This is a genomic window from Microcoleus sp. PH2017_09_SFU_O_A, from assembly GCF_020738625.1.
GTDB lineage: Bacteria > Cyanobacteriota > Cyanobacteriia > Cyanobacteriales > Microcoleaceae > Microcoleus.
Genome location: NZ_JAEQCF010000089.1, coordinates 1 through 57671 on the forward strand (window position 1 = coordinate 1; position 57671 = coordinate 57671).

Annotated in this window: 49 protein-coding genes and 1 CRISPR repeat array; of the genes, 24 read left to right on the top strand and 25 right to left on the bottom strand. The window is 45.3% G+C overall.

Annotation, left to right across the window (positions count from 1 at the left end; genetic code table 11):
* Positions 1 to 190: 190 nt before the first annotated feature.
* The gene (locus tag JGK16_RS26795) at positions 191 to 2464 is read left to right on the top strand and encodes an FdhF/YdeP family oxidoreductase (protein ID WP_293193225.1); all 2274 of its coding nucleotides are present in this window, start codon (positions 191 to 193) and stop codon (positions 2462 to 2464) included.
* A gap of 31 nt (positions 2465 to 2495) precedes the next feature.
* On the opposite strand, the gene JGK16_RS26800 is transcribed toward JGK16_RS26795, so the two are convergent.
* From JGK16_RS26800 to JGK16_RS26815, 4 genes are all read right to left on the bottom strand, one after another.
* Positions 2496 to 3143: a hypothetical protein gene (locus JGK16_RS26800; RefSeq protein WP_293182336.1), complete on the bottom strand. Its 648-nt coding sequence runs from the start codon at positions 3141 to 3143 to the stop codon at positions 2496 to 2498.
* A gap of 140 nt (positions 3144 to 3283) precedes the next feature.
* Positions 3284 to 3763, bottom strand: coding sequence for a deaminase domain-containing protein (locus JGK16_RS26805; RefSeq protein ID WP_293182335.1), 480 nt, complete (start codon positions 3761 to 3763; stop codon positions 3284 to 3286).
* 424 nt (positions 3764 to 4187) lie between these two features.
* Positions 4188 to 5426: a glycosyltransferase family 2 protein gene (locus JGK16_RS26810; protein ID WP_293182333.1), complete on the bottom strand. Its 1239-nt coding sequence runs from the start codon at positions 5424 to 5426 to the stop codon at positions 4188 to 4190.
* Between the two features lie 424 nt (positions 5427 to 5850).
* The gene (locus JGK16_RS26815; protein WP_293182331.1) at positions 5851 to 6000 is read right to left on the bottom strand and encodes a hypothetical protein; all 150 of its coding nucleotides are present in this window, start codon (positions 5998 to 6000) and stop codon (positions 5851 to 5853) included.
* Between the two features lie 194 nt (positions 6001 to 6194).
* On the opposite strand from JGK16_RS26815, the gene JGK16_RS26820 reads away from it, so the two are divergent.
* Positions 6195 to 8714 (top strand): serine/threonine-protein kinase, encoded by a 2520-nt coding sequence (locus JGK16_RS26820; RefSeq protein ID WP_293182329.1) that lies wholly within the window; start codon positions 6195 to 6197, stop codon positions 8712 to 8714.
* Between the two features lie 226 nt (positions 8715 to 8940).
* Here JGK16_RS26820 and JGK16_RS26825 read toward each other — a convergent pair whose 3' ends face one another.
* Positions 8941 to 10356: a hypothetical protein gene (locus JGK16_RS26825; RefSeq protein WP_293182327.1), complete on the bottom strand. Its 1416-nt coding sequence runs from the start codon at positions 10354 to 10356 to the stop codon at positions 8941 to 8943.
* A gap of 190 nt (positions 10357 to 10546) precedes the next feature.
* On the opposite strand from JGK16_RS26825, the gene JGK16_RS26830 reads away from it, so the two are divergent.
* Together JGK16_RS26830 and JGK16_RS26835 are read left to right on the top strand one after the other, a co-directional pair.
* The gene (locus JGK16_RS26830) at positions 10547 to 11572 is read left to right on the top strand and encodes a hypothetical protein (RefSeq protein WP_293182325.1); all 1026 of its coding nucleotides are present in this window, start codon (positions 10547 to 10549) and stop codon (positions 11570 to 11572) included.
* 326 nt (positions 11573 to 11898) lie between these two features.
* Positions 11899 to 12039 carry a hypothetical protein gene (locus JGK16_RS26835; protein WP_293203504.1) on the top strand — a complete coding sequence of 47 codons (141 nt, stop codon included), beginning with the start codon at positions 11899 to 11901 and terminating at the stop codon, positions 12037 to 12039.
* A 155-nt stretch (positions 12040 to 12194) separates the two neighbouring features.
* On the opposite strand, the gene JGK16_RS26840 is transcribed toward JGK16_RS26835, so the two are convergent.
* Complete coding sequence (locus JGK16_RS26840; RefSeq protein ID WP_293182321.1) at positions 12195 to 12527, bottom strand: TMEM14 family protein; 333 nt, start codon at positions 12525 to 12527, stop codon at positions 12195 to 12197.
* Positions 12528 to 12653: 126 nt separating this feature from the next.
* On the opposite strand from JGK16_RS26840, the gene JGK16_RS26845 reads away from it, so the two are divergent.
* The 3 genes from JGK16_RS26845 to JGK16_RS26855 all read left to right on the top strand — a co-directional run bounded on the left by JGK16_RS26845 (position 12654) and on the right by JGK16_RS26855 (position 15601).
* The gene (locus tag JGK16_RS26845; RefSeq protein WP_293193226.1) at positions 12654 to 13958 is read left to right on the top strand and encodes an ATP-binding protein; all 1305 of its coding nucleotides are present in this window, start codon (positions 12654 to 12656) and stop codon (positions 13956 to 13958) included.
* Between the two features lie 485 nt (positions 13959 to 14443).
* Positions 14444 to 14890 carry a tellurite resistance TerB family protein gene (locus JGK16_RS26850; protein WP_293182342.1) on the top strand — a complete coding sequence of 149 codons (447 nt, stop codon included), beginning with the start codon at positions 14444 to 14446 and terminating at the stop codon, positions 14888 to 14890.
* A gap of 297 nt (positions 14891 to 15187) precedes the next feature.
* Positions 15188 to 15601 (top strand): thioesterase family protein, encoded by a 414-nt coding sequence (locus tag JGK16_RS26855; RefSeq protein WP_293193227.1) that lies wholly within the window; start codon positions 15188 to 15190, stop codon positions 15599 to 15601.
* A 140-nt stretch (positions 15602 to 15741) separates the two neighbouring features.
* Here the strand turns inward: JGK16_RS26855 and JGK16_RS26860 are convergent, their stop codons facing one another.
* On the bottom strand, positions 15742 to 15972 hold the full coding sequence (locus tag JGK16_RS26860; protein WP_293203505.1) for a hypothetical protein: 231 nt from the start codon (positions 15970 to 15972) through the stop codon (positions 15742 to 15744).
* Positions 15973 to 16003: 31 nt separating this feature from the next.
* Between JGK16_RS26860 and JGK16_RS26865 the strand changes: the two genes are divergently transcribed.
* Positions 16004 to 16912, top strand: coding sequence for a putative 2-dehydropantoate 2-reductase (locus JGK16_RS26865; RefSeq protein ID WP_293203516.1), 909 nt, complete (start codon positions 16004 to 16006; stop codon positions 16910 to 16912).
* Positions 16913 to 17060: 148 nt separating this feature from the next.
* Here JGK16_RS26865 and JGK16_RS26870 read toward each other — a convergent pair whose 3' ends face one another.
* The 6 genes from JGK16_RS26870 to JGK16_RS26895 form a co-directional block, all read right to left on the bottom strand.
* Positions 17061 to 18614: a 2-succinylbenzoate--CoA ligase gene (locus JGK16_RS26870; RefSeq protein WP_293193228.1), complete on the bottom strand. Its 1554-nt coding sequence runs from the start codon at positions 18612 to 18614 to the stop codon at positions 17061 to 17063.
* Positions 18608 to 19603 (bottom strand): o-succinylbenzoate synthase, encoded by a 996-nt coding sequence (locus JGK16_RS26875; protein ID WP_293193229.1) that lies wholly within the window; start codon positions 19601 to 19603, stop codon positions 18608 to 18610. The genes JGK16_RS26870 and JGK16_RS26875 overlap by 7 nt, the downstream gene beginning before the upstream one ends.
* A gap of 201 nt (positions 19604 to 19804) precedes the next feature.
* Positions 19805 to 20605: a 2-succinyl-6-hydroxy-2,4-cyclohexadiene-1-carboxylate synthase gene (menH, locus tag JGK16_RS26880; RefSeq protein ID WP_293193230.1), complete on the bottom strand. Its 801-nt coding sequence runs from the start codon at positions 20603 to 20605 to the stop codon at positions 19805 to 19807.
* A 25-nt stretch (positions 20606 to 20630) separates the two neighbouring features.
* Positions 20631 to 20876 (bottom strand): hypothetical protein, encoded by a 246-nt coding sequence (locus JGK16_RS26885; protein WP_293182309.1) that lies wholly within the window; start codon positions 20874 to 20876, stop codon positions 20631 to 20633.
* Positions 20877 to 21023: 147 nt separating this feature from the next.
* Positions 21024 to 21920: a 2-carboxy-1,4-naphthoquinone phytyltransferase gene (gene menA, locus JGK16_RS26890; protein WP_293182307.1), complete on the bottom strand. Its 897-nt coding sequence runs from the start codon at positions 21918 to 21920 to the stop codon at positions 21024 to 21026.
* 46 nt (positions 21921 to 21966) lie between these two features.
* Complete coding sequence (locus JGK16_RS26895) at positions 21967 to 22113, bottom strand: hypothetical protein (protein ID WP_293182305.1); 147 nt, start codon at positions 22111 to 22113, stop codon at positions 21967 to 21969.
* Between the two features lie 188 nt (positions 22114 to 22301).
* Between JGK16_RS26895 and JGK16_RS26900 the strand changes: the two genes are divergently transcribed.
* Together JGK16_RS26900 and menD are read left to right on the top strand one after the other, a co-directional pair.
* Positions 22302 to 23732, top strand: coding sequence for an isochorismate synthase (locus tag JGK16_RS26900; RefSeq protein ID WP_293193231.1), 1431 nt, complete (start codon positions 22302 to 22304; stop codon positions 23730 to 23732).
* Between the two features lie 286 nt (positions 23733 to 24018).
* Positions 24019 to 26022, top strand: a complete 2004-nt coding sequence (gene menD / locus JGK16_RS26905) for a 2-succinyl-5-enolpyruvyl-6-hydroxy-3-cyclohexene-1-carboxylic-acid synthase (RefSeq protein ID WP_293193232.1) — start codon at positions 24019 to 24021, stop codon at positions 26020 to 26022.
* Positions 26023 to 26247: 225 nt separating this feature from the next.
* On the opposite strand, the gene grxC is transcribed toward menD, so the two are convergent.
* Positions 26248 to 26562, bottom strand: a complete 315-nt coding sequence (gene grxC, locus JGK16_RS26910; protein WP_293182299.1) for a glutaredoxin 3 — start codon at positions 26560 to 26562, stop codon at positions 26248 to 26250.
* 260 nt (positions 26563 to 26822) lie between these two features.
* Between grxC and JGK16_RS26915 the strand changes: the two genes are divergently transcribed.
* The gene (locus JGK16_RS26915; RefSeq protein WP_293182340.1) at positions 26823 to 27032 is read left to right on the top strand and encodes a hypothetical protein; all 210 of its coding nucleotides are present in this window, start codon (positions 26823 to 26825) and stop codon (positions 27030 to 27032) included.
* A gap of 319 nt (positions 27033 to 27351) precedes the next feature.
* On the opposite strand, the gene JGK16_RS26920 is transcribed toward JGK16_RS26915, so the two are convergent.
* Positions 27352 to 28221: a WYL domain-containing protein gene (locus JGK16_RS26920; RefSeq protein ID WP_293193233.1), complete on the bottom strand. Its 870-nt coding sequence runs from the start codon at positions 28219 to 28221 to the stop codon at positions 27352 to 27354.
* A 417-nt stretch (positions 28222 to 28638) separates the two neighbouring features.
* Between JGK16_RS26920 and JGK16_RS26925 the strand changes: the two genes are divergently transcribed.
* The 9 genes from JGK16_RS26925 to cas2 all read left to right on the top strand — a co-directional run bounded on the left by JGK16_RS26925 (position 28639) and on the right by cas2 (position 39100).
* Positions 28639 to 28803: a hypothetical protein gene (locus JGK16_RS26925; protein ID WP_293193234.1), complete on the top strand. Its 165-nt coding sequence runs from the start codon at positions 28639 to 28641 to the stop codon at positions 28801 to 28803.
* Between the two features lie 160 nt (positions 28804 to 28963).
* Positions 28964 to 31426, top strand: coding sequence for a hypothetical protein (locus JGK16_RS26930; RefSeq protein WP_293193235.1), 2463 nt, complete (start codon positions 28964 to 28966; stop codon positions 31424 to 31426).
* A gap of 2 nt (positions 31427 to 31428) precedes the next feature.
* Positions 31429 to 32373 (top strand): hypothetical protein, encoded by a 945-nt coding sequence (locus tag JGK16_RS26935; RefSeq protein ID WP_293193236.1) that lies wholly within the window; start codon positions 31429 to 31431, stop codon positions 32371 to 32373.
* A gap of 3 nt (positions 32374 to 32376) precedes the next feature.
* The gene (locus JGK16_RS26940; RefSeq protein ID WP_293193237.1) at positions 32377 to 33201 is read left to right on the top strand and encodes a hypothetical protein; all 825 of its coding nucleotides are present in this window, start codon (positions 32377 to 32379) and stop codon (positions 33199 to 33201) included.
* Positions 33194 to 35956, top strand: coding sequence for a CRISPR-associated helicase Cas3' (cas3, locus tag JGK16_RS26945; RefSeq protein WP_293193238.1), 2763 nt, complete (start codon positions 33194 to 33196; stop codon positions 35954 to 35956). The genes JGK16_RS26940 and cas3 overlap by 8 nt, the downstream gene beginning before the upstream one ends.
* Before the next feature lie 43 nt (positions 35957 to 35999).
* A complete protein-coding gene (gene cas6 / locus JGK16_RS26950) occupies positions 36000 to 36833 on the top strand; it encodes a CRISPR-associated endoribonuclease Cas6 (protein ID WP_293193239.1) in 834 nt (277 codons plus the stop codon).
* Positions 36834 to 37204: 371 nt separating this feature from the next.
* Positions 37205 to 37798, top strand: coding sequence for a CRISPR-associated protein Cas4 (gene cas4 / locus JGK16_RS26955; RefSeq protein WP_293193240.1), 594 nt, complete (start codon positions 37205 to 37207; stop codon positions 37796 to 37798).
* 22 nt (positions 37799 to 37820) lie between these two features.
* Complete coding sequence (gene cas1d, locus JGK16_RS26960; protein WP_293193241.1) at positions 37821 to 38822, top strand: type I-D CRISPR-associated endonuclease Cas1d; 1002 nt, start codon at positions 37821 to 37823, stop codon at positions 38820 to 38822.
* A gap of 2 nt (positions 38823 to 38824) precedes the next feature.
* The gene (gene cas2 / locus JGK16_RS26965) at positions 38825 to 39100 is read left to right on the top strand and encodes a CRISPR-associated endonuclease Cas2 (RefSeq protein ID WP_096830500.1); all 276 of its coding nucleotides are present in this window, start codon (positions 38825 to 38827) and stop codon (positions 39098 to 39100) included.
* Positions 39101 to 39352: 252 nt separating this feature from the next.
* Positions 39353 to 41464: a CRISPR direct-repeat array (repeat unit 37 nt; unit sequence GCCGGAAAATACCTAAAACCCTATCAGGGATTGAAAC).
* Positions 41465 to 41472: 8 nt separating this feature from the next.
* On the opposite strand, the gene JGK16_RS26970 is transcribed toward cas2, so the two are convergent.
* From JGK16_RS26970 to JGK16_RS26980, 3 genes are all read right to left on the bottom strand, one after another.
* Positions 41473 to 42624, bottom strand: a complete 1152-nt coding sequence (locus tag JGK16_RS26970; protein ID WP_293182279.1) for a glycosyltransferase family 4 protein — start codon at positions 42622 to 42624, stop codon at positions 41473 to 41475.
* A gap of 329 nt (positions 42625 to 42953) precedes the next feature.
* Complete coding sequence (locus JGK16_RS26975; RefSeq protein WP_293182277.1) at positions 42954 to 43130, bottom strand: hypothetical protein; 177 nt, start codon at positions 43128 to 43130, stop codon at positions 42954 to 42956.
* The gene (locus tag JGK16_RS26980; RefSeq protein WP_293182275.1) at positions 43097 to 45418 is read right to left on the bottom strand and encodes an IMS domain-containing protein; all 2322 of its coding nucleotides are present in this window, start codon (positions 45416 to 45418) and stop codon (positions 43097 to 43099) included. The genes JGK16_RS26975 and JGK16_RS26980 overlap by 34 nt, the downstream gene beginning before the upstream one ends.
* 400 nt (positions 45419 to 45818) lie before the next feature.
* Between JGK16_RS26980 and pdhA the strand changes: the two genes are divergently transcribed.
* A complete protein-coding gene (gene pdhA / locus JGK16_RS26985) occupies positions 45819 to 46850 on the top strand; it encodes a pyruvate dehydrogenase (acetyl-transferring) E1 component subunit alpha (RefSeq protein ID WP_293182273.1) in 1032 nt (343 codons plus the stop codon).
* 244 nt (positions 46851 to 47094) lie between these two features.
* Positions 47095 to 47541, top strand: coding sequence for a clan AA aspartic protease (locus tag JGK16_RS26990; RefSeq protein WP_293182271.1), 447 nt, complete (start codon positions 47095 to 47097; stop codon positions 47539 to 47541).
* Positions 47542 to 47697: 156 nt separating this feature from the next.
* Here the strand turns inward: JGK16_RS26990 and JGK16_RS26995 are convergent, their stop codons facing one another.
* From JGK16_RS26995 to JGK16_RS27005, 3 genes are all read right to left on the bottom strand, one after another.
* Complete coding sequence (locus JGK16_RS26995) at positions 47698 to 48795, bottom strand: M24 family metallopeptidase (protein ID WP_293193242.1); 1098 nt, start codon at positions 48793 to 48795, stop codon at positions 47698 to 47700.
* Positions 48796 to 48959: 164 nt separating this feature from the next.
* On the bottom strand, positions 48960 to 50045 hold the full coding sequence (gene galT / locus JGK16_RS27000; protein WP_293193243.1) for a galactose-1-phosphate uridylyltransferase: 1086 nt from the start codon (positions 50043 to 50045) through the stop codon (positions 48960 to 48962).
* A 382-nt stretch (positions 50046 to 50427) separates the two neighbouring features.
* Positions 50428 to 51540 carry a beta-glucosidase gene (locus tag JGK16_RS27005; RefSeq protein WP_293193244.1) on the bottom strand — a complete coding sequence of 371 codons (1113 nt, stop codon included), beginning with the start codon at positions 51538 to 51540 and terminating at the stop codon, positions 50428 to 50430.
* A 16-nt stretch (positions 51541 to 51556) separates the two neighbouring features.
* Between JGK16_RS27005 and JGK16_RS27010 the strand changes: the two genes are divergently transcribed.
* Both JGK16_RS27010 and JGK16_RS27015 read left to right on the top strand, forming a co-directional pair.
* Entirely contained in the window at positions 51557 to 51700 is a 144-nt protein-coding gene (locus tag JGK16_RS27010; RefSeq protein ID WP_293193245.1) for a hypothetical protein, read from the top strand.
* Between the two features lie 7 nt (positions 51701 to 51707).
* Positions 51708 to 51863, top strand: coding sequence for a hypothetical protein (locus JGK16_RS27015; protein ID WP_293193246.1), 156 nt, complete (start codon positions 51708 to 51710; stop codon positions 51861 to 51863).
* On the opposite strand, the gene JGK16_RS27020 is transcribed toward JGK16_RS27015, so the two are convergent.
* The 4 genes from JGK16_RS27020 to JGK16_RS27035 form a co-directional block, all read right to left on the bottom strand.
* Entirely contained in the window at positions 51860 to 53743 is a 1884-nt protein-coding gene (locus JGK16_RS27020; RefSeq protein WP_293193247.1) for a glycoside hydrolase family 2 TIM barrel-domain containing protein, read from the bottom strand. The two genes, JGK16_RS27015 and JGK16_RS27020, sit on opposite strands and share 4 nt — an antisense overlap.
* A 354-nt stretch (positions 53744 to 54097) precedes the next feature.
* Positions 54098 to 54457: an STAS domain-containing protein gene (locus JGK16_RS27025; protein ID WP_293203508.1), complete on the bottom strand. Its 360-nt coding sequence runs from the start codon at positions 54455 to 54457 to the stop codon at positions 54098 to 54100.
* Between the two features lie 334 nt (positions 54458 to 54791).
* Positions 54792 to 56033 carry a UDP-galactopyranose mutase gene (glf, locus tag JGK16_RS27030; RefSeq protein ID WP_293193248.1) on the bottom strand — a complete coding sequence of 414 codons (1242 nt, stop codon included), beginning with the start codon at positions 56031 to 56033 and terminating at the stop codon, positions 54792 to 54794.
* A 120-nt stretch (positions 56034 to 56153) separates the two neighbouring features.
* Positions 56154 to 57455 (bottom strand): glycosyltransferase family 1 protein, encoded by a 1302-nt coding sequence (locus JGK16_RS27035; RefSeq protein WP_293182250.1) that lies wholly within the window; start codon positions 57453 to 57455, stop codon positions 56154 to 56156.
* Positions 57456 to 57671 lie beyond the last annotated feature (216 nt).

The window sequence follows — 57671 nt, forward strand, 5'->3', positions numbered from 1 at the left end:
AGAAATCTATCTAGCAAAATCTCGTACAATTAATTCGGAACTACTATTTATAGCAAAGAGCGCTCAAGCGCAACAACGTACCTTTAAGAAATCTATCTATTGACTAATTTATGGGCTGTAAATTTGCGGTAAATTATAGTAATAAACTTAACTGTACATCAATTCGCAATTCAAACAAAAAATAAACCGTATGGACACCAACTCCCAAAATATCCAACCCGTTCCGCCATTTAGCGACAAAAATGACGAAACGCCAGACATCGGCGGCGGTTTGCCCATAATTGAATATTGGGCAAAGCATACTTTGTCGCCGGAAGGCCCGAAACTTTGGCAAACTTTGCTGCACAAAAGTGCTTGTTTGTCCTGTGCTTGGGGCACTGGCGGGCAGAAAGGAGGGTTTACGAATGAAGATGGCGAAAAACTTCAGCGGTGTATGAAAAGTGTTGAAGCAATTTCGGCTGAAATTAAACCTGCTATCTCGACTAACTATTTTCAACAGCACAGTATTGCAGAACTCCAACCATTAACTTCCAGGGAAGCAGATAGACTGGGAAGGTTGAGTTTTCCGATGATTTTGCGGGCTGGTGCATCTCATTACGATCGCATTTCATGGCAAGAAGTCTATGAAATTGCCGAGGCTGGATTTCGTAAAAGCCCGGAACGAGTAGCTTCTTATAGTTCGGGTCGCTCTTCCAACGAGGCGGCTTTTCTGCTGCAATTGTTGATGAGGGCGATCGGCTCTAACAACTTAGCAGATTGTTCAGATTTGTGCCACGCTCCCTCGACCACCGGGTTAAAGGAAATGTTTAGCACCGGCACCTCCATAGTCAGTTTAGAAAACTTAAAGCAAGCAGATTGCGTCGTACTCGCGGGTAGCAATTCTTCCTACAACCATCCCCGATTGATGAACGAATTAATTAAAATCCGCGAACAAGGCGGTAAAATAATTGTCATCAATCCAGTGATGGAAATCGGTTTAGTCAAGTTTGCTTCTCCAGCATTTCCCCTCAAATCTCTCGTCCCAGGTTCCGAGATTTCGTCGCTCTACTTGCAGCCAATTCCCGGCAGTGATACAGCCCTATTTGTCGGGATTCAAAAAGCTGTAATTGAACAAGGATTGCTCGATGAAGAATATTTGCAATCTTATACAGAAAACTGGGAAGCAGTAGTGCAACACGCCCGTGAAACCGACTGGAAAACTATTACTCAAACCTGCGGAGTTTCTCAACCAGAAATTGAGGCAGCAGCCAAAATAATCGGCAATTCCAAGCGAGTTGTCTTCGGTTGGGCGATGGGAATTACTCAACAACAGAATGCCGTAGATAATATTTTCAGCATCGCCAATACAGCTTTGATGACGGGAAATGTCGGCAAAGTCGGGGCGGGATTATTGCCGGTGAGAGGACACTCAAACGTCCAAGGATTCGGCTCTATGGGCGTGACTGTGAAGCTGAAAAAAGAAGTTCAAGCCGCTCTCGAAAAGCTGTTGGGGCGTCCCCTGAGCCGTGTTAAGGGTTATGAAACTCGATCGCTCATTGAAGCAGCAGATGCAGGCAAAGTCGATACGCTAATCTGTTTGGGCGGCAACTTGTACGGCGCCAACCCAGATTTAACTGAAGCCAAACGCGCTTTAGGCAAGATTGAAACCATTATTTACCTCGCCACCAAACCAAACTTAGGACATTTTAGCGGATTAGCAAAGCACAATACAATTGTTCTGCCGGTGCTGAATCGCTTTGAAAATCCCCACAAGACAACGGTAGAATCGGGTAATAATTTTGTGCGCTTCAATGATGAAGGTGAAACTCATCTCAAAGATGCTGATTTGATTTCTGAAGTGCATTTCTTGACAGAATTGGCTGCCAGAATTCACGGCACTTATCCGGTAGACTGGCGCCAGCTTCAAGATACCAAGTACGTGCGGCAATTGATTGCTCAAACCATTCCCGGCTATGAAAAAATCGCAACAATTGATGAAACTAAAGAGGAATTTACCATCAGCGGGCGGATTTTTACCGAACCCAAATTTCCCACTGATTCTGGCAAAGCCAAGATGTTTGTCACGCCTTTACCAGTGCTAAAATTACCCGAAATAAAGGATTTTGGTGCATCGAAATCGGTGCGGGGTTTAGTTGTGGCATTGATGACGGGACGCAGTTATTCTCAGCACAATACTGTGGTTTACAAAAATGATGACAAGTACCGGGGAATGCCGCACCGCAACTGCATTTTGATGAATCGCGCGGATGCAGAAAGTGCTGGTATGCAAGAACATCAGCGGGTTACTGTGCAGGGAAATGTGGGGAAAATGGAAAATGTTGAGGTGATTTACGGGGCGGTTCGTGAGGGTGCTGCTTTGATGTTTTATCCTGAAGTTAATGTGATTTTTCACCCGGAGATTGAAAAGCGATCGGGCACGCCTGCTTACAAACGGGTACCTGTTTTTGTCTACGCCCAAAGGTAAAAACAGAATACTATTGATTGCCTCATCGCAATTACGCACACTGACTCAGGGGCGGAAATTCCCATTTTCCCGAATATAAAGTAGATGGCAAATTTAAACAATAGGCAGCAGGAATTACTTCGATCAGCCACCAATTAAACATATCTCGTTGGGCCGCAGCAAAGCCAGAAATGGCATCACCGGTAATTGCATCATACAAAATATCCAAGATGGCATTATAAGCTGTTTCGGTGTTGAGTGTTTGCAGCAACCCGTAGAAGATATTATAAGCTTCATCAGCAGCTTGATATTTTCCAATTTTGTCGATATGAGGAAACAAGGTATCTGCCCAAGTTTCTGGGATTTCACCACCATCCTTTAGCCAACACGATACAATTGCTTGAACGATATCAGCCTTGTGTTCTTCAGGAAAGTAATGTTTAATGGTCGGTTTAGCTGCTAATGCTATTCCATAAGCCATGTACACATATCGCTGATGGGATACTTTATCATTCGGCATTCCAAATGCTTGCAATACTTCCACAAAAGCTTCTTCTACATTGTACTTTCCACCTCTTTCGTACAAATCCCGATACTTTCTGTCCCAGACCATTTGAAGAGTTTGCTGCAATTGCTCTGGAATATCTAAATTGTTGGGCAACTTAAAATTGGTGTAATGACCTATCTCAAACTTAATCATCGATCTTCCCTCAATATATATTTTCCTTAATCGTCAATCAGGAGCCAGCTAATTTTACGCTTTATATGACCTCTATTTTACCTCAGATATAGAAGCCAGTAAAGCCCTGGCAGGCTCTACTGGTTTTCTATTCTCTATTTCTACGGATATGGATGTTCGTAGAAAATAATCACTTTAATATTGGGGAACCTCTCCTTAAAGTCTTGCAAATTCATATAGCAGCCAGAACACATATTTCTTTCAGTGTAGAGGTAGAGTGTCCCTTCTACCTCCAAAGACACATTATTTGTTTCCAAGTCTTCTGCAATTGCATTGAAGAGCTTGTGCTCAGCGTGCTTCTCGTTGTAATTTTCTCCCGCTCTGTCAATTGCTCTGTCAATCCTTGGCTCAAAAAAACACTTTGGCCCATCGTCTTCACCAGGAATATTTAGAGGATGTTGCTTGCTGGTAGCTTCTTTATTATAAACTGCACCAGTATCTAGTTGTAGTTTGGCAGCAGCAGCATTACCAGAACGGGGTCTTTGAATATGGGTCGATCGAACTTCTTGAGCCTGATTCCACAGTTCCTCTACGATGCCTGCATACTGCTCGGGTATGCCTTGGGGGTACTCATAAATCATTTTTTTAATTCCTATACAAAAAATTATAAATAACCTGACTCAGACAAGTAATGAAACAGCCCTGGGATTTATCGGGGTATGACGATCGCTATGCTCGCCTGATAATTGGGCGCGTATTCAAGGTTGCTCATTGTCTCAATTATATGATTTTCTGTTGGATTTTGCCCAGCGAGTGAATTTGAAGTCTTTCCTTAAGCAGCCACGCTCCCCCAAAAAGAAGAAACTACCTTTGATTGCTGACTCAAGTCACCGTCATCTTTCTACAGCAAGGCTTTTCGACTAGGCTCGGCAGTCACCTTGACAGGGGTGATTGCTTTGATTGTAATCTACTTTCTAGTAATTTATCAAAATCTAAGTTGTTACCCAATTCTTCAAAAAAGCGATCGCCCCGAGATATCTCGAAATACGATCGCTACAATTTCTATTAAGTCTTGATTTGCAAAGCTCTCCCGCGCCAAGTCCATCCCCAACCTGTTTCGGTTTTGATCGCAGATCCGATCGCAATTGCCGCAATTAACGTCCCTCCCAAACCTCCCAACCACCAGTATTTCGTCGGACACTCAGAAATTTCGGCACCCAAACGGCGCAAAGTGTAATGGTACCCAATTACGATCGCAGATAAACAGATAGTTAACAACGTAATCGGCAAATGGTAATTGCTAATTTCTAATTGGTGATTGTTAATTATGTTGGCAATTTCGCCGTTAGCCAGCAAAATAGCTAATGCCAACCACGGCATCGGATAAAGAAAGAACATAATTGCTGCCATATAAAACATCGAACCCCAACTGCGGTTAGCGCCGAGATACAGATTCTTTGTCCAGCCTTCCCACAATGCGCTCCAAGACCGATACATCCGCACGGATGCCAAATTTGACCCGGAATAAAGTCCGAGCTTTAAACTCGCACGCTTGATGCGTCTAGCTAATTCCACATCTTCGACAATTTCGCCGGCAACTGCTTCGTGTCCGCCGATTTTTTCGTAAGCCGATCGCCTAAACAGCATAAATGGGCCACCCGCAAAGGCACTGTCTGTTTTTGTAGCATCATTAACGGCTGTAAAATCGAAGCAAACAGCTAGGTTATTGAACATTAAAGGCTGCACCAACCACTCGGAAAAACACCCACAAACCAGCGCTGGCATACAGGTTAGCAGGTCTATTTTCTCGGTTTCGGCTGTGGCGATAGCGGTTTCAATCGCCCCCGGTTTCAGCCGCACGTCGGCATCGATAAATAATAGGAATTCTCCGGTTGCTTCCCGAACAGCTTGGGCGCAGGCCCAGTTTTTGCCCGCCCAATATTGGTTTTCCGGTCGCGCCTCACCTGCTAATATTTTGAGGCGGGGGTCGCCCGGCTGTTGTTGCAGAGTTTGGGCGATCGCCTTCGTGTCGTCTGTCGATCGATCGTCTACAATCAAAACCTCTAGCTTGTCAGCAGACAGGGCTGTACTCTCCAAAATGGCGATCGCGCAATCCCGAATATTCTCGGCTTCGTTGTATGCTGGTACGATTACCGAAATTTTGGGGAAGTCACCCGCCGACGGAAATAACTGCTGAGCCACACTGCCGTTGGTGCGAGGCGCATTTTTGACCGATTGGCGCAAATTCTTGGTGTAAGCTCTACTGACTATGAGAGAAAAAATTACCAGGGTTAACAATATCAAAGCGAACTGACCTCAAAATTTACGTGCACAATTTGTGTCCTTAAATATTAAAAAATATTAAAACAAAAAGCTAGTCGATCGCCCAAAAAGTTATTTTCAGCATCTCCTTTGCTATAATTTGTGAGCATCTTTCGGCTCTACCGCAGCAAGGGGCAAGACCCCTCACCCAGTCTGAGACCGAAAAGCCGAGGATAGATATCAGTTGTCAGAGGATCTTGCAATGGGCGAATTTGTTTCAGTGGATGTGTTTGCGAATACCATAGCGATACTCGGTGCTTTGGGTTTTTTCTTTTTGGGATATCAAGCTTTGCAGATGTTGAAAAAATAAAGTATGGCAATTGTCAGAGGGAACATCTCATTTTTGCAAAAAGCATTTTTATACAGTGCTGTCCCCTCTCGCGTGCTATGTATAGTACGCGAGTTCTTAAGATCCCACTACAAATGCGATCGCACAGATGCACCCATCGTCAGGTGAGTGAGGTACGGATTGGTAATGGGTAATATGCGATCGATCGTGAGTGATGGGTGATGGGTAATGAGTGATTGGCTGGCGAGTACCTCCCTTGATTGACAATCGCTATATCAGTCAATTGAGAATTCGGCAAATCGTTGTAGAGAAATACAGTTAAATGCTTCTCTGGTGGGCATCGAACCCGCCACAAAATAGCAATTTAAATCTCAAATCGACTGACCTAGTTACAACTAAAAACTGCCTGCTGTGAAACTGTTTCTTGCGAAAATCAACCAAAAAAAGGCTGCGTTATTATCATGGTGAGCCAACTTTTAGATGGACGCTATCAAGTCATTGAAGTCATAGAAACAGGAGAATTTGGGCAAACCTATCTGGCCAAAGATACTCGTCGCCCCGGTGAACCGCAGTGCTTTGTCAAGCACCTGCGTCCCGGTACCAGCGAGCCCAAATTAATTAATACTACGCGCCGTCTTTTCCAAAAAGAAGCAGAAGTTCTAGAAAAGCTCGGTCAACACGACCAAATCCCTCAGCTATTCGCTTATTTTGAAGAAAATGAAGAATTTTTCTTAGTAGAATCCTTTATTGCCGGTCACTCGCTATCCACAGAGATTGTACCGGGAAAGCCGGTTCCCGAAGAAAAAATTATTCCTTTGTTGAAGGAACTATTAGAAATTTTAGTGTTTGTACACGGACAGGGAGTAATTCACCGAGATATTAAACCAGCAAATTTAATCCGTCGCTATGCAGACAACAAGTTAGTTTTGATTGACTTTGGCTCGGTGAAAGAAATTCACATCGCTCAAAGACAAGCACCGGTAACTGTGCGGATTGGGACGCTGGAATATATGCCGATCGAGCAATTTCAATACAACCCGCAACTCAACAGCGATATCTACGCCTTGGGAATGATTGGCATCCAAGCTATGACGGGTTTGCCGGCTTACGATTTGCCGAAACTGCGGGATTTGAAAAATTCTAATCGAGGCGAAATTGTTTGGCGCCATTTAACCTCCTGCTCCCAAGCGCTGGCCGATGTTTTGGACAATATGGTGCGCTACGATTTTCGGGAGCGCTACCAGTCGGCGGCGGAGGCTTTGGCCGATTTGCGGAAAATTGGCGATCGATCGCGCACGCGGGTACCCAAACTCACAATCTATCGCGAAGAAGTCGATCGGCGCAGCAGCAGTCGCGGTGACATTACAGTCGTCGGTCGCAGAATATTAGAAGAATTGCGCGTCAGTTTGGAATTGCAACCAGAAGAAGCAGAGGCGATCGAAGATGAGGTATTGAACCCTTACCGCAAATACAGGGAAAAAGGCGAACGCTACGAACAATCGCTGCAAGAAACCATGCAGCAAGAATATCCTTTTTCTGCAAACACTCGCGAGGAATTAAAACGGTTGCAGCAAGTTTTAGGGCTTACCGACGAAGATGCGGCCAGAATCGAAGAATTAGTCGTTCCTAAATCTTTATTCGGTAAATTGTACAAGGCGATCGCGATCGTGTTGGAAGGACACCGCAACCCCAACGCCATTGTGCCCCCAGCCAGCAGCACTCTTCCACTGGGAGTGCAGGCAATTCCGGCGGCATCCCCAGAGGTAAATTTGAACGGAAAAGGGAGTTTATCCATCGCCCCAGACAGCACCAGCGCCTCAGCAATTGTCCCCAAAGAACCTCGCAAAATCAATCCTTATATCGCCGGAGCAACGATTGCAGCCCTCTTAACTGCGATCGGCGGAATTTACGGATACCTCAAATGGCAAGAAAGACAGCAGCAAGTGCAGCAAGAAACCCAACAATTCAATCAAATCGAAGCTTTTTATCAAGAAAGCAATTATGAAGGCTGCATCAGCCAAATCCCAACAATTGCCAAAACTTCCAGCACCTATACCTCCGCCCAAAACTTACAACAAAAGTGCCAAGCAGGTCTCCAATGGAAAAACGCCAAAGTCAAAAACTTCGCCCAGCATTCAGATGCAGTTGGATCTGTTGCTTTTAGTCCAGACGGCTTAATGTTAGCCAGCGGTTCCAAAGACAAAACCATCCAAATTTGGGATTTAGCCACAGGCAAATCGATCCGCACTTTCCCAGGAGATTCATCCACCGTTTGGTCGGTTGCTTTCGATGCAAAAGGTACGAAACTAGCCACAGGAACAGGTTTTTGGAGAGTCATGTTGTGGGATTTAAAAACAGGTCAAGCTACTCGCAGTCTCGATCATAGTGCCTCTGTTTGGTCAGTCGCTATCAGCCCCGACGGACAGCTCGTTGCTAGCGCCAGCGGAGACAAAACCACCAAAATTTCCGATGCCACAACGGGCAATTTGCTCCAGAATTTACCAGATCACACAGATTTTGTTTATTCTGTTGCTTTCACTCCCGATGGCAAAAATTTAGTTAGCGCTTCTAAGGATAAAAAAATCACAATTGTCGATGTAGCAACAGGGAGGTTGCTCAAAACTATTGAAGGACACGGCGACGCGGTGAGGTCTGTGGCAGTTAGCCCGGACGGAAAGACAATTGTTAGCGGCTCCTACGATGAAAGCATTAAAATCTGGAATCTCGAAAGTGGAGATTTAATTCGCTCGATCAAGGGACATTCTGACGATATTGTTTCGGTTGCTATCAGCCCGGACGGGAAATTTATCGCCAGCGGCAGCAAGGATAAAACCATTAAAATTTGGGACTTTGATACCGGAGAATTGCTGAATACTTTGACGGGACATACCGATGAGGTTTATGTAGTGACTTTTAGTCCCGATGGCAAAACTATTGCTAGCGGCTCTAAAGACAATACTATTAAGTTGTGGCTGAGATAATAGACTTGAATTGCAAAAATCGGAAAACACCCTGAAATTATCTGCGTTTATCTGTGTTTATCTGTTTGACATCTGCGGTTTATAGTCTGATTTGTAGTAGGGTGCGTCAGCCAATTCTGGTTCCTCACCTGAAAATTAGGCTACTCGCTGACGCACCCTACAATATCGACTAAGCAGAGCGGTTTTATTGTCGTCAGACAAATTAGGTACGTAGTTGCGCTTTCAATTAATTGCAGTAGTTTAACTCTTTTTCTAAGGATTTGGGAAAGTGCCAAGCAGGAGTTTCTATTGTGTCCTCAGTGGGATAAATTTCACTTAAATCCTCTCGACTTTGGAAAAAGTAGTAGAGGTTAGCCACAGTTAAATCGGATATTTCTTGCCAGTTCGAGACCGCTAAAGCTGGATAGCCAGTTGCGATCGCCTGCTGGCACACATAAAACTCGTATCCCCCGCGCAGTTCCGGCTTCAGGGCGAAGGCTAGCTGGTCGCGCAAGGATAGAAAGTGAGACTTTTGCTTTAAACTTTGATAAAGTGAAGGTTCCGCAGTTAATACCGCGAATGTCGTGTGGATGCTGCTTTTTATATGATGGTCGCCGCTGAGTTTATCTAAACTAGCTAACTGGTGCTGCTCTTTGGGAGACAAAGTTTGCATCCAATCTACCTCGTTTTGCCAAAATTCTATTACACTTAGATCGTGACCGAGAATCCTGGTAACTTCTGGAAATAAAAAATCTAGTTCAGATTCCGATTGACATCCTTTAACAACAGTGAGAAGATCGTGACGAATTTTTGATTGAAGTTTGAGCAGGCGATCGCTGACTATATCGTAAGCCCGCTGCAACTGAAACGTAATGCCCAGCGCCAGCTCGATCGCCCAAACACATTCCATTTGCCGGAGCTTTCCGGCAGAACACAGCCCCTCCAACAAACCGGGACGATCGTAAATTTTTAAAGCCTCAAACAGCATATCTCGCCCGTTATTAATCTCCGAATTCCGCAGCTTGAGATCCGGCACTGTCAGGGCTGACTGGCAGCGTTTAATAGCTTTAGAAAAAATATCGTAACCGTTAACCAGTTGCTGGCGGTGCCTTTGAAAATTAGAGTCATGAGCCACCTTAAAAATCTGCTGAATTACCTCTACTCCCTTATCTTTGAGGATATGCCTGAGATCGATAAACCCGTCTTTAATTTTGAGCTTCTGGTGTTTTGCCTCATCTCTGATTTTTAATACTTGTTCGAGGTTTACTGCTGACAAAACTGTACTCGATACAGCCCCAATACCAATGACGGCAGCAGTCGCTTGCATCACTGCCAAATTAATTTTGAGACAGTTAAGCATTCTGTATATTTTCTGAAACCCCTGGTGACTTTGAGCAAGCTGCAAGGGCGCGACTGTCACGTACACGGGAGCTATCAGCGGCTGTACGGGCCCGCCTCCGCCTAAGTGTGAGAGCAATCCTAGAACTCCGCGATCGCATAGAGTTGTTGTTGTTGATTGATAAAATATTTTGGCAATCTCCACAAACTCCCCTGTCACCGGATCTCTAGCTGCGGGGAGCAATTTTCCAGTTGTGGTGGCAGGCTGTACGAGGTTGCCAGTATTGAGCCTAACCTGAGTTGTAGGGGTGAATACATAATCCATGTTGTGACACCAGTTTAAAACAAGAATGCAACTGTAGGCCCGCGCTCCAAACCCTGATAGTTATCAGTCATTCCCATTCCCAATTCTAAAATCTAAAATCTAAAATCTAAAATGGTCTGACTCAGTTTGCATTCCAAAAGGGAGATGTTCTGTATTGTATGCTATTTAGGGAAAGGAGGGATGAAACGAAATGAATGAGTATCTCAAGGTATTCCAGGCTATTACCCAGTTTAGCGATCGATTGCTCGCAGATGAATATCAATCCGTGGAGATTAAACAGTCAGCTACCCACCTCAGTCTAGACGTGGAACCTTGTATTCAGGAAATCAAGCAATCAGCCCTCAGACTCAAGGCGTTAGCTCACGTATGTTTCAAAGATGTATCTCAGGCTGAGGATGTCTGGAATAGCAAGCCGAGAATTGCTAAAGCATCTGCTGTTGATGTCTGGGAGCAAATTGGCGAACTAAGCGGATGCGACGTGAGAATTCGCAGTTTGGGAAAACAAGGCAAATATGATGCTATTGTTAAAGTTCGCAAATCGTGGAGCGACAAAGCTACAAAGTTAAAAAATAAGTGGTTTTTGTGGGATCAAAACCAGCAAGTGTTTAAAAAAGATTCTATCGGTTTTTATGACAAAGATAATTTGTACAAAGAATTGCGAAATGAAGTAGACTACCAAGGCGAACGAGTAATTTTAATTGTGGAGAATGAACTCAATTCTATCTTTAAAGAATTACAATCTATTGATATAGAAAAAGTTGAATATTGTATAGAATGCTTCGATTTCAAGAGTCAATCGAAATTTAGAGAGCGACTGCAATCAATAGGCGGCGAGATTGTATCGAAGTTTACGGAACCTCTGAGATATTTGCCGGAGTCTTATATGAAGACTTTTAAAGAAACTCTGAGAGATCCTGTAGAAACTCTGGTTCATAAAAGTAAAATGGGAATCAGCTTGAGCGATTTTGAAGAGTCTTGTAAAGTGATTAGCTCAATCCTGGATGATTTAATTTTAGCAATTTTTGAGGAGCGCATGAAACTGGGAATTCAAACAGTTGAAAAAGCGATTATGTTCTACAATAATTTTTTAGAGAAGCAGGCGCGGTACCAACTAGAGACAGCCCAACAGCGCGCGGCGGAAAAGGATTGGATTGAATACCAGCGGCAGCAACTCAGGGAAGTCGAGCAGTATATTGAATCAGTCATTAGTCATTAGTCATGGGGCATGGGGCATGGGGCATGGGGCATGGGGCATTGGGCATGGGGCATTGGGCATGGGGCATTGGGCATTGGGCATTGGGCATTGGGCATTGGTAATTGGTAATTGGTAATTGGTAATTGGTAATTGGTGTTTTAACTATAGAACCCATTTGAGATCTGATCTATTTTGCGTAAATCTGAGAAACCGGGTTTCTCTCTATATTTCTCGTCATCCAACCCAAAAACTCGTAGAAACCCGGTTTCTCGACATGAGCGTAAATCTCAGCAACGGGTTTCTCTCTATATTTCTCGTCACCCAACCGAAAAACTTAAAGATGTCAAATGGGTTCTATAGTGCGAGTTTCCCGATCGCTAGGAGAGTACGGTGTCGAGCTTCGCGATCGCTATGGAGGAGGCGAGCGGGGACGCTCGCACTGCTCTCGGACAATTATTATTCCGATGCAAACGGAAGGATGTAACTAATGACTAATGTCTGCTGAATCCACGCAAAGATAGATACAAGCCACCCAATTAAGTCATAGACCTAAAAAAGTTTAGACTTGAGTTCAATCTCCCAGTAAATGCTGTGGAGTTAATCTAAAATCTCAGATCTAAACTCTAAAATCTAACATCTCAAATCAAAAACCTAACATCGATTGACCGCTGAGTTCGTAAACGATCGCACCCAAAGACGCCAAACTAGCCAAAATCAGCATCCCAGCGGGCATAAACTTGCGAGTTTTGACCAGCCGTACAATAAAAACTACTACTAAAACAGCGGAAATTGCTGCTGCTAATGTTAAACCCCAAGTTTGTCCCATGAGTTGTGCGGTGCCGGCAAAAATTAGCAGCGAACCGCTAACGAGGCCGGAAATGAGCGAGGCTTGGCTTTTGGCTTTGATGTAACCCATGATGCCGCCAATTAGTGTCAAAACGCCGTAGCCGATCGCCGCTGCTGTACCTAAATTCATTTTTAATTCCCCAATTTTCACTCTTTGCATCTCAATTTATACAGCGAGACCTGCAATTCCGGTCACAAATTGTTAGAAAATTTATTAAACCCAGTCCAGATATCTAACTGTTATACAATTGGCATTATGTCAGCCCTAACTTCTAGTGCGATCGCCCAAATCCGTTACCTCCAACGCCAAGCAGCATCCCTGTTGCTATATCAATCAGTTCTCCAAACCCGCGCAGGTCAAGCTTTTCTCGACTTGCTGCAAGCTCTCCACCACAGCGAACTCAGCGGTGTAGAGTGTCAGGTAGCTTACGGTAACTGGTTCAAAATTCAAGCTGCTCAAAATTTGAGCTGGAAAGATTCCCTGATTTTGCAAATTCTCAAAGACGAAAATCCATTTTCTCGCCAAGCTCAGCAAACAGATTTTGCGAGTTTGTCGCCCGCTTTAGTCGAAGCAGCCAGACATGATTTACAAGTGCTGCAAAATATTTATGACTGCACCAGCGAGCAGTTGAGTAAGTGGGTGCGAGTAGCGGGTCAACTTGACTCAGTTCCTCCAATTTGGAATTGCGAAACTGCACCAGAAAACGCCGAAAAGCCACTGCACGGAAAACTAGAAAAATGGTCTAGCGCTGCGGAATCCTTGGCAGAATATTACCGACAGTTTGGCACGGGTTTGTTTGCAGAGTATCGTGCTTTTGGGTGGAAGTCCGGGCAGTTAGCGAGTATTCCACATCCCGATCGCATAAATTTGAAAGAGTTGGTTTGCTGCGATTGGCAGCGGGATGCTCTGGTGAAAAATACAGAGTTTTTGCTGGCTGGTTATCCGGCTTTGCACGTCTTGCTGTACGGAAGTCGCGGCTCGGGTAAGTCTTCGTTGGTGAAGTCGCTGTTAAATGAATTTGGATCTCGCAATTTGCGATTGATTGAAGTATCTAAATCGGATTTGCAAGATTTAGCGCTAATTGTGGAGAAGTTGCGGGGAGTTCCTCAAAAGTTTATTATTTTTGTAGACGACCTTTCATTTGAGGAAGATGATGATGCTTTTAAATCCTTGAAAGTTGTTTTAGAAGGAAATGTCACCGCCCGGCCTCAAAATGTAGTTGTTTACGCCACATCTAATCGCAGGCATTTAATTCGAGAGTTTTTTGATGACAGGCCTCGCCCTCGCGACGGTGATGAAGTTCACGCTTGGGATACCGTGCAGGAAAAACTCTCATTTAGCGATCGCTTTGGCTTGACTTTAACTTTTGAACCTGCGGATCAAAACACTTATTTAACAATTGTCCGACATCTCGCCGAACGAGCTGGCATCAAGCTCGCTGTTGAGGATTTGGAACACCGCGCTAAGGAATGGGCAACTCGCCGCAACGGGCGCTCTGGAAGGACTGCGCGGCAGTTTGTTGATTTTCTGAAAGCTGATTTAGCTTTGTTTGACAAGTAGATTGTCTGCGCCCTTAGAGCGAGTTTTACCAGAAAAAATTGGTTTAAAGCCTCTCCCTTTTATGGAGAAATTAAAATCAGACGATTCATATCTATTCCGGTTGCACCGTCAGGTGATGTTGACTGTTAACTGTTGACTGTTTAAACAATACCGATGCAACCGGAAACGATATCATTGAGTCATTAGCGCGAGCGTCCCCGCTCGCGAACGTTATTAGTCATTAGTCGCTCAACTGTCAACTGTCAACTGTCAACCGTCAACCGTCAACTGACAACTGTCAACTGTCAACTGTCAACTGTCAACTGTCACCCGCCCTTACAGCGCCGAAGGAAAAAATTAAAAATCTTAATTTTTTCATAATTTTAGTAATAATAAATAATTCAGCAGATTTGATATAATTGTTGAAATCCCCAGCCAAGGAAGCTTCCAAAGCCAGAGCCCATAGGGACTCCGTGAATCCACTACTAAAGAATGAGGAAAGTATTATGGGTTTATTTGACAAAGTATCGCAGACTCGCCAACAAACTGATGTCACGTTAGGGCCTGCCGAAGCATTTGCGGCGATCGCGCTAATTGCCGTAGCAGCCGACGGTTACATCAATGACAGCGAAAGTAAAGCGATTAGCATGACACTATCTCGGATGCAACTTTTCCGCAGCTATCCAGATGATGTGATGCGAAAAATGCTCGATCGGCTGCTGAACATTCTGCAACGGCAAGGAGTTCAGGTACTGTTTAATGCGGCTTTGGCAACACTTCCCGACGAACTTAAAGAAACAGTTTTTGCTGTGACAACTGATATTGCTTTAGCAGATGGCGAGGTTTCAGAAGAAGAAGAACAACTTTTGAACGATCTTTACTGTGCATTGGATCTTTCCGAAGAAATTGCCCTCAAGATTATAGACGTGATGTTGATTAAAAACAAAGGTTAAGAAAGCAGGGGCAGGGGCAGGAGTGAGGAGGGTGAGTTTGAGAAGATCAAAAATTAGCGCCTGCTTAGTTAGGCGATCGCTGCTGCAAAAGTGCTGGTTTACCGATATGATGGTTGTTCAACAGTTGACAGTTGACAGTTGACAGTTGACAGTTGGAGAGCGACCTCTATCTAGAAGCCTGAGTATTGGAGTAATGAATAGCCCGATCTTAACTTCTCCCTCAAAGGGTTCTGGCTTTCAACCAATTCTTTCTGGTAAAATTCAGCTTTAATTTGCGATCGCCCGCGACTACCTCAAATGCCTTTTACTTACACCCGCACTGTGCGCTTTCAAGATACCGATGCTGCTGGAGTCGTTTACTTTGCAAACGTTTTGGCGATGTGCCACGAAGCTTACGAGGCATCTCTAGCAGCATCAGGAGTCAATCTCAGAGCATTTTTTGGCGATCGAGAGGTTGCATTTCCGATAATTCATGCTAGTGTAGATTTTTATCGTCCACTATTTGCGGGCGATCGGCTGACGATTCAATTGACGCCCACACAAGTTGCAGGCGATGAATTTGAAATTGCCTATCAAGTATTTTCAGGGGAAGTTGCAGGCAGAAGCTGGGCTAAAGCTCTGACTAAGCACGTCTGCATCGATGCAGTTAGCAGAACCAAAAAACAGCTATCTGAAGACTTAATGCAGTGGATGAGGCAATTTGAGAGTTGAGATTTTAGATAACTTCAATATTTAAATAATAGCAGGGAATGACAGTCAAATTTCTGTTTAGTTTAAAATTTCTTCTGACTTATTTATATTAAGTAGTTCCACTTAATTAAACGTAAATACAGATGACTTAAAAACCAGCTCTATAAGAAGCATTCTTCCTTCTTCCGACTTCCCTCTTCCTGATAACGTTCGCGAGCGGGGACGCTCGCGCTACTGACTAATGACTGATAACGTTCGCGAGCGGGGACGCTCGCGCTACTGACTAATGACTTCTTCCTTCTTCCTTCTTCCTTCTTCCTTCTTCCTTCTTCCTTCTTCCTTCTTCCTTCTTCCTTCTTCCTTCTTCCTTCTTCCTTCTTCCTTCTTCCCACGGGAGCTTTAGGCGGATTCTACGGTGCTAGACTGCAAAAAGCTGGTTTAGAAGTCAATTTTTTGCTGCGGAGCGATTACGAGCGCGTCAAAAAACATGGTTTGATTGTCGAGTCTCCCGAAGGCGACTTCACCCTCCCGCAAGTCCGCGCCTACCGCGACGCGCACAAAATGCCTAAGTGCGACGTAGTAATTGTCGCGTTGAAAACAACTCAAAATCACTTGTTGCCAAAACTTTTGCCTCCTCTATTAAAGGATAACGGCGCGGTTTTAGTATTGCAAAACGGACTGAATACCGAACCGGAAGTAGCTAAAATTGTCGGTGCAGAACGAGTGGTGGGCGGGCTGTGCTTTCTCTGTTCTTATAAAGTCAGCCCCGGTCATATCTGCCACCTAGATTACGGTACGATCACGCTAGGCGAATATGCCAAAGACTACAAAGCCATCGGTATTACTGATAGATTGCACCATATTGCTAGGGATTTTAAACGCGCTCACATTCCGATTAAAATGAGCGAAGATTTGCTATTGTCTAGGTGGAAAAAGCTCGTTTGGAATATTCCTTATAACGGGCTGTCTGTGGTTTTGAATGCGAGAACCGACGAACTGATGGCGAATCCGAATACTCTGATTTTAGTTGAGCAAATCATGAGGGAAGTGGTAGCAGGGGCCAAAAGTTGCGATCGCATTATTCCCGATGATTTTATCCCGCATATGCTGGAATACACTCATAAAATGAAGCCTTACCGCACCAGCATGAAAATCGATTACGATGAATCGCGTCCTCTGGAGGTTGAGGCAATTTTTGGCAATCCCATGCGGGTAGCCCAAAAAGCAGGTATTAAGTTGCCACAAATAGAGGTACTTTACCAAATGTTGAAGTTTGTGGATGTTCAAAGGCAAGAAGCTGAGAAGACGAGAAGGCTGTTAGGTGTGGATTAATTGGGAATTGGGAATTGGGAATTGGGCATTGGGCATTGGGAATTGGGAATTGGGCATTGGGCATTGGGCGGGTTTTTGAGATTTCTCACTTGTGTTGTAGATATTGATGAACCCGCCCTAGGGAAATTATTGTCAAATTCGGTTAATACTATTGATTCGCCAGAGATGATACCGCAATTTCTTGTAATTGTTCTCGATTGAGTTTGCCTTGAGCATTTCGAGGCAATTGTGCGACGAAAACCCAATTTTTTGGTCGCTTAAATTTGCTCAACTTATCTTCTATTGCTGCTTGTAAGTTTTTGACAGTAACTTCGGAATTAGCGGGAACGCAAACAGCCGTAACGACTTGCCCCCAATCTTTGTCTGGTAAGCCAATTATAGCAACATCTGCCACTAAATTAGTATTCTTAATGGTGGCTTCGACTTGGGCAGGAAATACGTTTTCTCCGCCCGTGATAATCTTGTCGCTGCTACGTCCGATGATATTTAAGCAGTTATTTTTATCAAAAAATCCTAAGTCATCTAGTTGGAAATATGGGCGATCGCCAAATCGTTCAGGATAATAGCCCAAGGCTAAAGATTTAGCATCAACCGCAATGTTGCCAATTTGATTGTAGCACAAAATCTCGCCACTAGCACTGCGGATAGTTATTTTTGCGTGGGGTAAAGCTTGACCAGAAGTGTTATTCCCCGCGAGAAAATCTTCGGGTTTGAGTGTAGCAATTTGCGAGGCGGTTTCTGTCATGCCGTAAGTCGGCGCTAATTTGATTTGATTCTTTCTAGCTGTGGCTAAAAGTTCGGGCCAAGCGGGAGCACCGCCTAAAAGTACGGCACGAAACTGGGATAGCCAATTAGTTGTATCTGGGTTTTGCAGCAGCCGTTGCAGTTGAGTTGGTACTAAAGAAATGAAAAATTCTTCGGGTTCGACATCGGATTTTTCGCCTGCTTCTAGTGTTTTGAATGATGCAATTGCCAGTTTTCCCCCGGTTGTGAACGATCGCATAAATTGCATGAGACCGCTGACGTGGTATAATGGTAATACGCAGAATGAGTTAATTTTGTCAAGGTTAAAATATTGTTGAAAACCTTGGACTGAGGCTGTGAGGGTTTCCCAAGTGTGGATGGCAAAACGGATTTTTCCCGAGGAACCTCCGGTAGGAATCATTATTGTAGCTAATTCGTCTATTTCGGGTGAAGGTAATTCTCGTGAATGATGGAATTCCGGCGAATGGAATTCGGGTGAATGATTGAGTCCCGGCGAATGATGGAATCCCGGCGAATGATTGAATTCGGGTGAATGATGGAATCCCGGCGAATGGAATTCGCGGCTATACAAACGAAGTCCGCCTCCGCGGACTGGGAGAGGGGGAAATGTGTTTTTAAGATTAGTATTTTGTCCCCAAATTAGTTCGGGTTGGACTAAATCAAAGACTTGTTCCCATTCTTCTTTTACCCAGTTGGGATTGCAGAGAAAAATTTGGCATTTGGCGGTGCGGGCGGCGATGAAACTGGCAAGAAATTGCAGGGGTTCTGGTTCGGCTAGGCAAATTTTTAGGGGTGTTTCTCCTGTTTGATTTTGGGTGATTTGTTGCAATTGCCGATCGACAATTCGAGCAAATTCGCCGCTGTCACCACCGATTAGCCAGTTGTCGGGGAAGTCAAAGGGAAGATTCAGAGTATTTACTGTGAGATTTGTTACCATAGATGCTGTAACCAGGTGTCTTGATTGTCGTCGAACCAGCTATCGGTACCGAAGCCTAGGGCTCTATTATTTACAGATAAGTTTGTTGCTAAGTTTAAGGCGGCTTGTCTGCCGATTTTGGTTTCAAATACTGATGAGAAAACTGCGTCTATATTGTGAGTTTGACAAAATTTGCGGAGTTGGGATGGGGAACCGCCAATCGCAGGTTTGATGACGAAAATTCCCCGCCAGCCTTGGTTGTAGCATTCTTGGATGCGATCGAGATTGGCTGCGGATTCGTCTAGGGCGATCGCCGTTGTATAAGTAGCATTCAATCGTACCATTTCTGGGAACTGTGCGATCGCCAGCGGCTGTTCCAAAAATTCAATCTGGGCGGCCAAGTCGGGTGTTGCTGTCACGCTATCGCAAGCTTCCAGCCATTTTTCAGCCTGGGAGTAGGTGAGTCCCCCATTAGCATCTAAGCGCAAAAGTGCTGTTTGGCGATCGGCTAAATCATCCATTGCTGCGATTAGCTGCTGAAAAATCGTTAATTCTTCCTCAATTACAGCAACGCCAATTTTCCATTTAAACGTGCGATATCCCTCCAACCAAAGCATTGGTAAAACCTGCAAAGCTGTTTCACCTGCGGGTAATAAACCGCTACACTGATTTTTCGGAATTTTGTCTTGACGAGGCGTATTTTCGATTGCTTGGCCCAGATTTTCCCAAGCTGACTCAAAGCCAAATTGACAGGCTGGTAATTCAGCGGAAATACTGAAGATTATTTCCTCTGAAATATTAGCAGGTAACTGTTGACAAAAATCTAATGCTTCGTCAAAAGTTTCCGAACCAAACCAACTCAGCGGGGCAATTTCTCCCCAGCAAATGCGACCATTTTCGTCAATAAGCCGCAGGATGATTCCTTCTCGCATATCCCAGATGCCGTGACTTGTTTGTAGCGGGCGCTTAAATTTTCGCTGATAGGTGCGAAACTCAAATTTATATAGCATTTGTTTTTTAGTCGATTGTCACCAAGGCCAAAGAAACCGGGTTTTTTACCTAATTTGTCGGTAACAACGAATAATTTTCGTAAAAAACCCGGTTTCTGACTACCCGTTAATCATCACTAAGGCCAAAGAAACCGGGTTTTTTACCTAATTTGTCGGTAACAACGAATGATTTTCGCAAAAAACCCGGTTTCTGACTACCCGTTAATCATAAAATTGTCTCACAACTGATGCAAAGTCATCAATATTTTCAAAATGGATATTGTGACCAGCGTTTGGTATAATCTTGAGAGTAGCAGCCGGACACAAGCTGGCAATTTCTGCATTGATACGTTGAAATTTATCATCATCTTCTCCCGCTAGCAAGAGAATGGGGATTTGATTTTGGGCGAGTTTTTCCCACAGAGAGGGCTGGTGGCCAGTTCCCATGTTGCGGAGGGATTTTGCTAATTCTAAGGGATTGTTTGCTAAACGGCTTTCTATGAGTTTCTCGAATTTGGGGGATTTTTTTAATGATTTGAATAAAGGGCGGTCGTACCAGTTTAAGATAAAATCTTTGATGTTGCTATTTTCGAGGTTTTGTGCTGTTTGTGAATCGGCTTGCCGTCTGTGCGATCGATCTTTTTCACTCTTCAATCCCGGAGAAGCTGACTCTAATACGACTTTCTCGAATCTTTCAGGAAAATGTAATGTCATGTACAGCGCCAATCGCCCGCCCATTGAGTAGCCCAACAACAAACATTTGTCTATTTGTAAGTCATCTAATAAGTGAATCAATGCTTGGGCTGTATTTGACATATTGTAGCAACTTTCGTCGCCGCTGACTCTGGTTTGTCCGTGGCCGGGAAGGTCAACTGCTAGACAACAATAAGTTTGAGATAGTAAGGAAATGATTTGGTCAAAGTCTTGACTGTCGCCCGTGAATCCGTGGAGTAATAAAATTAGTGGCTGATTTTTTTTCCCAGTTAAAGAATAGTAAAATTGATATTTTTTAGATTTGTTCATCTACACCATTAAGCTCCTATTTTTATTACAATATCATTACTAGGTTGTCAGGTATCAATCCAGTATATTCTATTGCCACCGATTTTCCATTCCTTAATGAAAGCTTACTATGAATTTCATCGCGTTCTATTGCATGGGCTAAAACTTCACCTCGAATCACGCTTAATTCTTCATCTAATTCAGGATTGACGATGAGTACCCACTCATCAGGATACAGACTAAAAATTTCTTCTAGGGTGAGGATTGGGCTAGTTTTTACTGGCGTACTCATGATTTCCTTCTCGTTGTTTTCGATTCAATATCAAACTGTTTGTAGTAAGGACTTTAGTCCTTATTGACTAAAATCTTGCAGAGAGGGCTAAAGTCCTGACTACGAACCATAGTTCTATTTTACCGAAATTCTCGATAATCGCCCAAACTACAGCACAAACCCCAGCGCTAGCAGCAAACCGCTCGTAAAATGCAGCGCCACTGCGATAAACTTAGAGTTGCTGACCTTTGCGGGTTGGTCGTGATAGTTTGCGACATGGCGGCAAAGGTCGATCGCAAAAAACAAACTTCCAAAAATCAACAGCGTCCAAATTGGGAACATTCGCAGCGCCACAAACAGCAGAGTCAAAGCATAAACGCTGCCGCACAACCACTGCAACAACTGCACGCCTTTTTTCGTACCAATTCGGACAATCGGCGATTTTTTACCCGCCGCCAAATCGTCCTCAACTTGATGGAAGTGAGAACAAAATAAGATGATACTCGTAGTAATTCCCACTATTGCCGAACCTGCGAAATTAGTAGCAGACCAAGTTTGATTTTGACTGTAATAAGCAGCAGCTAAAGCTAGCGGCCCGAAGGTAAAAAAGCAAATAATTTCGCCTAAACCCTGATAGCCCAAACGAAACGGCGGCCCTTGATAAGTGTAGCCGAGGGCGCAGCACAAAACTACTAGCAAAATTACTGTTGGGTCTTTTTGCCACCAGGAAATACCGCAGATTCCCGACACTCCGATTGCTAAAAATAGATTGGCAAGCCAGAAAATTAAAGCTTTATTTCCGGTTAAGTTTACCAAGGAATGTGCTTTATTTTTGTCTATCCCTGTTTCCGAGTCAAATACATCATTGGTGAGATTCAGCCATGCTATAATTAAAATGGCTGAAATTAAAAATGTCGAAAAAATTGACGCATTAATCGTTTGAGTTTCGGCAAAAGCAATTGCAGTTCCTACTGAAATAGGAATAACAGCAACGCTGTACATGGGCGGCTTGATTGCCGCCAGCCACAATTTACTATTTGAACGCTCAATTATCTTTGTTGTCATTACACAAACTTGATGCAATTGATAGCAGCTCAGTAATTTTACAATTTTATTGGTGAAGAATGTCTGCTAAGTCTCCGCTTGAGTGCGCCTCCGGCATCCGTTGATAGTCTTTGCGGGCGATCGCACGCCCGGTAATGCCCACCTGCAAACCTCTGCGGGGTCGATCGCCTTTTACCGAGAGTCGCCCTCTCAATCTTAAGTTTTATGTCTAAATGTTTCGATGGATCGCGCAATCGTCTGTTTTCTCCCTCCAGCGTGCCCAAACAGTCGGGAAACTCGAAAGGTCATGTTTGGCGATCGCCCGAGCGTGGTTAGATCGAAATAGGGATTATAGCGGGACAAAACCGCACTCTTTCTGACAAATCTGCTATTCTCGATTTCATGACAGTAATACCGCACCGCGCCAATCTTTTGCAAGACCGCAATCAACTGCATCAGTTGCTGTTAGATTGCCAGCAGTCTTTAACCGAAAAAGATCAAACAAAAATAGTTAGTATTTCTCAGGAAATTTCCCCCGTCGATCCGCTAGCGGTACTGCAAGAAATTGCCACACCCGATGACAGACACTTTTATTTTGAAAAAAGAGACCCCATTGTCGGCAACAGTTTTGCGATCGCCGCCCTAGATTCGGCAATCCATCTCACAGTAGCAGGAAGCGATCGATTTGCCCTCGCTCAAAATTTTATTCAATCAAGTCTAGCCCGGACAATTACCATCGGTACGGAACGTTTGCCCTTTAGCGGGCCGCACTTTTTTTGTAGCTTTGCTTTTTTTGATGAGAATGTCGCCACCAATTCTTACTTTCCCCCCGGTACCATATTTTTACCCAAATGGCAGATTACTCGCCTCAACGATAGCTGTACAATTGTCGCCAATGCCAAAATAGATAGAGATATAAATGTTAAAATTATTACTGAAACCATTAGCAAACAATTTGATAAAATTGCCTCTCAAAAATACATCAAATTAATTAACAGCCAAAACTCACTTCCATTAAAACAAATTCCTGTCAATGATGCCGCTCAATTTAAAAGATCTGTCAAGTCCGCTTTAGAATTAATCGAGTCTAAATATTTCAGTAAAATTGTGTTGTCCCAAGCTATAAATGTCATTTGCCAAACACCTTTTAGCGTAATAGATTCCTTAAATAACTTGCGCCTCACCTATCCAGGTTGCTACGTGTTTTCTACCAGTAACGGCAAAGGTCAGCAATTTATCGGTGCCAGTCCAGAACGCTTAATTAGCATTCACAACAATCAGTTGATCGCAGATGCTTTAGCCGGTTCTGCACCGAGGGGAAAAACTGAAGCAGAAGATGGTAATTTAGGCAAAGATTTACTCAACAGCGAAAAGGATATTCGAGAACATCAAGCTGTAATTGACTTTATAATCGATCGCCTTTCGAGTCTCGGCATCCATCCCGACTTTTCCCCGCTACCGAGACTGCTGCAACTATCCAACATTCAGCATTTGTGGACACCCATCAGGGCTAGAATTCCCCCAGATATTCACTTATTGAAAATTTTAGCCCAACTGCATCCAACGCCAGCGGTAGCGGGGGTACCGAGGGATATTGCACTACAGCAAATTCGGGGCTGCGAAAGCTGCGATCGCTCTTTGTATGCAGCACCCCTGGGCTGGATCGATCGCACTGGTAACGGCGAATTTGCTGTCGGCATTCGATCGGCATTAATCGATGGATCTCGGGCGATACTTCATGCTGGTGTTGGAATTGTGGCAGGTTCCGAACCCGACAAAGAACTAGCAGAAATTCAACTGAAACTGCAAGCACTTTTAAATGCTTTAGTTTAAGAATAATATAGCCTTTCGAGCGAAAAATGAGATAAGACATAGGGCATAGGGCATAGGGCATAGGGCATAGGGCATAGGGCATACCTTACTTTTGCGATAACTGCTATATCTCATAACTATGTAGCGAGAAATTAGGTAACTTAAGACTTAGATATGGGTAGCCAGAAACCGGGTTTTTCAGCCAAGACTAGCCAAAAACCCTCAATCTCGAAAAAACCCGGTTTATTGAGCTTTGATTGAGAACCGTTATATGTCATAAAATATTATCGATCGCCAAAACAACAAAATGCTTGACTTTCGGAACACAAACACCCTCTGGGCTTCCATCATAGCCGAGACATTGCAGCGACTGGGACTAACCACAGCCGTAATTTGTCCCGGTTCGCGATCGGCCCCGCTAACCATAGCCTTCGCCCAGAATAAGTTAATAGAAACTATCCCCATCCTCGACGAGAGATCTGCGAGTTTCTTCGCCTTAGGAATCGCCAAAAAATCCGGTGTACCAACCGCCCTAATTTGTACCTCAGGAACCGCCGCAGCCAACTTTTATCCGGCGATTATCGAAGCCCGTGAAAGTCGAATTCCGCTGCTAATTCTCACAGCAGATAGACCCCCCGAATTGCGCGACTGTCACGCCGGACAAGCGATCGACCAAGTTAAACTATACGGCAATTATCCCAACTGGCAAGCGGAATTAGCCATCCCTTCAGCGTCCATAGGAATGCTAGACTATGTGCGACAGACGATCGTGTACGCGATCGAGCGATCGACCTTTCCGACACCAGGCCCAGTCCACCTCAACATCCCCCTTCGGGATCCGCTTGTACCAGTTTCAGACATTGCTGTCGAAGCTTTAGAAACACAATTCGATATCGAATATTTCTTTGCAGGATTAGAACCGATTTTTGCAGCAGAAACTTCTACCCCCCCCAGCCCCCCCTTGTTAAAGGGGGGAGTAAGAAGTGCAATAGAACCGATTTGTGCAGCAGAAACTTCTACCCCCCCCAGCCCCCCCTTGCCAAGGGGGGGAGTAAGAAGTGCAATAGAACAATGGCCCGAATGCAGTAAAGGGATTATTATTGCAGGTGTAGCCCAGCCTGAAGATGCAGAAAAGTATTGTAGTGCGATCGGCAAAATTTCCCAACTATTAAACTGGCCAGTATTAGCAGAAGGACTATCGCCCTTAAGAAACCGCGCCCAACTCAACCCCCATCTAATTTCCACCTACGATTTAATCCTGCGAAACCGCGAACTAGCAGATAAATTAACCCCAGAAATCGCCATTCAAATCGGAGACTTACCCACAAGCAAAGAATTGCGAAACTGGTTAGACAAAACCCAACCCAAACGCTACATAATCGATCCGGGCCACCACAACTTAGATCCCCTACACGGCCCAACAATTCACCTACGAACCTCCATAGAAAACCTCGCAACTGCTATCTCCCTTCATGTCCCCCCCCTTAGCAAGGGGGGGTTAGGGGGGGTTCTCACCTCTCCCACAAACTCCCCTCAAATCCCCCCCCTTAGCAAGGGGGGGTTAGGGGGGGTTCTCACCTCTCCCACAAACTCCCCTCAAATCCCCCCCCTTAATAAGGGGGGGCTAGGGGGGGTTCTCACCTCTCCATCAAACGAATACCTCCAACTTTGGCGAAACACCGAAACCCAAGTCAGACAAACAATAGACCAAAAACTATCAGCAATTAATCACATCATCGAACCAAAAATTTCTTGGCTGCTTTCCCAAATATTGCCACCAGCCACACCCATATTTATTTCCAACAGTATGCCAGTCCGAGATGTCGAGTTTTTCTGGAAGCCGAACAACTTAGAAATAAAACCTTTTGTCAATCGCGGCGCCAACGGCATAGACGGCACATTGTCAACAGCTTTAGGAGTCGCCCACCGCAATCAAAGCAGCATTTTGTTAACAGGTGATTTAACACTTTTGCACGACACCAACGGCTTTTTAATTACAAATAAATTTGTCGGTCATCTGACAATTGTTTTAATTAATAACAACGGTGGCGGGATTTTTGAAATGTTGCCAGTTGCTAAATTTGACCCGCCCTTTGAAGAGTTTTTTGCCACACCGCAGGATATCAATTTTGCTCAATTGTGTGCAACTTACGGCGTGGAACACGAGATAATTGAGCATTGGGAGCAGTTCCAACAAAAATTAAGTTTTCTACCAAATAACGGGATTCGGGTCTTAGAACTGCAAACAAATAGGCGCTCCGATGCTAAATGGCGGCAAGATAATCTCAGTAAATTTGCCAAAGGTTCGTAGTAAGGACTTCAGTCCTTTCTTGGGAAATTTAAGGACTAAAGTCCTGACTACGAACCTCATATGCCAAAGGTTCGTAGTAAGGACTTTAGTCCTTTCTTTGAGAATTTAAGGACTAAAGTCCTGACTACGAACCTCATATGCCAAAGGTTCGTAGTCAGGACTTTAGTCCTTTCTTTGAGAATTCAAGGACTAAAGTCCTTACTACGAACCTTTTATGAACAATATTTAAACGGCTGCTTGAGCTAGCAGTGCATCTAACTCTCCATCTCCATCAAGTTTGTGAATGTCATCGCAGCCGCCGACGTGTTGACTGTTAATAAATATTTGGGGCACGCTGCGCTTCCCGTTAGCGCGATCGGCCATGGCATTTCTAGCAGCTTCGTCGCCGTCAATTTTGTATTCCGTGTAATTGACGCCTTTCCACCACAGCAAAGTTTTGGCGCGGATACAGTACGGACAGGTTTGCCAAGTATAAATTTCAACATTGGCTTTGATGCGATCGGGCTTGCGGCCCAAAATGGGATTCAGAAAATCAAGCATTTTCGTTACAGGGGTAAAATTTCAACTGGTTGAGAGATTAAATCATTTTAGCGAAACGCCATCAATCCCGCGTTCTACCAAAGGTTAGGCTGGGATGCAATTACCTGCCGCACCTGTAGTGCTGTGATTCGTGTCACACATTTACTCTACTCCGATCACTTGCTTTCATCCAAAATAATCACCTGCGGAACCTACTTAATATCACCGATCTTTTGAGGAAACCAAGCGATTATGAATATATCGAATTCAACCGCACTGCCATGAAAGCTTTACAACTCCTCCCCGGCGCTATCTCTGAAATCCTCGCTTCTGTAACCGACACAGGCGTTTTGACATTAGCCGATCGCTACGGTTTGATGGCCGCCACCTTAGACGAGTCGCTGAATGACGAAGATAGATGCTGTGTCAACCGCCTGCTGCGGGCAGTGCTCAAAGGCCGGGTGAGAATGGTCAACGAACTTTCAGCGTAACGAGGATTTGCAGTTTTGTTCTGATGGTAAGGTGAGTTAGCGGTAGATAAAGATGGCGAAATTGGTTGGCAGCCGATCGCCCGCCGGAGTCCCAGAGACTTGATATAACGGCAATTTGAATTCGATTTAAAGTTTTCTCCTCCAACAAAACAACGGTTTTTTTCGATGTGCAGCCTGTTATGGGCTGCTTTTTGTTGACTTACACGCGGGTTGTCAGAAACCGGGTTTTTTACGAGAATACTTGACTCTGACCGACAGATTCGCTAAAAAACCCGGTTTCTTGGGTGAGAGACAGCAATGCCGTTTCCAATCTCGTGTTCTAATCGCGGATTTCGATGTCGTACTGACGGCAGAGGGCGATCAGTTTTTGTTGGAAGCGATCGCGCACACTGTCTGGAGACACAATCACGCAATCTTCCCCATACCGCAATATTTCTCGGAAAAACCAAAAAGTATTGGATACTTTCTTCACTATTCGTCGGACTTGCGGAGAGTCTGTTAACCATTCATTGAACGTATCTTCACCCGTTTTCGTTTTGTAGGCAAACGCCAAACCTCGGAAGAGGTGCATTTCTACCTCAATCTCGGCTAAACTGGGCAACCATTTTCCGTCAATGGGTGCGATCGCGGCTTCTGGAATCCGATCTAAACGGAAGCACCGATTATGCTTCAGTTCTGGCAAATCGTAATTCCCCTCTGTTTCTTCACACCAACAATCGAGATATTCTCGATCTTCATGCGGGTTGATTTGAGCATGGCGGATGTGGAAGTGCCAAGTGCGATCGGCTGCATCTTGGTAGGTGAGTTCAAACGGTTGGTTCCGCTTCATATAACGGTCTATCTCTAACCGCCAAGGAATAGAGGTGTTATTTAAAAATGCCTCTATTTCTCTCCGCAGGGGATCTGGAAGTTCACTGCGATCGACTAGCAGTTGAGCAATAATTTTGGCTTCTTGAACTTTGCCGAGGTCGGTTAAGGCATCGACGGCGTGTTTAAGGGCTTTTAATCGGCTGTCTTTCCAATCGTTGTTAGGGGCAATTAGGAGTTTATGTTGGGCGATCGCTTTTACCAGCTTAGAGATATTAGGGCGATCGCCCCACTTCATGCCGAATTCTAGGGCTAGGGCTTCTAACTCGGCTTTGTCGCGATCGGAAACCGATAGGGTGATGGACTGATCTTGACGAGTCATTTATACGGACACTTATGCTGTGTAATTGCTTGACAACCTCTATGAGTCGCGCTATTCTCAGATTATAAGTTATTTACGGATAGAGTATGAGGGTTTTATACAGGCTATTAAAAAAGCCAGAGCAAAACTCTGGCCGACAACCCTGATAGGGATTTGTGGTTGTGTGGAGGATAAAATCCTCAACCTCATATATGTCTCGATTTCAATCTCTGATAGAGGGATTTTTTTAGAGGCTACATACCATGATAGCACAAATGAGCTTCGGTGATTAGCTCTATATTTCTCGGACGTTAAAATTTTGTGCTAATCTGAAAGGCAGCCAGAGCAGGAAGCTCAGACTACCAATGTAGACTCGCAATCTCAAAGGTAGCATGGCGACTGGCTCTGGTGAAAACTTTTTTACTAAGGAGACGGCTAATGTACGAATCAGATCTGATTGCAAGAGAAATTGCTGAGTATCAGGAACAGATTGAGAACCTTCTGATGCAGGTTGAGAAGCTCAAAAGGCGAGTTACAGAGTTGATGTGGCTCGACATCACTAATTCTGAAGGTGATGTGATATCTTACGCCGACTGTCAGTAGAAGCTTTAGAGCAACCAAAAGATGGGAGTCCGCATCGTTTTTGCCGACTCCCACATACAAAAACTTCATCAAGAGATTAAATCGGATGAATGAGAGCAATCAAACCACAATACTAATTAGTGCCTCGGCTGCGGGTGTGATATCTACTCAGAAGTCAGAGTTGATTGGGGCATTAGCGAGTCAGCCAGGGGTAATAGATATCGCGAAAACCTTTGCAAACTCCAAGCTAATTAGAGAATTAAGACTCACCCGCAACCTCAATACTAAGAAGTTACAAAAACTTGATTTTCAAAAAAATCGAGTCATATATCAAGGTCAAGAGATTGGCAAAACTCAGATTCTGTACAAATCGCCATTACCAGGAGAGTTACAGGCAAGATTATCTATTGAAAGCGCCATAGATAGATTTTTAGAGTATTTGCAGAAGCAATATCAAATAGCGGTACTCCACGAAAGTGACTATCACGTACACGTTTTCATTCCCCATCGAAAAGAGCCGGCAGATTTTAATCAATATTGGCGAGAGTTCATCGAAAATATTGCTTTCTCAACTTATGGCATTCCCAAGCACAATTTACCAGGATTAGTACAGACATTCATTGTCATGCTCAATAGTGTCACTTTAGCCGGACGCGGTTTCAGTACCTTGGAAATTCCGATTTTGACACAGCAGCAATCTAATGTTTTAGCGGCTTGGTATTTGGCAGTTATTCGGGAGGTAGAAAAGCGTCAAACAGATCGTCAGAAGCAAATTAAGGCTCTCATAACAGAAATAAATCATCCTGACACAAGTGATAAAGACCGCACATCTTTAGAAAAAAAGTTACTAGACAAGGAGGAGATGCAGTTAAAGGAAGCGAAAAAGTACAACGAAGCTTTTCAAAAGTCCTTTGGTAAAGTCCTTGATGAACAAAAGTGTATTTGGCAAAATCTAACTCAAATTAACAGTGAATTAGCAGACTCAGGGTTGACAAAAGCACAGAAAAACAAGTTACAAAAACAGCAAGATAAGCTAGTTACTCAAATCATTTTTACTCAAGATTCCGTCCAGCAAAAGATTCGCTTATTTGCAGAGTCTGAGGGTGAACCATTTAAGTTTATTCAGTGCGATCGCCAACAAAACCCCGCTCGGTTCAAAGACATTGTTAACATTTCCAAAAGTTTCACTAAAACTGCTACAGACCAGATCAATGCAACTCGTGGAGATATTTTTACTCAGTGTATTCTAGAGATGTATCGCCTTTTGGAAAATCCGCCAAGCGATCCATTCCCTGAACCATTGCTGAGTGAACAGCCAAGTATCAAAGAAGTGCGATCGGCGGGAGATGACGGTAAACATTTTTGTTATTCCTGCGGTGTTACTCTCCAAAATGCTAAATGGGAAGTAGCCAGATTTATGTTCGAGCGACCTTCCCAGCGTTGTCAATCATCATCCAGGGAAAAGCAACCCTATATTTGTGCATCTTGTTCAGCATTAGCATTTGCGTCACCCCTAAAAGTGACTGATGAAAGTATCATTTTGAAGCTTGAACCAGTCGATCGAAGTGAACCTGCTAAACTCAAAGTTAAAGACTACATTAGAATGTTAACTAATAAAGAGTTACATTTAAGTGCAGGTCGATATATAGTCTTAGCCTCCGATCGAACTGGTGGCGGTGATTTAGCATCTCAGAAACTCGGCCAGGTTCAATATGCACTAGCCAAAGTAGCTTCAATTTTTCCCCTTGAGGTTTTAGCTGATTTTAAATTCTCACTGATTATTCAGGGAAGTCAGTCAATACTTTTGAGTAGCAGACATCTAATTTTTATTAAGGGTTTGATAGAAGGCTATGGGCAGTCCATAATTGTTTTGGGAAAAGATATCAATATGAAACTGGGTGATGCTGTACGCTATGTAGAGGATGATTTACCAGTAATGGCAGAGTATACCCTCGCAAAAATATCAGAAGTTTCCGGTAGTGATTATAGTCGGGGATTAGAACACACTCGTGCAGCCTACTGGAAGAAAATTTGTGAAGGTTTGAATTTGAAATTAAAAGGAGGCCTTATGGAGTCAGATAACCCCATGTTACAGCAAGCCAATTTATATGGAGATGTAGCTGCATTGACTGGCTTAATTTATGCTTTTGTTTTGGCTTTTAAAAAAAATGCTATGACAATGGAAAAGCCAGAAGATGCCAAACGAGAGGTTAGCAAATTAATTGAACAAATAGAAAAGAATCCGGCGGCCTTTTGTTACTCCTTCTGTAAATACTGCACAATCGTTACCATTGGAAGCGATCAAGCCATAGAAAGTGACAAAAGAACATTGACTCAAGTAAGACTTTACCGTAACCCTGACACCCAGTTTGTTTATGAACAAGCCAAGGCATTATTAGCAAAAGAGGAGTTACTGGGACAATTGGGTATTTCAGAACGAGAAAAAGAAAATCCAGAAACTAAATCGGTTTCCATGATTCTGTATCCAGAGGATCTGACAAGAGTTTATACCTATTTTTCAAATCCTAAAAATGGTTATAAACAAGAGAAAGATTGGAAAGATTTAACCTATCAGGTCAAGCTTTCACTATACACTCGTTTTCCTGAATTGATTCGCAAAGAAAAATCCACAACGGAGAAGTAAATATGCCAACTAAAAAATCTCAAACAACTAATGATGAATCCGAAAACACTTCTGAGACGGTTAAGCAATCCAAAGTAACGAGTGGATTACCTAAAACTGATGAAAACAATCCTCGAATGCACTTTGACATTTATGCCATTCTTGAAGGTTCGCAAGAGCTTTATTTTGGGCATGAAGTACAAGTAAATGTCAACTTGGTGGAGATAGTGAAGCTAACTACTAAGGATGGGAAATCGCTTGAAAAATGTTATATTTCCCCAACGAAACGACGAGGCGTTGAGCGACGTTGCTTGCTGTGGGCTCCTGTAAAAAGTGGGGAATTACTAGGAGATAAACAACAATGTGGTATTCCTAAAACTTGCGCCAAAATAGACTGTCCTATTTGTGCCACCTATGGTGCACTTGACCCCGGAAAAAGCACTTTAATTGGTCGCGTTACTCACGGTGGCGGTGTTGCGGTTCAAGATATCTACCCAGTAGAGAAGCAACGGGCAATGCACCCGGCACGTTTGGTAAATCAAAAAGATGAAACGCCGATACCATTTAAGCGTCAGTACAATCAGCCTGGTATTCTCTATCCAGTTTCTAATCATGCCTTGAGTGTTACCGATCGAGATTTTTCCTCTGTCGCCTATGCTTTTCTGGATTCTTTACCGCGCATTGGTTCAGGAAATCCCAAGGGAATTGCGATCGCCGAATCCGATAATCAAACCCCTTTGCTAGTTGTCGATCGCTACTTAGTACCCAGAGGAAAACGCCCGATTATTTCTCCATCTGTCACAGATCCACAACAGGCGATCGCAGACTTCCTCCGTCTTGCCCAATATCCAGAAGATAACACCGATCGCATCCAAGCAACTTACTTCGATCGCTGGATTGGAAATGCAGCATTAGAGAAATTACAAGAATACGCTGCGAAATTCGTTGAAACCGTTTTACAGGCGTGATCTATGTACTGCATAAAACTCACCATCACACCTACCGCAGCAATGACATTCCGCATTCTGCCAGGGTCAATTCTCAATATTGCCACCTATCCTTTTGTACCACCAACAACTCTATCAGGATTTTTACGAAGGCTAGGAATGCTCAGTGTAGGCTTAGAAATTCCTGAAACTCGAATCAACAAAGATGACCCACCATTTTATGCTTTACCCCGTCATTATGTAGCGCTGGGAGCCTATCCTAGCACAAATACTTGGCGAGGAGTGCATAAAACCTACCGCAAAGGAATGCGCGAATTTAATCACGATGTGTTTTCCCGCTTGTATGTGGAAAAAGACAAAGCTAACTTTCAACTCCACACTTGGGAATATTTAATTGTAGAAGAACTAACTGGCTATGTTGTCAGCGAATCTTTACAAGGTTTAGAACATTTCCAAGACTTAGAAACCTATGGTTGCAAACTAGGCAAAGAAGGTTTTGCGGTAGTGACAGAAGTTTCTGAACTCATTGAGTTGAAATGCGAGACAGTTCAAGCTTATCCATCAACCATTGTACCGATGGAAGCCTTGTTGCAAAGCGGTCAATTTATCGGCGGCTGTGATATTTACAATCTCTACCGCTACCACTGGCAAACTAATGATGAAACAGATTCAGAAGAGGCAGGATTTTTAGATAATACTCGAACTCCTGTAGATGGATTTATTCCCTTTGTTACTGCCTATTACCCAAAACCTGGGGAGGATTTTCCAACTCTGGATTACTACACCGATGGGGAAATTTATATTCCCGTATCCCTTGTTAACTTGTTAAGAGGTGAAGTTAATGTCTAAGCAAAAACGCCAGCGCAGTTTCGATTTCGGTCGAGTATTTTTTCCAGACAAAACTAATCCTATTCCTGATGTAATTTACTTTCAGCCCCTTGGCAATCATGTTTGTAATGTCAGAAAGCTAGTCAAAGCTTGGAAAGTTGAGGATTTTCCAGGGATCACTGAAACTGAACGGGAAGAATCAAAAGCACGAGTTGATGAAGCTGCTAGAATTCACGACATTGGCAAACCGCCTAAATTTAAACTGGAGGCTAAAGCCACGAAAGAAGGTAAATTTAAAGAATATATTTACTCCTTCAAAGGGCATAGATTCTTAGCTGATAGTCCTGATATTTGGGCAAAGTATCTGGCTATAGGACATCACGATTTCTCTGTGGGTGATATTAGTCGTGATGCTTATAAATTGAAAAAAGAGTCACAAGAATATGAACAAATCTTGACAAGAGAACCTCTGACTTATGGCCGTGAACTGTACATCTTGGAAATGTGCGATCAGATTGAGGCAGAATTAGCTTGTCGGGTAATTGGAAATGATGAACAAGCAGAGTCTCGTGCATTCATGGATTATACCACGTTCAAATTAGACAATTCAACTTATCTGATAGATCCTTTTCCTTTTAATTTTCCTTTTAATAAGGACGAAATTTCCTTGTCTTTTGCCTATTGGTCACTGAAACTTAGTGAAGAGGACAAGAAAGAGCTAGGAAATTTGTTAGATAAGCCTCATAAGCTGGAAGATAAAATCAACAATATTGTCAAAGAATGGTGGCAATCTCATCAAGGAAAAGCTAAAAAAGAGCCTCATCAAGGAAAAGCTAAAGAAGAGAACCCAAAGAGGGTTGGTATTAAATCTCACTCATTAGTAGATAGTTCTCAGGATTGGAATTGCGAAACTGCGTATCAAGCACTCAGCAAAGGCAAGTATATTTCTAACCCCATGCAACAAGATGTCTGGGATGCGATCGCCAATCCCAACCCAGCATTTTTACTCAAAGCTCCCACTGGTTCTGGCAAAATGGAGGCTGTTCTATTTCCATGTTTAGCTAAAGGTTATCGCTTAATTTTACCTTTGCCATCCCGAAGTTTAGTAGAAGATCAGAAACAACGGATTGAGCGGTATATCAAGACATTTTCGGCCTTACCTGAAAATAAAGACCTGGAATTTTCGTTAGTAGTAGATACGGGTTCCCAAATGGAACGATTAATTTACCAAAACGGGGAGCGAGTCGAGCGTAAAATCAATTCTCGCCGTCATCTTTATAAAGGAGATGTCATTTTAACAACGCTGGACAAGTTTCTCTATCGCTATTTTGCTTTTGGAGACAAGCAAAAGTCATTTGTTTTTCCTTTGAGGATTCATCGGGATAAAACTCATAGTGAAAAAACTCTAATCTGTGTTGATGAAGCTCATAGCTATGACAATATATCTTTCACAAACTTTCATAGCTTGGTGCAGTCGCTTTATGAAGCGGGACGATCCATCGTCTTAATGACTGCTACAATGCCACAACAACATCTCGATCGCTTTGATTATCTGAAAGTAATTGATTACATCAATAATCTTGAAAATGTTAATTCCCTGCGCGAATTTCAGCAACAAAGCTATGAAACAAAAGCTTTTGAATGGCTGAATGAAGTTCAGCGCGATTCAACTAATCCTCTCCATTTCCAAACTCAAGTTGCTCAAATTGTTTTAAGAGAGTGGAAATCTAAATCTAACCGTCGCATTATTGCTGTAGTTGAAACTGTCACAGATGCAGTCGAAATTTACACGCAGGTTAAAAATGAGTTGGCGTTTAATACTGATACTCAAGGACAATTCTTGTTTCTTTATCATGGCCGCATTTCTGACATTCCAAAAGACTCAGAATTTTCGCGTTCGACTCGCTACAAAAACCTGAAAAATCGCGATGAAAACCATCTGCCTTATATTTTGATAACTACCAGTGCGATCGAAGTTGGGTGCGATTTGAATAGTGAGGTCTTAATTTCTGAAATGTGTCCGCCAGAAAACCTGATTCAGAGGGCTGGACGCTGCAATCGTCGAGGTAATGTTCCAAATGCTAAGGTGATATTGGTGGGGAATACTATCCAAGAATTTGCTAATACGCTGGATGAATCTGGATGGGAAACTTATACAGAGACTCTACAAAAGCTAACTGATTTTAACACTGCGAAAATTTCTGAATGTATTTTGCGATCGCAACAAGTTGATGACTACCGAGTAGTCGAATTATTCTCCATGCTTCATGACTATGTTTACAGTGCCGACTTAGCTTGTCAACCGGCTCACGAAAAAGGGTTAGTCGTTACTCGAAGTTGGACACCATCCGCAACATTAGTTTATGACGATGGAACTCATGGCGACAAAATTGAGAATATGCCTCAAGTGACAGTGCCAATTGACCGTTTAACCATCAAAAAAGATAAGAGTAATCAGTATGCCAATACTCATGTTTATGAACGCTACTATGACCAAGAAAAGACATCATGGGAAAGGCGTGATTTACGCTGGGGCTTTGCCTATCAAAAAGATATTATCATCAAAATACATCGAAGTAATGATGGTGCATCCATGCTAGATGGGAATCCAGAATATTCCTATGAGCCAGAACTAGGTTTTGTGAAACTTCCAGGAGTTTTCATCAAGCTGAAAACAAATGGGTTTGATGAAAAATTATTATATCAGTATGGCAACACGGCTCAGAAAAAATCAGTAATTATTACCTACACCAAGGCATTAGAGGAGACGACTTAACAGAGCGATCGCACCTTAATCAACACAACCAACCATAACCATCATGCCGCACAGTCTCATCCTCAACCTTCTTCCCATCGCCCCAATTCCCCCCGGATACCTCACGGGAAGACACCTGCACGCCCTGTTTCTCACCCTCGTGAGCTCCGTTGACAAACAACTCGGCGATCGCCTTCACGATGCCACAGCCGACAAATCCTTCACCCTCAGCCCTTTGCAAACTAAAAAATGCCCTTTCAAAAAACACCATTCCCTCCAATGGGAACACACAGAACCAATTCCAGAACACTCTCTCTGTTGGTGGCGAATTAGTCTGCTGGATGACACTTTATTTGGCAAATTAACTCACCTTTGGCTGAATCTCAATCCATCCCGTCCGTGGCATCTTGGCCCGGCGGATTTGATGATTACGAAGATTCTCGGAACACCTCAAGTAGATCAACCTTGGGCGAATGCTTGTACTTACTCTCAACTTTACGAACAAGCTTCGGAAACTAATCGCTTAATTGCCTTCAGTTTTGCGACGCCTACTACCTTTCGACAGGGGAAGTTCGATTCGGTGATTCCTACTAGAGATTGCGTTTTTAATAGTCTACTGAGTCGCTGGAATAAGTACAGCGGGATTGAGATTCCTAATTTGCCATTGGATGCACTTTTTTCAACTTTTGTCAATATCAAAACTGAAAGATTGACTAACTATGAAAGCAATTTTGTGGGCATGGTTGGGGAGGTTAGTTATCGGATTTTGGGTGATGTGGAGCCTTTGGTGATTAAGCAAATTAATGCTTTGGCGGATTTTGCTCTTTACTGCGGGGTTGGGAGGAAAACTCCGATGGGGATGGGGATGACTCGACGGATTGTTGTTAATAAGAGTTGAACCGATTTTGAGGGCGGGCAAGATGCCGGATGTCCAGGGCGGGCAAGATGCCCACCCCACAATAATACTAAACTCTTGTGGAACAGGCATCTTGCCTGTTGCTAATTATGGATGTCCAGGGCGGGCCAATAATACTAAACTCTTGTGGAACAGGCATCTTGCCTGTTGCTAATTATGGATGTCCAGGGCGGGCAAGATGCCCACCCCACAATAACACTAAACTCTTGTGGAACAGGCATCTTGCCTGTTGCTAATTCCCAATTTTGAGGGCGGGCAAGATGCCCACCCCACAATAACACTAAACTCTTGTGGAACAGGCATCTTGCCTGTTGCTAATTTCAATTACTAATCTCCTACAAACTATCAAAATTATGAACGATTTTGATTACATTTCGATCGCACTTTTGAACCAATACTCTTACTGTCCCCACCGCTGCTGGCGGATGTCTTGCGCGGGAGAATTCACGGATAACCAGTATACCATCGAAGGGACGAGTTTGCACGATCGCGTTCACACTCTCAGTCAAATCAACCGCGATGAGACTTGGCAGGTGCGGGCGATTTGGCTGAAGTCTGAAAAGTATATGCTGATTGGGAAATCGGATTTGATTGAATCAACGGATGGTGAGTTGTATCCCGTTGAGTACAAGCGCGGGCGGAAGGGGGAGTGGGATAATGATGAGTTGCAGGTTTGCGCTCAAGCCCTTTGTTTGGAGGAGATGACGGGGAAAAGTATTGCGACTGGATATGTGTATTACGCGCAGTCGCATCAACGGCAATTGGTGGAGATTTCTGAGGGGTTGAGACAGGAGACGATCGCCACTATCAACGCTATCCAAATTTTACTGCAAACTGGCAAAATTCCTCCAGCGCATTATAGCAAACGCTGTCAGGGTTGCAGCCTTTATCAGCAATGTTTGCCGCAAGCTGCTGAAAAAGTCCTGCGCTATCAAGAAGCTAATTAAACGTCGTTTTTTGGAGTCAATCATGGGAACACTTTATATCAATCAAGATGATGTGTTTATCGGCAAAACAGATGAACGCCTCAATGTCAAAGCAAAAAATCAAACATTACAAGATGTGCCTTTAATTCATTTAGATGGAGTGGTGATTGTGGGACGGGCGACTATTTCCCCGGCTGCGGTTGCAGAATTGCTTCAGCGGAAAATTCCTCTGACTTTTATCACCGATACTGGTCACTATTTGGGTAAGCTAGAACCGGAATTAAGTAAAAACATTTTCGTTCGGAATGCTCAGTGGAAAGCGGCGGGGGAAACTCCCCAAGCTATTCATGTTGTCCAGGGTTTTATTCGGGGGAAATTGAAGAACTATCGCACCAGTTTATCTCAAACTCAGCGGGAACATTCGGAACTAAATTTAAGTTCGGCAATTACTCAGATTTCAAATGCGATCGCCAAACTTGACAAAACTGACAACATTAATTCTTTGCGCGGCCATGAAGGTGCTGGGAGTGCGGCGTATTTTGGAGTTTTCAACCAATTAATTCGGGCGGAAGGCTTTGTGTTTAAACCGCGACACCGCCCTGCTACCGATCCGGTGAATTCTTTGATGAATTTTGCTTACACGCTGCTACGTCACGATGTGCAAAGCGCGATTAATATCGTGGGATTTGACCCTTATTTAGGATACCTTCATACGCAGCGCTACGGCCGCGTGGGTTTAGCGTTTGATTTGATGGAAGAGTTCCGCCCGTTGGTGGCTGACAGTGTAATTCTCAACGCGATTAACCGCCGAATTCTGACACCGAATGATTTTACTGTGGAACCGCTGAGTAATGTGGTGCGACTGTCGGAAACGGGACGGAAAGAGTTTTTGAGGTTGTATGAAAAGAAGAAGCAGTCTGAGTTTAAGCATCCTGTTTTGAAGCGTAAGTGCACTTATCAAGAGGCTTTTGAAATTCAGGGGCGGCTGTTGGCGAAATATTTGATGGGCGAGATTGACAAATATCCACCTTTAGTTTTGTACTAGATATGCACATTCTGATTTCTTACGATATTTCCGAAGACAAGCGCCGGACAAAGATTCACAAAATGCTGAAGTCTTATGGGCAGTGGATGCAGTACAGTGTATTCGAGTGTGCTGATTTGACTGAGACGCAATACGCTAAATTGCGATCGCGCTTGAACAAAGTGATCAAACCGAACGAAGACAGTATTATGTTTTTTCCGCTGTGCGCGTGCTGTCAGGGTAAGATTGAACGTATTGGTGGGGTCGTTCCTGCCGATCGAACAATATTTTTTGCCTAGTTTCCGTGAACGGGTAGGTGTTAAAATAGGGGTATCAAATTTTTAGGCTGAAACTGATGTACAGCAAGAGTTTGATGCCCCTAGTCTCAAAAAACGATTCACGGAAAATCTGAAAGCTTTACAGGATAACGTTTTTGGGGTGAGTATGAAAAATTGGGGATTGACAAGCCTAGGGCTGGAATGGTACTTTTGTTTTAGATTCACGGAACTGCACCTTGAAAACCAAATACACCAAGGCTTCTGGAGCGGGCGGCCGGAAAATACCTAAAACCCTATCAGGGATTGAAACAAAACAACTGTGATTCAGGTAATCGGCATTGGCAATTAAGCCGGAAAATACCTAAAACCCTATCAGGGATTGAAACCGAGCTTGCCGGATGTCCACATCCGGGTCACTGGAGCCGGAAAATACCTAAAACCCTATCAGGGATTGAAACGGGGATACGACAGGAGCGGGGGCACTGCTGTAATGGGCGCCGGAAAATACCTAAAACCCTATCAGGGATTGAAACGATTTGAAAAATACCGTCAACTTCTGTATTACCTCTTGCCGGAAAATACCTAAAACCCTATCAGGGATTGAAACACTTCCCAGAGTTGCCAGTCCGATCGCCACTTTGGCCGGAAAATACCTAAAACCCTATCAGGGATTGAAACTGCGGGAAGAGGTAATTGGGGGACTTACGTTAGATGCGCCGGAAAATACCTAAAACCCTATCAGGGATTGAAACTGAAGCGGAGATTGCAGAGATGAAAGCCAGAGCGCCGGAAAATACCTAAAACCCTATCAGGGATTGAAACCTGACTCAAAACTTTCTGACCAAGATATGTCCCCCGCAAGCCGGAAAATACCTAAAACCCTATCAGGGATTGAAACTTTCCCAGTACGGCAATGTGCTTTAAGTAGCGGCCCTCCGCCGGAAAATACCTAAAACCCTATCAGGGATTGAAACCCGCCAGCGCCGCCGTAGACAAAGTTCATTCCATAAGAGCCGGAAAATACCTAAAACCCTATCAGGGATTGAAACACTAATGTTTGGTTGTCCTTGCGAAAAATTGACAGCGCCGGAAAATACCTAAAACCCTATCAGGGATTGAAACTATCCATGAAGTAGAGGCACAGCCAATATATTGAGCCGGAAAATACCTAAAACCCTATCAGGGATTGAAACTTGGGTGTGGTGCCGGTGGAGGGCCAGTACAGTTTCGCCGGAAAATACCTAAAACCCTATCAGGGATTGAAACATTCCAAGATGCTTCGACATTTCGATCGCTACATCTGCCGGAAAATACCTAAAACCCTATCAGGGATTGAAACAACATGGAAAGCCATTGACATCAAGCGACCGAGCGCCGGAAAATACCTAAAACCCTATCAGGGATTGAAACGCGGCTTGAGCGTCGGGCTTGCTGCTGCCACTCCTTCTTATCGCCGGAAAATACCTAAAACCCTATCAGGGATTGAAACAACGAGGAAGTCACGGTAGCGACCATTGTTATCAAGCGCCGGAAAATACCTAAAACCCTATCAGGGATTGAAACATTTCTGCCACTTTAATAATATCAGTGCGATTGCCGGAAAATACCTAAAACCCTATCAGGGATTGAAACTTTTCGATTTGAATCAAATACAAAAGGTAAGAAAATCCAGCCGGAAAATACCTAAAACCCTATCAGGGATTGAAACTTTGCAAAATGGTTGAAAGCTTTACCTACTGGCTATTTAACGCCGGAAAATACCTAAAACCCTATCAGGGATTGAAACGGATCAGCACCCGCTTGCGATCGAAATGTCAGCACCGCCGGAAAATACCTAAAACCCTATCAGGGATTGAAACTCCAGTTTTTCTAATTTTAAGATAATTATAGACAACAAATCGAGCCGGAAAATACCTAAAACCCTATCAGGGATTGAAACATACGTTGTGGCGGAAGACTTAAATGTTCCGAGATCGCAGCCGGAAAATACCTAAAACCCTATCAGAGATTGAAACTGGCCTTTGTGGATGAGGGGCATATTCTCAGGCTCAATGAGCCGGAAAATACCTAAAACCCTATCAGGGATTGAAACGGAAGGTCGAGGAGCCGCGCAAAATCAATCGAATGCCGGAAAATACCTAAAACCCTATCAGGGATTGAAACTCTTCCCATAGATTGTGCAAGGTAACGCAGAAATTCTCACAGCCGGAAAATACCTAAAACCCTATCAGGGATTGAAACTCGCTGATGGAATCAATGTATGCCATGCAGCGAGCCGGAAAATACCTAAAACCCTATCAGGGATTGAAACGATGTTTAGGGCGGGTAGTAAAAAGTATCGGCCCTGAGCCGGAAAATACCTATTTCCCCATCTAGGGCTTGAAACGCCCAAATTACAAAATTATTGGCTCAAAAATAGACTTCTCCACTCTCCTTTTATCCCCTCCCATAACCTCAAGCAGCCGATCGACCGATCGCCCCCAACTAAAATTATCAGCCACAAAACCCGGGCCCGCAACCCGAGCTCTCGCCCCAATTTCAGGCTGCTCGATCGCCCGCTGCATCAAATCAGTCAAATGTTCCCACTCAGGAGCTAACATAAATAAGGTTTCTCCCTCAATTACCACAGCCGTAAATTTACTCTCGATTCGCAGCGCAAAGTCCGATCGAGTAAAATCATCAGTCGGGCCACCCTCGGTACAAATTACGGGTAAACCGCAAGCCACAGCTTCCAACACCGGCAGATTAAAACCTTCCGCCAAATAAGCAGAAACATAAACATCTGCTGCTTGGTAAATCTCCGCTATTTGAGCAAAAGATAGCTGGCTCCCAGTATAAATTAATCTCGGTAAAACCCTCGCTCTTTCAGCATCGTTGAGCACAACTCGGCAGGCTTCAGCAATCTCGTCTCTAGACGGATAAAGCAATTCTGAACCTTTCAAAACTAATCTCGCATCTGGATATTTGTCAACTACCGCCGCGAAGGCTTTTAATAAAGGACGAATCCCTTTGCGATCGGTTTGTCCTCCGATGTTTAAAAATATAAAATAGTTTGACCAACCGAAGCTTTCGCGCAGCAATTGACGCCGATCGCCCGAAACAGGATAATAAATTTGAGGATCGACTCCCAAAGGTACAACGGCAATTCGATCGCCCTCAACTCCGCTACGAATTAAGCCCGCTTTTGACCACGCCGAAGGTGTAATAATTTTTACTTCTGAATTAACCGGGGTTTGGGCGATCGACCTTACGCCGATCGCCTGCAACACTGTACTGGTAATAATCCCCCATTCTGTGGCTGCAAATACCCAAGTTTCGGTGCTGCTGGATGCTGCAAAGTCCCAGGGGCAGTGCATTCGCAGCGTCACGTCGGCTGACTGATTTTCCCGAGGGTTCGGAATGCTGCGGAGTAATCTGTCATTCGGGCGATCGAACAAACTAACTTTCGTCTCCCAAGCTGCGTCTACGTAGGGCATATCCCGGTGAAAAAGCTCAATTTGTCCTGGAGGGCGATGGCTTACGCCCCGGCTTACGCCTACGAGCATTTCTAATAGTTGAAATTGATTGAATACGCAATAGGAATGACAAATAAAACGCCAGCATTCAACAATAATTTGCAATTCAAAACTCCGATCTAAGAATTTAAAATTCTAGCAGAAGAAAGTTCGGCTAACGAGCAATGTACGGGATGTAATATCATATCAATTCCGGCTGCACCGGAATAATATAGAGGAGACGGCAGTGCCGTGTCCCTACAATTGATCGTAGGGACACGGCACTGCCGTCTCCTCCGTCTCCTCCATTTAGATCATTCCGATGCAAACGGATTTAATATTACCCAAAATCAGGAAACGGCACTGCCGTTTCCCTACAATTAATCGTGGTAGGGAAACGGCATTGCCGTCTCCTCCTCGCCCGAGGATAATCGATCATTTTGGAGTAGGGAAACGGCATTGCCGTCTCCTCCGTTACTTGGGACACCCAATGCCCAATGTCCAATGCCCAATGCCCAATTCCCTACTTCATCACTTGCCAATCCATAATCCGCCATTGTCCCTCTTGGCGGATCAAGTCGTAGCGAATGCGGAGGTTTTCGTTGCGGGAAGTAACTAACTGTTCGCGATCGAAGGTTTCGGCTTTTTCGCTGACTTGGGCTTCTACTTCGGCGCGATCGGGATTAGTCGGATTTGTCTTAACTCCTTTAACTTCTAGCTTGTGCACGTAACGCTGGTGGGCGTTGTTTTTCTGTTGGGCATCTGCCATCAATTGCCAGCGAGACAAAGCCGGTTCTGTGAGAACTTTCTGTAATTCTTCGACAGCGTGATTGGGGCCCAAAGCCGCTGCTTTCGCCGACAGCCAGTCTTGAACTATTTGTTTGGCTCCTTCTTCCGTCATTGCTCCCGACACTGGGGCGGGGGCGGGGGCGCCAGGCTCTGGGGCAGGGGCTAGTGCGGGGATTTCTATGGGCGGTGCATCGAGGCTGACGCGGGCTTGTTCTCCTTGGAGAGATGGGCCTGAGAGGGCTTGCAAGGCACTCAAAAACAGACTGAGTATTAACCACAGAATTAACAGGCTCAGGACGGCTGCGACGACAAGCAGAGCCAGCTTGTTTGGTGGCAGGGACTTGACTTGGGCCCCAATTTGGGCTGCTAGGGTGCGCGCCCGATCGGCAAAAGAACCTGTTAACCCCTGGCCGATCGCTCCGCTGCGCCGGCTCGAACTCGGGTTCCTGCGCGGTTTGGAGGTCGAGGCCGCAGGCCGTCCCGCCGTAGCTGTCGGGAGAGAGACGGCCGCCGCAGCCCCAATTCCTGCCGCCGTTGCCTGGTATTTCGGCGCTGAAGCTGCGCTGGATCTGTCAGTCGGTACGGGGGTCAAGGTGAGACTACTGGCTGCCTGTTTGGCTGCGGGAGGCTGTGGAGGTGCAGGCGGGCGATCGCCGGGTGGTTGCAGTTTCCCCTGAGGTTTGCCCGATCTCGGTTGCACGACGACCCATTCGTTGGCGGTTTCGGCATCCGAGGGCAAAGCTTCTAGGTAAGCTTGGACTTTCGGATCGGCAAAATAATCTTTCAAAGAGACTGACTGGTTTGCCAAGTCGCGGAAGTGAGGAAACACTTCTTCTTGCAGCCAGTGTTCGGCGTACAAGCAGAGTCCTGGCAACAAATCGGGAGAATCTTGGGAATGTTCGCGAATGAACGCGAGGGGTTCTTTTTCCGAACTGAGTTCGAGAGATCTGCTGGCTTCTTCTGTCTGGCCCAGCAGCAGCGAACACACAGCTTTTTCGAGGTGAACGTCTTGGCGGCGGCCGAGCTGCATCAGCATCAGCTTGGCGCGGCGGATCATCGAAGGCTGTCTGGCGGCAAATCCTTGGGCTAACAGAGTGTAGACCGAGAGGTAAGTGGCCACTGCGGAGGGGCGGCCGGCTTCAGCTTCAAATAGGGTCTGCTGCTCGCTACTGGTTAGGTGTTTGCGGAGTTGCTGGACGAAGCGGAGGAAGTCTTCTATTCCTAAACCCGATCGATCGTCCCCCGAGCCATCGATGCCGCCCCGTTCCTCCAGCATTTCTCGCAGGATTTGCAGTCCCTGGCGGCGCTCGGAGACTTTTTCTTCGGGGAGCGATAGTAATTCTAAAATGTTGTACGGACGGAGTTTGTATATATCGGTTTGCATTTCACCCCTCACGCTTGGAAATAAGCTTTCGCGCAGCAGCAGTTCTTGACCTGCGTCTAGTGATTTTGCCGCATTTTGGTATTGACCTTGCTGCCACTGTTCGCGGCCGAGTTCTAGGCAGGCCAGGGCTACGGTTAAAACGATATCGGGCCGCACGAGCTGCGGGTCGCCGAAGCGGCCTTCGTCGATCGCGATGCTGCCATTGTTGAGATACGGGCGCCCCAGCTTCTGTACGAGTTCGTATTCCCCCAGTTCTTGCAGTACGAGCAGGGCTCCTACGAATTGGTTGTCATCGATTTCAATACTTGGAGTGTGGGGGTCAGGAGCAGCGTCTAAAGCCTTAGACTCTGCCGCAACGGTTTCTCCTGCATCTTGCAGGACTGTGGCCGGCCCAGTAGAGGTTTTCGACCTCTGCTTGGCCGCCATGGCTGCTTCCGACTCTCGATCGTAAGTTTTGGCTAAAAAACTGACATCATAAGCTTTGCGCCCGTCTGAGTCTGACAGAACGGCGCAGGCTTCATCGATCAGTTGTTTGCGGGCGACGATCGCAACTTCGGAATACTCCCGGCGTGGAAGCTGTAAAGTTCGATCGCGGTGAGCCTGCTGCAACTGTTCGGCAGTAGCTTGAATCGGTAGACCCAAAATACGGTAGTAATCTAGTGGAATGAGCACTGTCCACTTCCCCAAAGCGCTAGCAACTGAATTAGCCTATCTTAGGTGATGCTCTCACATCAAATCTCAAAAATATGATTTTGATGTGAGCTTCTGAGTCCTGTTAAGGATATCGAGAACTTCCTTCAAGGTACTCCGACTGTTTCCCTCTACGGCGTTTTAGAGTGAGGTTCGCATCCTGCCCCACTTTGAACAAGACCGATCTTAAGTTTTAGACACAACCGCAGCGGGTCGATGTGGCAGTTGGCTCTCCCTATTTTGGCAAATTTCCCATACTAAGCTCATTTTAACAATGCTTGTAACTGCTGCTGGGAAAATGTTCGCCCATTTTATGCTGCGGTTGTGTCCTCTGTCGGTTTACATTTAGATGTTTAGGCAGCCGATCGGGTATTAATTTTTTATGGAACGGACTCTACCAGTTTTTGACGCACAAAGCGTAACTATTTCTCGGGATGAGGGCTTGATGCTCTACGAGGATATGGTTTTGGGGCGCTTTTTTGAGGACAAGTGTGCTGAGATGTACTACCGGGGCAAAATGTTTGGTTTTGTCCACTTGTACAACGGCCAAGAAGCCGTGTCTACTGGGGTGATTCGATCGATGCGCCGCGATAGTACGGATTACGTCAGCAGCACCTACCGCGATCACGTTCACGCTTTGAGTGCGGGCGTACCGGCGCGGGAAGTAATGGCGGAGTTGTTCGGAAAGGAAACCGGTTGCTCGAAGGGCCGCGGCGGTTCGATGCATATGTTTTCGGCAGAACACCGGCTGTTGGGAGGCTATGCTTTTGTGGCTGAGGGGATTCCTGTAGCTACGGGGGCGGCTTTTCAATCGAAGTACCGGCGCGAAGCTTTGGGAGATGAAAGTTCCGATGGCGTGACTGCTTGTTTTTTTGGCGATGGTGCGGCAAATAACGGGCAGTTTTTCGAGTGTTTGAACATGGCGGCTTTGTGGAAATTGCCGATTCTTTATGTTGTGGAAAACAACAAATGGGCGATCGGCATGGCCCACGAGCGAGCTACTTCTGACCCGATGATTTTCAAGAAAGCTCATGCTTTTGGCATGGCTGGAGTTGAGGTTGACGGGATGGATGTTTTGGCGGTGCGGGAAGTCGCGAAGGAAGCTGTAGCGCGGGCGCGGGCCGGCGAAGGGCCGACTGTGATCGAGGCTTTGACTTATCGTTTTCGCGGACATTCTTTGGCAGATCCTGACGAATTGCGCTCTAAGGAAGAGAAGGAATATTGGTTCCCGCGCGATCCGATTAAGAAGTTGGCTGCTGATTTGATCGATCGCACTTTGGCCACTGCTGAGGAATTAAAGGCGATCGAGAAAAAGATTGAAGCAGTCATCGATGATGCGGTAGATTTTGCTGAGAAAAGCCCCGAACCCGATCCGAGCGAATTGTATCGGTATATCTATGCTGAAGATGAATAGTCTTTAGACATATTTAGCCGAATGTTGTTGCAGCCTACAGGTTAAGACCTGGAGCATCCCATTTTTGCAAATATACTCGTAGGGGCGAAGCATTTCGGCAGTAAATCTCTGGTTATTACTAATAAATTGTCTGCCGAAATGCTTCGCCCTTACAAAATTGAGATGTACCCTTAAAACCTGTGGCTGCACAAATTTCAAGCTAGAATCAAAGGTAGACTTTGTAGACGAAAGAGAGGCGATTTTTATGATAAATTGCGATCGAAATCAAATCAGCAAAAATATGGGCGCAGTTCGAGTCAAAGTTAAGCTAACGAATGCCATTGATGAAGAGTTAGTCAAGAGAGGATTGCTCAATCCAAATCTGTTGCGCGTGTATGAAGCAGAAGCACTGATAGATAGTGGTGCAGTACGCACAGCAATTCCCCTAGAAGTCTGCGAACACCTCGGCTTAAGAATTCGGAGTCAAGAAATAGCCAAATATGCTGATGGCAGACAAGAAACTGTGGGATTGACCGGGCCTATTCTGATTGAACTGGAAGGACGCGAGACGATTGAGGCAGCAATGGTTTTAGGGGATAGCGTGCTAATCGGTCAAACTGTGTTAGAAACATTAGATTTGCTGGTAGATTGCAAGAATCAGCGTCTAGTTCCCAATCCTGAAAATCCCGAAAGACCTGTATTGAGAGTATAAGAGGACACGGCAGTGCCGTGTCCCTACCGCGATTAATTGTAGGGAAACGGCACTGCCGTGTCCTGATTGTGGGTAATTATTAATTCCTATGTCACCGGATTTGATATAACTCTACGATCAATCTGTGTATCCGTGTCAAAATCCGCTTTCCTTCGACTAGATTTCCAGTGGCACAGGGCGCAACCTGCCCGCTACTTCTACACTCGGCCAATTCGGATCGAATGTCAAATTTTCCAACTTTCCACTGCTGGAAATTACAAACGTATCCTCAATTTTTGCTCCCGACAAACTCGGATTCCAAGCTACAGCTATATTTTCACTCAAAATATCTGAAGTAGCCGGATTAGCCACAATTTCCCGCGCCAAATATCCAGTAGTTCCGCCTTGATGGTGTTCCCGAATTGCTTGAGGATATCCGTGCTGTTCGTAAGCTTGTTTCAGCGTATCATAAACCGCATTCATAGATACTCCCGGGCGGCACGAATCTAAGCCAGCGGCTTCAATTTCTCTAACTTGTCGGTGCAATTCTGAATGCTGTTTTTCTAGAGAACCAAAACAGACAAATCGAGTTAAATTTGCATACAAACCGTTTCCCCTAGCGCAGAATACTAACATGGCTTGCTTCCCAATTTGTTCGGCGGTGGCGGTGGCGTGGCGGTATAGCGGCAAACGCCTTTCTCCAGCCACTAATGTCAGGGCTGGATGCAAGCCTCTCGCCCACAATGCCTCTGCACCTGCTCCCGCTAGCTGATATTCTGTCCATGTCGGTTTTGCCGCCGAAAGTACCTCTGTCATCGCTTCGCTGGCTAAACGTCCGACTCGGCGATACCGCTCTAATTCGCTTGACATCATTGTCTGTTTGCGGGATTGTAAAGATGCGATTATTGGCGTTTCTTGGGAATTTGGTCGATCGCACATCACGTTACCGCCCGCAGTGATTTCTTTGACAAAACTCTCGCGCTGTGCAACATCCGCCCAAGGATAGATGTGCATTTGAAAATTTGCGGGAAGTTCTTCATCTTGCAAGCGTTGAGCTTCGATTTCATCTGTCAGCACAAAAGCGTTTTCGGCGGTAATTAATATTTCTGCAACTCCGGTTTCTGCGGTTAGCAATACTGTATTGGAACCGCCCGCTGTGGCCCAGGCAAACCAATCCGTGCCGCGCAACCGCAGGGCGATCGCTCTGGTTTCGGTTAAGGTTTTGCGGATGAATTCGAGTTTGCGATCGACTTCTGGATTTAATGAGTTTATCATAGATGAAAGTTCGGCAGCGGATTGTGTAACGGATATAATATCATGTCTGGTCGATTAACCGCAATCTTGTAGGGGCGGGTTTACTAACAATAATTGCCTAAAAACGCTCGTCTCCTAAACCCGCCCCTCTCCACGGTAAATCTCTAAAATCTAAAATCTAAAATCTAAAATAGATTTACAGCTACTGCTTGCAATTCTTTGGCTTTTTCTTCAGGTAATGCGTCGTTGGCAAACATTCCGGCGGCGAGTTCGGTTCCTGCTAGATATTTTAGCCGATCGCTCGATCGATAGGGCGGATAAAATTCAGCGTGCAAATGCGCCTCTGGATGCGGATTCCCGTCTGTCGGCCCTTGAAACCAAGCCATCAAATAAGGGAATTGGCGCTGCCACAAACCGTCGTATTTAAGGGTGACTGTTTTTAAGGCTTTAGCGAGGGATTGACGCTGTTTTTCCGTCAAATCGATAAATGTGGCAGCGGGAGTTATGGGCGCAATCCAAACTTCGTAAGGGTAGCGGGCGCAAGCGGGCACAAAGGCGATCGCCTCGGAGTCTAAATAAAGAATTCGCTGTTTGTCAGCAATCTCTTTTTGAATCAAATCTTGCAGCAAACCGGAACTGTTTTTTTGATAGTAAACCGACTGACATTCTAACATCCGCGCGGGGACTGGTGGCACGAAGGGATAAGCGTAAATTTGACCGTGGGGATGGTGCAAAGTCACTCCAACTTCGACGCCGCGATTTTCAAAAGGCAAGACGTATTGAATTTCGGGATTGCTGCCGATAACTGAAGTGCGATCGGCCCATACTTCTAACAGCAATTCTAAGTGACTTAACTCCAAAGAACCGAGGGAAGCCTGCGGATCTTGAGTAAAAACAACGACTTCGCAAATGCCCTTAGCTGGCAGAGTTTCGACAATACTTGCAGGTGCGTTGTTCGCCTGAAAAGTCATCGAGGGAAAGCGGTTGTCAAAAACAGCTACATCGTAATCTCCAGGTGGCAATTCTGTCGGGAATTTGGGATTAATTGTCGCAGCCAGCGGGTTGTATTCCGGCGGCGGCATGAAAGTTCTTCCCTGACGGTGGCTGGCGTATGCTACCCATTCCCCCCGCAAAGGATGCCAGCGAAAGTGCGGGTTTGCCTGTACGGGTTCATTGCTGGGACTTACGGCCGCGATACCTTCTGGGATTGGGTAGCGGCTGTAGAGTGTCAGGGGGCGGCCGTCTGGTTTTAGCAATATTTGGGAGTGCATTTTTGTTGGGGCGGGCGTTTTTAATAGATGTTAGGAGTATAACTTCGTGCTGGGAGAATTCGCCCCTATCTAAAGTCGCAATTTTTGTTGAGACTCGGCGGTTGAAACCGCGTCTACACAAACAAAGTCCGCCTTCGCGGACTGAAGAATAAAGGGGGTATTTAAGTATGATTTGGTATGATGCGTGCGATCGCACTTTTAAATATATAGAAAGGCTTAATTCTGGCAAACTTCGACCTTGGATTAAGTCTGTATAATAAACGTCAGCCAAAAGCGATCGCCCTTTTATATCTAATCCCAAATCCGGCTTAAATACCCGCTCTAACTCTTAGTCCGCGCAGGCGGACTTCGTTTGTATAGACGCGGTTTCAACCGCCGAGTCTCAACACTTAAGCAACGGTTCAATCTGCTGCCTTTGAAACTGCAATTCATCCGCCAAAGGCTGATAAATTTCTCGATCGCCCTTTTCATCGCAATAATCCCAAAGACCATTGTAGCAGTGGCGATCGTCATCCCAACCCGGATGGTTGACAATCGGATACAAACAAACTCCATCCACCGGAACTCCGGCTTTAATCGCCGCCGCTACCTCCGTGCACACATAATTCAACCACACAGGTCTAAAATCGTCTTCAGTACCTGTTTCTGCAACGAATAAGGGGCGGCCGTAGCGATCGAACACTTCTTGCAGCAGTTCGCGAAACGGGCGGTACAGCTTGTCTGTGTATTTCATCGGATTTTCATTGTGAATCCACTGATTGCGATCGTAATAATTCACCCCAATAATATCGAGATACTTTTCCTGGCCGCCAAGTTCGGGGCGAAAGCGTCCCGCCAACATATCCCAAGCTTGATATTGAGATAAGCGATAACCTTCCGCCACGTCTTTATCTTCCGGTTTGTCAGGATCGGCAATAATGTTAATTACCGGGTCGATTTGAACGATGCGGGTGCGGGGATTGACTTCCCAAACTGATTCTATCGCTGCGATCGACGCTTTGATCAACTGGATTTTCAGCTCGTCTCCGCGTCCTTTAGCAAAAGGATTGATGTAGGCGACATCGCCGCCGGCCCAGGCAATAAATGAAATTTCATTGACAGGTGTCACAAAAGGTGTTTGGTCGGTTTCCTCAGTCAGCACTTGCATAAAAGCGCGCACCATCTTAGCAAACCGGGACACGAATTCGGGACTGAAAATATCAATATCGTCGGGCCAGCCGTAGTGAAATAAATCCCAAATTACCTGCATTTTGGTGTCGCGGGCGGCGCGGATGATTGGTAGGGCGCTGGAAAAATCGTATTTTCCGGGCGACTGTTCGATTAAGTGCCAGCGGAGGCCTTCGCGGACTGTGTAAATGCCCTGTTCTTGCAAGCGTTGGTAGTCGGCGATCGCAAATTTATCGTGGCCGGTGGCGGCTGTGACATCGAGGCGTTTTCCCGATCGCAATTTGTGGGTGGAACATTCAAATCCGCCCATGAAAAAACTTTGAAACATTATTAGGTAATGGGGAATGGGGAATGGGGAATGGGGAATGGGGAATGGGGAATGGGGAATGGGGAATGGGGAATGGGGCCTAAAAGCATTGGGCATTAGGAATCGGGAATTGGGCCGAAAAGCATTGGGCATTAGGAATCGGGAAGAGGTTCATAAATGATTGAGACTTGCTATATCCAATAACTTGGAACTGCGGGCAATTACCAATTACCAATTACCAATTACCAATTACCAATTACCAATTACCAATTACCAATTACCCATTCCCAATTACCAATTACCAATTACCAATTACCAATTACCAATTACCCATTCCCAATTAGCACTGAGTAATCGCTGGCGGCTGCGAACTTTCTTCGGGAATATCCCAGCCGAGAGTTGCCGCCGCGATCGCCTCTATGGGAAATTTGGGAGTGCGATCGGCATACAGCAAACCGTTAGCTTCTTGGAAAGTATCCGTCAACTGCGTGTAACAAAATCCGCTGAACATTTCCACTCGATTTACCACGTGCAGCAGCGCGGTGTAGCGGTGTTGCAATTCAGAGGTGTCCGACGCGCGCACGTAGCCCCACACCCTGTGAAAATCGGGGTTTTCGCGGCCGGCGCAGGCGATGCCGCCGAATTCTGTCAGCATTACGGGCTGTCCTTGGTGGGGGTGGCCGTCGAGGGTGAGGACTCGCCCTCCGGGACGCCCGCGATCGAACAAATCGGCTAGCTGGACTTCGGGCCCGTAGCGTTTTGCCACAGTTTGCGGGTTGTTGTCGTAGTCGTGAATAGCGAGGATGTCGGTATCGATGCTTTCCCAGCCGTCGTTACCGATGACGGGGCGAGTGGGGTCTAAGGTTTTCGTCAAAAAATATAAGGCTTGCACGTAGTTGCGGTGGGCTGCGGCTTCGACTAAATTCGGAACTCCCCAGGATTCGTTGAACGGCACCCAGACTACGATACAGGGGTGGCTGGAGTCGCGATCGATCGCTTCCGTCCACTCCCGCGTCAACCTGTCAACGGCCTTGGGAGTGAAGCGGTAGGCGCTGGGCATTTCTTCCCAAACAAGCAGCCCCAACACGTCGGCCCAGTACAAAAAGCGCGGATCTTCGATTTTCTGGTGTTTGCGGACGCCGTTGAAACCCATTGCTTTGACTAATTCGACATCGTGGCGCAAAGCTTCGTCGGATGGCGCCGTCATCAGGGTATCGGGCCAGTAACCTTGATCGAGCACCAGTCTCAGGTAGTAGGGGCGGCCGTTCAGCATGAAGCGATCGCGCTGAATGCTGACAGTCCGCATCGCGGTGTACGATTTAATCTCGTCGAGCAGTTTGCCATCGGCCCACAGCTCGACTTGTGCGTTAATTAATGTAGGTTTTTCCGGACTCCACAGCAGTTCGTTGCGGTAGTCGTCGATACCCGGGTCTGAAAGGGCGATGCGGCGGTGGATTTCGCCGTTGATCACTTCGTAGGTGTCGTTGACCAGCAGCATACAGCCGATCGACAGTTTAACTTTAATTTGAATCCCCGACTGGCGATCGCCCGCCACAAACGCCTCAAAACCGATTTCCCAGCGTTCAAACTGCGGAGTCCACCGGATGCGATCGATATAAGTGTGAGGCACCAATTCTACCCACACCGTCTGCCAAATGCCAGTCGTGCGCGGATACCAGATGCTGTGCGGTTCCACTTGCCAATCTTGCTTGCCGCGCGGTTTTGCCAAATCTTGCGGGTCGTCCTGGGCCCAAACAGTCACCCGCTGCGGCCCGATGGGGTTAAGAACTGCTGTAATGTCTGCGGTGAAAGGAGTGTGCCCGCCTTCGTGTTCGATGACAAACTGACCGTTTACCCAGACGCGGGCGCGGTAGTCTACAGCGCCGAAGTGGAGGAGAACTCTGCTTTCTGTGTGGGGCAGGTCGAATTCGCGATCGTACCAACAGTTAGCGTGAAAATTCGTGTCGCCGATCCCGCTTTTGATTGATTCGGGAACAAACGGCACTTCTATAGTGTGACTCCAGTCCGTAATGTCGATCGGCTGCACGCAGCGTCCCGCATCATCGTAAGCAAACCTCCACTTACCGTTCAGACAAATCCAGTTACTGCGGCGCAATTGGGGGCGCGGATAACCTGTTTTCCGCCCTTGAACAGTCACCTTATTGTCTAGAGTGGAAGACTCTTCTATATCGCAATTTTCTAGTTCTCTACCTAACCAACTCATCGGCACATCTACCCGAAGTTATATTTATAGGTTAGCGACTATTCCCGCGACTTTGACAAGTTTTTTGCAATCTAATTTATCGTTAAAAAATTAAATTTTTTGACTTCAAACAGCCTGAGCTTTACTTGGTCTTGTGTCCGGCTTTTCTATACTTGTAGGGTGCGTCAGTCAGCTAACAGCGCTTAAAATTAAGCTATGATTCTCACTGACGCACCCTGCGATCGGTATAGGAAGCATGAGTCTTGACTGCAAAGTTTAGCTAGCTACAGTTTGCAAAGCTCCTAAAGGTTCAGCTAGGTCACTTTTGACCAAGAATTTCACAGGTGGTACCCGCCACGTGATTTATCCGTGGAATCAATCCCAAATCGAAAATCGAAAATCCTCTCTTCCCCCGAATTTATCCGTGGGGTCGGGAACTTCTTCCGGAGGTGGCAAACACTGAAATATCTGTTCTAGTCCCGTGAGTTCAAATAGCATTCTAACTTGTTCGCTCATGGCAGATATCAAAAGTATACATCCGCTGTCTCTAACTAATTTCATAATCGCCACTACAGCCATTAATTCCGAATTTTTAAGGAAAATGATATTTGAGAAATCGAGCATCAGAATTTTGCCACCGCTTTCAATTAGGCGCTCTATTTCTTTCTGAAACTGAGGAAATTGAGAACCTTCCAAAACCTGATGAGACAAAACAGTTTTAACGATAGTGCTCATGTTCACCTTAACCCTTGTTTGAATTGTTTAATAACTTTTGAGAAAAGCAGAGTAAAGTGCGGAGCGCGCACCTTACATTTTTGCCATAAAAAATTGGTTGAAAGCCGGAACCCGATCGCGAGAAATTAAAAGAAGACAATTCATTACCCCAATGCTCTTCCTTATAGGTAGAGGTCGCCCTCATCTGTCAACCGTCAACTGTCAACTGTCAACTGACATTTTTAGCCTTACCAACTCACAGCTTGCAGCTATAGCAATCCTAAATCATTTGTGAATTTCTTACTCCCTCCCCTTAATAAGGGGAGGGTTGGGGTGGGGTAAAAAACTTTACGACTCATTTGGGACTGTTATACTTGCTAGCAGATTTGCCATTGCCGTTAACAGCAGCAACTTCTAGAGAAGCAGCGGCTGGGAGTTCAGCAACTGCGTTCGACGAACTCAAATTAGAGGCAGCATCGTTAAGATTTGCCGCCAATTCAATCACCGGATTGGTCGTAATTTGAGTATAAGTTGTCAAAGCTTGAGCGACAACTTGATCCATGTTGTAATACCTGTAAGTCGCCAGCCTTCCCACAAAAGAAACTCCGGGAGTTGCATCAGCCAAAGCCTTATATTTCTTGTAAATTTCCGCATTTTCCGGACGCGGAACCGGGTAGTAAGGGTCTCCCTCAGCTTGGGGATATTCGTAGACAATGCTCGTTTTTAGATGCTCTTGTCCGGTGAGGTATTTAAACTCCGTGCAGCGAGTATATAAATGCTCATTCGGGTAATTTACCACCGGTGCAGCTTGGTGTACGGGTGCGTTCAGCGTTTCGTGCTTGAATTCCAAGGAACGGTAAGGCAGTTTCCCGTAGCAATAATTGAAATAGGAATCCACCGGCCCGGTATAAATCATTTCCCCGTAAGGAATAAAACTCTCAATCTCGCGGTAGTCGGTATTCAGCATCACCTTGATGTTTGGGTGAGACAGCATCTTTTCAAACATCCGAGTGTAGCCGTGGAGTGGCATTGCTTGATAGGTATCGGTAAAATAGCGATCGTCCCGGTTAGTGCGGGTGGGCACGCGCGCAATCACTGATTTGTCGAGTTCCGACGGATCCATTCCCCACTGTTTGCGAGTGTAGTTGCGGAAGAATTTCTCGTAAAGTTCGCGGCCGACTTTGCCGACAACGACATCTTCGGAAGTGCGAATGTAATCCTTTGGTTCGGCTACTTTTGCGAAGAAATCTTCAACTTCAAATGATGTCAGATTCAGTCCGTAAAGTTTGTTTACGGTGTTGAGATTTATCGGAATTGGCAGCAGTTGACCGTCAACGCTGGCGAGGACGCGGTGTTCGTATGGCCGCCACTCGGTGAACTGCGAAAGGTACTCGAAAACTGGGCGCGAATTGGTGTGAAAAATGTGGGGGCCGTATTTGTGAACGAGGATGCCGTGATTGTCGTAGTGGTCGTATGCGTTGCCGCCGATGTGGTTGCGGGTATCAATTATCAAGACTGTTTTTCCCGCCTGAGTTGCTAGTCTTTCGGCAATAACGCTACCTGCAAATCCGGCTCCGACAATTAAATAGTCAAACATTAAAAAACCTCTGGTAATGGGGAATGGGGAATGGGGAATGGGGAATGGGGAATGGTTATTAGTTATTAGTTATTAGTTATTAGTTATTGGTAGCAACTCCAAACTACTAACTATCAACTGTCAACTGCCAACTGCCAACTGCCAACTGCCAACTGACTTCTTACTTGCGATCGCACTTTCGATCAACCCCAGCATTTCGCCCCAGGTATTGTCCCAAGAATTGTCTGCTAAAAAGGCGTCAACTTCGCTCAGCCACTTGGCCCGATCTTCCGAAGTTTCGCCCATAATTTCTTCAGCAGCAGCAACGAATTCTGCCACATTGCTCGCAATCCGAACCAAGCCGTTATCTCCGTAGGGGCGCACCACGTCGCGGATCGCAGTAGAAATCACCGGTTTGCCGGCAGCGAGGTATTCGGGAGTTTTCGTCGGACTAATAAATTTAGTCGATTCGTTAATCGCAAAAGGCAGCATTGCTATATCCCATCCGCCCAGATATGCTGGCAGTTCTTGATAAGATTTGCCGCCGAGATAGTGTATGTTTGGGTGAGTTGGTAGAGTAGCAGGGTCTATTTTCACCACCGGGCCAATTATCACTAAATGCCAGTCCGGCTTCGCTGCGGCAATGCCGCGCAGCAGTTCGATATCCATGCGTTCGTCTATAACCCCAAAAAATCCCAAACGCGGGTGAGGAATATCTTTTTGATCGGTCGGTTCTTCTGAAAGATTTCTCGCTGTAGCAAAGTGTTCTTTTTCGATGCTGCTGGGGAAAGCATGAATGTTTGGATGCTGCTGCTGTTTTGCTTCGTAGAGGCTGTGTCCGCCTGTAAATACGACGCTGGCGCGCTTTAATAGTTGGGTTTCATTTGCTTTTAACTCCGGGTGCGCGCCGTGAAATGCTGACAGTTCATCCATGCAGTCGTAGACTACAGCTAGCGGCTTTAAGTGGTTTGTGAAACTGACAGCCATTGGTGTGTAATACCAGAGGATGTACTGGCTAATTTCGGCTGCTTGAAACAAATCATCAAGCATGGCTTGCTGAGCAGTTTGTGCAGTTTCTTCGCTGATTCCTTCGCTCAGGTGAGGTACTATTATCCAGACTCCGGTTTCGTGAATGCTGACATCAAGCCGCCAATCTGTAGCCGAGCTAAAAACAGGTTCTTCTACAAAAAATACGCGGCGATTTTTGGCGCAGCGGCCTAAGAGATGTTGCGGACGCTGATAGACGAAATTCCACCGCAAATGAGACAGGCAAACTAAATCCGGTGCATCTAAAGCAGCAGGTTTTGATAACTTAGCGCGCAATGCGGGTGAGGGTGCGAATTGAGAGGGAGATTTTGCGGGATCTATCGAGGTAAATCGGATCTCCCATGCTCGACCTTTATTGCTATAATTTTTGTTTACTGAGTTTTCTGGGGGGGACATAATTAGCCTCTGGAATTTGTCAATGAAAATTTGTTAATGAAAATTGGTTGGTGAAAATTTGTCAATAAAATATCCTTCTCAGCAGTGTCTTACTGAAATTCGCAAGCATCAATCTGAGAATTTTTATTTGACGAGCAAGCGCCGCATTCAGTGGGCCAAACAAAGCAAAAGTTTAGCTGCGGAAAAACACGCTTATCTGCTTTTTTCAGTATTGAA

Excerpts from the sequence above, each read along its gene's own strand:
- JGK16_RS26850 (WP_293182342.1), top strand. The coding sequence starts at position 14,444 with ATGGGTTTATTTGACAAAGTATCGCAGACTCGCCAACAAACTGATGTC.
- JGK16_RS26870 (WP_293193228.1), bottom strand. The coding sequence starts at position 18,614 with ATGGTAACAAATCTCACAGTAAATACTCTGAATCTTCCCTTTGACTTC.
- JGK16_RS26845 (WP_293193226.1), top strand. The coding sequence starts at position 12,654 with ATGTCAGCCCTAACTTCTAGTGCGATCGCCCAAATCCGTTACCTCCAA.
- galT (WP_293193243.1), bottom strand. The coding sequence starts at position 50,045 with ATGCACTCCCAAATATTGCTAAAACCAGACGGCCGCCCCCTGACACTC.
- glf (WP_293193248.1), bottom strand. The coding sequence starts at position 56,033 with ATGTTTGACTATTTAATTGTCGGAGCCGGATTTGCAGGTAGCGTTATT.
- JGK16_RS27035 (WP_293182250.1), bottom strand. The coding sequence starts at position 57,455 with ATGTCCCCCCCAGAAAACTCAGTAAACAAAAATTATAGCAATAAAGGT.
- menA (WP_293182307.1), bottom strand. The coding sequence starts at position 21,920 with ATGACAACAAAGATAATTGAGCGTTCAAATAGTAAATTGTGGCTGGCG.
- cas3 (WP_293193238.1), top strand. The coding sequence starts at position 33,194 with ATGTCTAAGCAAAAACGCCAGCGCAGTTTCGATTTCGGTCGAGTATTT.
- JGK16_RS26825 (WP_293182327.1), bottom strand. The coding sequence starts at position 10,356 with ATGGATTATGTATTCACCCCTACAACTCAGGTTAGGCTCAATACTGGC.
- pdhA (WP_293182273.1), top strand. The coding sequence starts at position 45,819 with ATGGAACGGACTCTACCAGTTTTTGACGCACAAAGCGTAACTATTTCT.
- grxC (WP_293182299.1), bottom strand. The coding sequence starts at position 26,562 with ATGCTTGATTTTCTGAATCCCATTTTGGGCCGCAAGCCCGATCGCATC.
- JGK16_RS26805 (WP_293182335.1), bottom strand. The coding sequence starts at position 3,763 with ATGATTTATGAGTACCCCCAAGGCATACCCGAGCAGTATGCAGGCATC.
- JGK16_RS26795 (WP_293193225.1), top strand. The coding sequence starts at position 191 with ATGGACACCAACTCCCAAAATATCCAACCCGTTCCGCCATTTAGCGAC.
- cas4 (WP_293193240.1), top strand. The coding sequence starts at position 37,205 with ATGAACGATTTTGATTACATTTCGATCGCACTTTTGAACCAATACTCT.
- JGK16_RS26915 (WP_293182340.1), top strand. The coding sequence starts at position 26,823 with ATGAAAGCTTTACAACTCCTCCCCGGCGCTATCTCTGAAATCCTCGCT.
- JGK16_RS27025 (WP_293203508.1), bottom strand. The coding sequence starts at position 54,457 with ATGAGCACTATCGTTAAAACTGTTTTGTCTCATCAGGTTTTGGAAGGT.
- JGK16_RS26940 (WP_293193237.1), top strand. The coding sequence starts at position 32,377 with ATGTACTGCATAAAACTCACCATCACACCTACCGCAGCAATGACATTC.
- JGK16_RS26885 (WP_293182309.1), bottom strand. The coding sequence starts at position 20,876 with ATGAGTACGCCAGTAAAAACTAGCCCAATCCTCACCCTAGAAGAAATT.
- JGK16_RS26820 (WP_293182329.1), top strand. The coding sequence starts at position 6,195 with ATGGTGAGCCAACTTTTAGATGGACGCTATCAAGTCATTGAAGTCATA.
- JGK16_RS27020 (WP_293193247.1), bottom strand. The coding sequence starts at position 53,743 with ATGAGTTGGTTAGGTAGAGAACTAGAAAATTGCGATATAGAAGAGTCT.
- JGK16_RS26855 (WP_293193227.1), top strand. The coding sequence starts at position 15,188 with ATGCCTTTTACTTACACCCGCACTGTGCGCTTTCAAGATACCGATGCT.
- JGK16_RS26840 (WP_293182321.1), bottom strand. The coding sequence starts at position 12,527 with ATGAATTTAGGTACAGCAGCGGCGATCGGCTACGGCGTTTTGACACTA.
- JGK16_RS26995 (WP_293193242.1), bottom strand. The coding sequence starts at position 48,795 with ATGATAAACTCATTAAATCCAGAAGTCGATCGCAAACTCGAATTCATC.
- menH (WP_293193230.1), bottom strand. The coding sequence starts at position 20,605 with ATGAACAAATCTAAAAAATATCAATTTTACTATTCTTTAACTGGGAAA.
- JGK16_RS26875 (WP_293193229.1), bottom strand. The coding sequence starts at position 19,603 with ATGCTATATAAATTTGAGTTTCGCACCTATCAGCGAAAATTTAAGCGC.
- JGK16_RS26975 (WP_293182277.1), bottom strand. The coding sequence starts at position 43,130 with ATGGCGGATTATGGATTGGCAAGTGATGAAGTAGGGAATTGGGCATTG.
- JGK16_RS27010 (WP_293193245.1), top strand. The coding sequence starts at position 51,557 with ATGGGGAATGGGGAATGGGGAATGGGGAATGGGGAATGGGGAATGGGG.
- cas1d (WP_293193241.1), top strand. The coding sequence starts at position 37,821 with ATGGGAACACTTTATATCAATCAAGATGATGTGTTTATCGGCAAAACA.
- menD (WP_293193232.1), top strand. The coding sequence starts at position 24,019 with ATGCTTGACTTTCGGAACACAAACACCCTCTGGGCTTCCATCATAGCC.
- JGK16_RS26970 (WP_293182279.1), bottom strand. The coding sequence starts at position 42,624 with ATGCTCGTAGGCGTAAGCCGGGGCGTAAGCCATCGCCCTCCAGGACAA.
- JGK16_RS26925 (WP_293193234.1), top strand. The coding sequence starts at position 28,639 with ATGTACGAATCAGATCTGATTGCAAGAGAAATTGCTGAGTATCAGGAA.
- JGK16_RS26835 (WP_293203504.1), top strand. The coding sequence starts at position 11,899 with ATGGGTTCTATAGTGCGAGTTTCCCGATCGCTAGGAGAGTACGGTGTC.
- cas2 (WP_096830500.1), top strand. The coding sequence starts at position 38,825 with ATGCACATTCTGATTTCTTACGATATTTCCGAAGACAAGCGCCGGACA.
- cas6 (WP_293193239.1), top strand. The coding sequence starts at position 36,000 with ATGCCGCACAGTCTCATCCTCAACCTTCTTCCCATCGCCCCAATTCCC.
- JGK16_RS26900 (WP_293193231.1), top strand. The coding sequence starts at position 22,302 with ATGACAGTAATACCGCACCGCGCCAATCTTTTGCAAGACCGCAATCAA.
- JGK16_RS26920 (WP_293193233.1), bottom strand. The coding sequence starts at position 28,221 with ATGACTCGTCAAGATCAGTCCATCACCCTATCGGTTTCCGATCGCGAC.
- JGK16_RS26830 (WP_293182325.1), top strand. The coding sequence starts at position 10,547 with ATGAATGAGTATCTCAAGGTATTCCAGGCTATTACCCAGTTTAGCGAT.
- JGK16_RS26800 (WP_293182336.1), bottom strand. The coding sequence starts at position 3,143 with ATGATTAAGTTTGAGATAGGTCATTACACCAATTTTAAGTTGCCCAAC.
- JGK16_RS26935 (WP_293193236.1), top strand. The coding sequence starts at position 31,429 with ATGCCAACTAAAAAATCTCAAACAACTAATGATGAATCCGAAAACACT.
- JGK16_RS27005 (WP_293193244.1), bottom strand. The coding sequence starts at position 51,540 with ATGTTTCAAAGTTTTTTCATGGGCGGATTTGAATGTTCCACCCACAAA.
- JGK16_RS26990 (WP_293182271.1), top strand. The coding sequence starts at position 47,095 with ATGATAAATTGCGATCGAAATCAAATCAGCAAAAATATGGGCGCAGTT.